General features: G+C 41.4%; 47 protein-coding genes, 1 tRNA gene and 1 pseudogene (1 of these 49 running past the window's edge). 20 read left to right on the forward strand and 29 right to left on the reverse strand.

The window, feature by feature from the left end:
- Positions 1–1,899, reverse strand: a pseudogene (locus tag A7P55_RS05150) (hypothetical protein); the annotation flags it as partial.
- A gap of 616 nt (positions 1,900–2,515) precedes the next feature.
- Positions 2,516–7,360, reverse strand: a complete 4,845-nt coding sequence (locus A7P55_RS05155) for a hypothetical protein (RefSeq protein WP_171551352.1) — start codon at positions 7,358–7,360, stop codon at positions 2,516–2,518.
- A 502-nt stretch (positions 7,361–7,862) separates the two neighbouring features.
- Between A7P55_RS05155 and A7P55_RS05160 the strand changes: the two genes are divergently transcribed.
- A tRNA-Arg gene (locus A7P55_RS05160) sits at positions 7,863–7,939 on the forward strand.
- A 41-nt stretch (positions 7,940–7,980) separates the two neighbouring features.
- Here A7P55_RS05160 and A7P55_RS05165 read toward each other — a convergent pair.
- Together A7P55_RS05165 and A7P55_RS05170 are read right to left on the reverse strand one after the other, a co-directional pair.
- Positions 7,981–9,279: an SRPBCC family protein gene (locus tag A7P55_RS05165; protein ID WP_171551353.1), complete on the reverse strand. Its 1,299-nt coding sequence runs from the start codon at positions 9,277–9,279 to the stop codon at positions 7,981–7,983.
- Positions 9,280–9,437: 158 nt separating this feature from the next.
- Positions 9,438–10,220 carry a hypothetical protein gene (locus tag A7P55_RS05170; RefSeq protein ID WP_171551393.1) on the reverse strand — a complete coding sequence of 261 codons (783 nt, stop codon included), beginning with the start codon at positions 10,218–10,220 and terminating at the stop codon, positions 9,438–9,440.
- A gap of 170 nt (positions 10,221–10,390) precedes the next feature.
- On the opposite strand from A7P55_RS05170, the gene A7P55_RS05175 reads away from it, so the two are divergent.
- Positions 10,391–10,888: a YcxB family protein gene (locus A7P55_RS05175; protein ID WP_171551354.1), complete on the forward strand. Its 498-nt coding sequence runs from the start codon at positions 10,391–10,393 to the stop codon at positions 10,886–10,888.
- Positions 10,889–10,921: 33 nt separating this feature from the next.
- Positions 10,922–11,563: a fumarylacetoacetate hydrolase family protein gene (locus A7P55_RS05180; RefSeq protein ID WP_171551355.1), complete on the forward strand. Its 642-nt coding sequence runs from the start codon at positions 10,922–10,924 to the stop codon at positions 11,561–11,563.
- Between the two features lie 107 nt (positions 11,564–11,670).
- On the opposite strand, the gene A7P55_RS05185 is transcribed toward A7P55_RS05180, so the two are convergent.
- Positions 11,671–12,471, reverse strand: coding sequence for a helix-turn-helix transcriptional regulator (locus A7P55_RS05185; protein WP_171551356.1), 801 nt, complete (start codon positions 12,469–12,471; stop codon positions 11,671–11,673).
- 107 nt (positions 12,472–12,578) lie between these two features.
- Here A7P55_RS05185 and A7P55_RS05190 point away from each other — a divergent pair, with 107 nt between their 5' ends.
- The gene (locus tag A7P55_RS05190; RefSeq protein ID WP_171551357.1) at positions 12,579–13,484 is read left to right on the forward strand and encodes a DMT family transporter; all 906 of its coding nucleotides are present in this window, start codon (positions 12,579–12,581) and stop codon (positions 13,482–13,484) included.
- A 27-nt stretch (positions 13,485–13,511) separates the two neighbouring features.
- On the opposite strand, the gene A7P55_RS05195 is transcribed toward A7P55_RS05190, so the two are convergent.
- Positions 13,512–14,762 carry a YihY family inner membrane protein gene (locus tag A7P55_RS05195; protein ID WP_171551358.1) on the reverse strand — a complete coding sequence of 417 codons (1,251 nt, stop codon included), beginning with the start codon at positions 14,760–14,762 and terminating at the stop codon, positions 13,512–13,514.
- A 113-nt stretch (positions 14,763–14,875) separates the two neighbouring features.
- Here A7P55_RS05195 and wrbA point away from each other — a divergent pair, with 113 nt between their 5' ends.
- Positions 14,876–15,475 (forward strand): NAD(P)H:quinone oxidoreductase, encoded by a 600-nt coding sequence (wrbA, locus tag A7P55_RS05200; RefSeq protein ID WP_216077976.1) that lies wholly within the window; start codon positions 14,876–14,878, stop codon positions 15,473–15,475.
- Here wrbA and A7P55_RS05205 read toward each other — a convergent pair.
- Both A7P55_RS05205 and lgt read right to left on the reverse strand, forming a co-directional pair.
- Positions 15,472–15,846 (reverse strand): hypothetical protein, encoded by a 375-nt coding sequence (locus A7P55_RS05205; RefSeq protein WP_171551360.1) that lies wholly within the window; start codon positions 15,844–15,846, stop codon positions 15,472–15,474. The two genes, wrbA and A7P55_RS05205, sit on opposite strands and share 4 nt — an antisense overlap.
- A 105-nt stretch (positions 15,847–15,951) precedes the next feature.
- Positions 15,952–16,764, reverse strand: a complete 813-nt coding sequence (lgt, locus tag A7P55_RS05210) for a prolipoprotein diacylglyceryl transferase (protein ID WP_004657788.1) — start codon at positions 16,762–16,764, stop codon at positions 15,952–15,954.
- A gap of 110 nt (positions 16,765–16,874) precedes the next feature.
- Between lgt and A7P55_RS05215 the strand changes: the two genes are divergently transcribed.
- From A7P55_RS05215 to A7P55_RS05230, 4 genes are all read left to right on the forward strand, one after another.
- On the forward strand, positions 16,875–17,657 hold the full coding sequence (locus A7P55_RS05215) for an NRDE family protein (protein ID WP_171551394.1): 783 nt from the start codon (positions 16,875–16,877) through the stop codon (positions 17,655–17,657).
- 142 nt (positions 17,658–17,799) lie between these two features.
- The gene (locus A7P55_RS05220) at positions 17,800–19,392 is read left to right on the forward strand and encodes an alkaline phosphatase (RefSeq protein WP_004804187.1); all 1,593 of its coding nucleotides are present in this window, start codon (positions 17,800–17,802) and stop codon (positions 19,390–19,392) included.
- 20 nt (positions 19,393–19,412) lie between these two features.
- Positions 19,413–20,948, forward strand: a complete 1,536-nt coding sequence (locus A7P55_RS05225; protein WP_171551361.1) for an alkaline phosphatase — start codon at positions 19,413–19,415, stop codon at positions 20,946–20,948.
- Positions 20,949–21,293: 345 nt separating this feature from the next.
- Positions 21,294–21,944 carry a hypothetical protein gene (locus A7P55_RS05230; protein WP_171551362.1) on the forward strand — a complete coding sequence of 217 codons (651 nt, stop codon included), beginning with the start codon at positions 21,294–21,296 and terminating at the stop codon, positions 21,942–21,944.
- 234 nt (positions 21,945–22,178) lie between these two features.
- Here A7P55_RS05230 and A7P55_RS05235 read toward each other — a convergent pair whose 3' ends face one another.
- Complete coding sequence (locus A7P55_RS05235; RefSeq protein WP_171551363.1) at positions 22,179–24,164, reverse strand: alkaline phosphatase PhoX; 1,986 nt, start codon at positions 24,162–24,164, stop codon at positions 22,179–22,181.
- A 371-nt stretch (positions 24,165–24,535) separates the two neighbouring features.
- Between A7P55_RS05235 and A7P55_RS05240 the strand changes: the two genes are divergently transcribed.
- From A7P55_RS05240 to A7P55_RS05255, 4 genes are all read left to right on the forward strand, one after another.
- Entirely contained in the window at positions 24,536–25,714 is a 1,179-nt protein-coding gene (locus tag A7P55_RS05240) for a histidine kinase (RefSeq protein ID WP_171551364.1), read from the forward strand.
- Positions 25,715–25,742: 28 nt separating this feature from the next.
- Positions 25,743–26,366, forward strand: a complete 624-nt coding sequence (locus tag A7P55_RS05245; RefSeq protein WP_171551365.1) for a response regulator transcription factor — start codon at positions 25,743–25,745, stop codon at positions 26,364–26,366.
- A gap of 176 nt (positions 26,367–26,542) precedes the next feature.
- The gene (locus A7P55_RS05250; protein WP_171551366.1) at positions 26,543–27,121 is read left to right on the forward strand and encodes a hypothetical protein; all 579 of its coding nucleotides are present in this window, start codon (positions 26,543–26,545) and stop codon (positions 27,119–27,121) included.
- 159 nt (positions 27,122–27,280) lie between these two features.
- Positions 27,281–28,501, forward strand: coding sequence for a hypothetical protein (locus tag A7P55_RS05255; protein ID WP_171551367.1), 1,221 nt, complete (start codon positions 27,281–27,283; stop codon positions 28,499–28,501).
- 205 nt (positions 28,502–28,706) lie between these two features.
- Here the strand turns inward: A7P55_RS05255 and tatC are convergent, their stop codons facing one another.
- Genes tatC through tatA form a run of 3 tightly spaced genes read right to left on the reverse strand, consistent with a single transcriptional unit; the run spans position 28,707 to position 30,139 of the window.
- Entirely contained in the window at positions 28,707–29,474 is a 768-nt protein-coding gene (gene tatC, locus A7P55_RS05260) for a twin-arginine translocase subunit TatC (RefSeq protein ID WP_171551368.1), read from the reverse strand.
- Positions 29,471–29,911 carry a Sec-independent protein translocase protein TatB gene (gene tatB, locus A7P55_RS05265; RefSeq protein WP_171551369.1) on the reverse strand — a complete coding sequence of 147 codons (441 nt, stop codon included), beginning with the start codon at positions 29,909–29,911 and terminating at the stop codon, positions 29,471–29,473. The genes tatC and tatB overlap by 4 nt, the downstream gene beginning before the upstream one ends.
- A gap of 12 nt (positions 29,912–29,923) precedes the next feature.
- Positions 29,924–30,139 carry a Sec-independent protein translocase subunit TatA gene (gene tatA / locus A7P55_RS05270; protein WP_004678519.1) on the reverse strand — a complete coding sequence of 72 codons (216 nt, stop codon included), beginning with the start codon at positions 30,137–30,139 and terminating at the stop codon, positions 29,924–29,926.
- A 152-nt stretch (positions 30,140–30,291) separates the two neighbouring features.
- Between tatA and A7P55_RS05275 the strand changes: the two genes are divergently transcribed.
- The gene (locus tag A7P55_RS05275; RefSeq protein WP_171551370.1) at positions 30,292–31,179 is read left to right on the forward strand and encodes a permease; all 888 of its coding nucleotides are present in this window, start codon (positions 30,292–30,294) and stop codon (positions 31,177–31,179) included.
- A gap of 17 nt (positions 31,180–31,196) precedes the next feature.
- On the opposite strand, the gene rdgB is transcribed toward A7P55_RS05275, so the two are convergent.
- The 13 genes from rdgB to A7P55_RS05340 form a co-directional block, all read right to left on the reverse strand.
- The gene (gene rdgB / locus A7P55_RS05280; RefSeq protein WP_171551371.1) at positions 31,197–31,820 is read right to left on the reverse strand and encodes an RdgB/HAM1 family non-canonical purine NTP pyrophosphatase; all 624 of its coding nucleotides are present in this window, start codon (positions 31,818–31,820) and stop codon (positions 31,197–31,199) included.
- A gap of 76 nt (positions 31,821–31,896) precedes the next feature.
- Positions 31,897–32,337: a hypothetical protein gene (locus tag A7P55_RS05285; protein ID WP_171551372.1), complete on the reverse strand. Its 441-nt coding sequence runs from the start codon at positions 32,335–32,337 to the stop codon at positions 31,897–31,899.
- Between the two features lies 1 nt (position 32,338).
- Positions 32,339–32,920, reverse strand: coding sequence for a class I SAM-dependent methyltransferase (locus A7P55_RS05290; protein ID WP_171551373.1), 582 nt, complete (start codon positions 32,918–32,920; stop codon positions 32,339–32,341).
- A 157-nt stretch (positions 32,921–33,077) separates the two neighbouring features.
- A complete protein-coding gene (locus A7P55_RS05295) occupies positions 33,078–33,665 on the reverse strand; it encodes a tetratricopeptide repeat protein (RefSeq protein WP_216077977.1) in 588 nt (195 codons plus the stop codon).
- The gene (gene metW, locus A7P55_RS05300) at positions 33,662–34,255 is read right to left on the reverse strand and encodes a methionine biosynthesis protein MetW (RefSeq protein WP_016651551.1); all 594 of its coding nucleotides are present in this window, start codon (positions 34,253–34,255) and stop codon (positions 33,662–33,664) included. The genes A7P55_RS05295 and metW overlap by 4 nt, the downstream gene beginning before the upstream one ends.
- Complete coding sequence (locus A7P55_RS05305) at positions 34,255–35,415, reverse strand: homoserine O-acetyltransferase (protein WP_171551374.1); 1,161 nt, start codon at positions 35,413–35,415, stop codon at positions 34,255–34,257. The genes metW and A7P55_RS05305 overlap by 1 nt, the downstream gene beginning before the upstream one ends.
- A 126-nt stretch (positions 35,416–35,541) precedes the next feature.
- Entirely contained in the window at positions 35,542–37,239 is a 1,698-nt protein-coding gene (gene leuA / locus A7P55_RS05310; protein ID WP_171551375.1) for a 2-isopropylmalate synthase, read from the reverse strand.
- A gap of 458 nt (positions 37,240–37,697) precedes the next feature.
- On the reverse strand, positions 37,698–38,381 hold the full coding sequence (locus A7P55_RS05315; RefSeq protein WP_005185091.1) for a Fe2+-dependent dioxygenase: 684 nt from the start codon (positions 38,379–38,381) through the stop codon (positions 37,698–37,700).
- Between the two features lie 103 nt (positions 38,382–38,484).
- Positions 38,485–40,803 carry a TonB-dependent siderophore receptor gene (locus A7P55_RS05320; RefSeq protein ID WP_171551376.1) on the reverse strand — a complete coding sequence of 773 codons (2,319 nt, stop codon included), beginning with the start codon at positions 40,801–40,803 and terminating at the stop codon, positions 38,485–38,487.
- A gap of 327 nt (positions 40,804–41,130) precedes the next feature.
- Positions 41,131–42,222, reverse strand: coding sequence for an alpha-hydroxy acid oxidase (locus A7P55_RS05325; RefSeq protein ID WP_171551377.1), 1,092 nt, complete (start codon positions 42,220–42,222; stop codon positions 41,131–41,133).
- Positions 42,222–42,905 carry a Fe2+-dependent dioxygenase gene (locus A7P55_RS05330; protein ID WP_171551378.1) on the reverse strand — a complete coding sequence of 228 codons (684 nt, stop codon included), beginning with the start codon at positions 42,903–42,905 and terminating at the stop codon, positions 42,222–42,224. The genes A7P55_RS05325 and A7P55_RS05330 overlap by 1 nt, the downstream gene beginning before the upstream one ends.
- Positions 42,906–43,002: 97 nt before the next feature.
- Positions 43,003–45,279 carry a catecholate siderophore receptor Fiu gene (locus A7P55_RS05335; protein WP_171551379.1) on the reverse strand — a complete coding sequence of 759 codons (2,277 nt, stop codon included), beginning with the start codon at positions 45,277–45,279 and terminating at the stop codon, positions 43,003–43,005.
- A gap of 445 nt (positions 45,280–45,724) precedes the next feature.
- Positions 45,725–47,929 carry a TonB-dependent receptor gene (locus tag A7P55_RS05340; RefSeq protein ID WP_065343319.1) on the reverse strand — a complete coding sequence of 735 codons (2,205 nt, stop codon included), beginning with the start codon at positions 47,927–47,929 and terminating at the stop codon, positions 45,725–45,727.
- A gap of 248 nt (positions 47,930–48,177) precedes the next feature.
- Between A7P55_RS05340 and tig the strand changes: the two genes are divergently transcribed.
- The 4 genes from tig (at position 48,178) to A7P55_RS05360 (ending at position 52,609) form a co-directional block, all read left to right on the forward strand.
- Entirely contained in the window at positions 48,178–49,509 is a 1,332-nt protein-coding gene (gene tig, locus A7P55_RS05345) for a trigger factor (protein WP_004657817.1), read from the forward strand.
- A gap of 271 nt (positions 49,510–49,780) precedes the next feature.
- Positions 49,781–50,386 (forward strand): ATP-dependent Clp endopeptidase proteolytic subunit ClpP, encoded by a 606-nt coding sequence (gene clpP, locus A7P55_RS05350; RefSeq protein ID WP_004877521.1) that lies wholly within the window; start codon positions 49,781–49,783, stop codon positions 50,384–50,386.
- Between the two features lie 42 nt (positions 50,387–50,428).
- A complete protein-coding gene (gene clpX, locus A7P55_RS05355) occupies positions 50,429–51,739 on the forward strand; it encodes an ATP-dependent Clp protease ATP-binding subunit ClpX (RefSeq protein ID WP_171551380.1) in 1,311 nt (436 codons plus the stop codon).
- A gap of 153 nt (positions 51,740–51,892) precedes the next feature.
- Positions 51,893–52,609: a DUF2846 domain-containing protein gene (locus A7P55_RS05360; RefSeq protein WP_033134121.1), complete on the forward strand. Its 717-nt coding sequence runs from the start codon at positions 51,893–51,895 to the stop codon at positions 52,607–52,609.
- 14 nt (positions 52,610–52,623) lie between these two features.
- Here the strand turns inward: A7P55_RS05360 and A7P55_RS05365 are convergent, their stop codons facing one another.
- From A7P55_RS05365 to A7P55_RS05375, 3 genes are all read right to left on the reverse strand, one after another.
- The gene (locus A7P55_RS05365) at positions 52,624–53,166 is read right to left on the reverse strand and encodes a DUF2059 domain-containing protein (protein WP_171551381.1); all 543 of its coding nucleotides are present in this window, start codon (positions 53,164–53,166) and stop codon (positions 52,624–52,626) included.
- A gap of 107 nt (positions 53,167–53,273) precedes the next feature.
- On the reverse strand, positions 53,274–54,800 hold the full coding sequence (locus A7P55_RS05370; protein ID WP_033134119.1) for a fumarate hydratase: 1,527 nt from the start codon (positions 54,798–54,800) through the stop codon (positions 53,274–53,276).
- 148 nt (positions 54,801–54,948) lie between these two features.
- A complete protein-coding gene (locus A7P55_RS05375; RefSeq protein WP_171551382.1) occupies positions 54,949–55,809 on the reverse strand; it encodes an AraC family transcriptional regulator in 861 nt (286 codons plus the stop codon).
- 183 nt (positions 55,810–55,992) lie between these two features.
- Here A7P55_RS05375 and A7P55_RS05380 point away from each other — a divergent pair, with 183 nt between their 5' ends.
- Both A7P55_RS05380 and A7P55_RS05385 read left to right on the forward strand, forming a co-directional pair.
- Positions 55,993–56,907 carry a DMT family transporter gene (locus A7P55_RS05380; RefSeq protein WP_171551383.1) on the forward strand — a complete coding sequence of 305 codons (915 nt, stop codon included), beginning with the start codon at positions 55,993–55,995 and terminating at the stop codon, positions 56,905–56,907.
- 50 nt (positions 56,908–56,957) lie between these two features.
- Positions 56,958–57,569, forward strand: a complete 612-nt coding sequence (locus A7P55_RS05385; RefSeq protein WP_171551384.1) for a class I SAM-dependent methyltransferase — start codon at positions 56,958–56,960, stop codon at positions 57,567–57,569.
- Positions 57,570–57,619: 50 nt separating this feature from the next.
- On the opposite strand, the gene pta is transcribed toward A7P55_RS05385, so the two are convergent.
- On the reverse strand, positions 57,620–57,671 hold the end of the coding sequence (gene pta / locus A7P55_RS05390) for a phosphate acetyltransferase (protein WP_005201102.1). Its footprint extends 2,084 nt past the window's final position; the window shows 52 of its 2,136 coding nt (coding positions 2,085–2,136); the start codon falls outside the window, past its right edge; its stop codon occupies positions 57,620–57,622.

The following is a 57,671-nucleotide window of genomic DNA, read 5'->3' on the forward strand; positions in this document are numbered from 1 at the left end:
AGTGATCGCACCAAGAGGACCACCTTCACCGCCACCAATACCACCAGTAATACCACCGATAATGCCAGTGATTGCACCTAAAGGACCACCTTCGCCACCACCGATACCACCAGTTACACCGCCGATGAGGCCACCGACATCAGTGAGGTCACCAGCAATATGCTGAACCAGACCAGAAGCCGTTGAACCATTATTAATCAATGTGCCGACAACACCTGTGAGCGAACCTGCAGCGCCACCGATATCCGCACCTGCTAAATCAGAAATTGCTTCCAATGTACCGTTTACTGTATCGCGAGAAGTTTCAAAGGTGAGGGTACCTAAATTAGTGAGATCTGTGACTGGATGAACGCCCGGAAGGACACCACTGATTGCACCACCTACTGTAGTAATACCTGTATTGATAATATCTGTTTTCAGGCTTTCAACACCTTGAAGCACATCGATACCTGTTTGGATGACTCCTGTGACAGGATTATTGCCAAGATCACCACCAGTAATCCCACCGATAATGCCAGTGATCGCACCAAGAGGACCACCTTCACCGCCACCAATACCACCAGTAATACCACCGATGATGCCAGTGATCGCGCCTAAAGGACCGCCTTCACCACCACCGATACCGCCAGTAATGCCGCCGATAATGCCAGTGATCGCGCCAAGAGGACCGCCTTCACCACCGCCAATACCACCAGTAATGCCGCCAATGATGCCAGTGATAGAACCTAATGGGCCTGTGCTACCAATGTTGGTTGCATCCCCTATAATATGTTGAACCAGACCTGATGCAGTAGACCCATTATTCACCAGTGTACCTATGACACCCGTTGCAGAACCAATTGCCCCGCCAATATCTGCACCAGCAAGGTGGGAGACGGTTTCTAATGTACCGTTTACCGTATCGCGAGAAGTTTCAAAAGTGAGGGTACCCAGATTTGCTAGGTCTCCAATTGGGTGTTCAGATTGGTGCACTGCACTAATGACCGTACCTGCAACAGTATTAATTCCTGTATTGATGATATCGGTTTTTAAACTCTCAAGCCCTTGAAGGACATCAATACCACCTTGAACAATACCTGTGACTGGGTTGTTCGCTAGGTCACCACCAGTAATGCCGCCAATAATTCCGGTTACAGCACCGAGAGGACCACCTTCAGCTCCACCGGTAATGCCGCCAATAATTCCGGTTACAGCGCCGAGAGAACCACCTTCAGTCCCACCAGTAATACCACCAATAATGCCAGTCACTGCACCAAGGGGGCCGCCCTCAGTTCCACCCGTAATGCCGCCAATGATTCCTGTTACAGCACCGAGAGGGCCGCCCTCAGCACCACCTGTAATTCCTCCAAGAATGCCTGTTACTGCGCCAAGCGGACCACCATTTGACCCACCCGTAATGCCGCCAATAATTCCAGTCACTGCACCAAGTGGACCGCCCTCGGTTCCACCCGTGATTCCACCAATGATTCCAGTCACTGCACCAAGTGGACCACCATTTGTTCCACCCGTAATACCACCAATAATTCCTGTAACTGTACCCAGAGGACCACTCTCGGTTCCGCCTGTAATTCCACCAAGGATGCCTGTTACTGCACTGAGAGGATTACCACTTGCTCCGCCGGTAACACCCCCTAGAATACTTGTGACTGTTGAAAGTGGGCTACTGCTGCCTGTTACATTCCCCAGAATGCTAGTAATTGAACTTATGGGATTGTTGGCTGCTCCGCCTGTGATACTGCTTACCGTATGGGTTACGGTATTTGTTGAAACGATATTTGTAATTGTAGATAGGGATAAAGGAGCAAGAACTGAACCGCCAACGTGTGATGTAGATGTACTACTATCAACCAAACTTGAAGTAATACTTTTAATGGGTGAAAAAAGACTTTTGAAAAGCATAACGATACCTATATTTTTAAAGTTGTGTTGTTTTGAGTAATTATTAAATTGCTATGATTTTTTTGTGATTAAAGTCACATTAATCATATTTAGTGTTATATGAGGCAGTTATTTTGTCAATCTGTAACTGGCTGGAATATGATTGTTAAATATGGATTTAAAATGTTGAATTTTAATATATTTATTGGTTGTTAATTTTAACTAAATTTACACTTGTATTTTATTTGAAAGGGTAAGGGGGTTTTTATCATAGTGAGATAAGTTTTATTTATCATATAATTAAAGTGTTATATGAGTATAATCTATGTCTTGTGAAGAAGGTGCTGCAAAGAAAGTTTTAAAATTTGTTACTCGTTTGCAAAAAAATATTTCTAGTGTTTTTCCGTTTTATTTAATTAATAAAGATCAATATTTTAAATTTTTTCTTAATTATTTTTTTTAAAATTATAATAAATCTGAAATCGTATTGTTTATGCGGTTATTGGCGTGTTATTTAAAAAAACTTACCAATCAAATGTGCCTTTCTTGGCATATTCTCATCTTAGTCTGTTGAACTTCATTTAGCTGCAAAAGAAAAGCCACTGATTACAGTGACTTTTCTTGGTATTGCGATATTTTAAAAATGATGAAGTGAGCCGAATAGGTGATCGGTTAGGTTTGTTAATGGTGAAGAAACCGAAATGAGATCGGTAATGCTTCCCCCATTTGGATTTGGTTCACCGACAGCAATGCCGGAAGAAGTCGAAAGTGTGCCCGTAATTATGGTGAGCAGACTATCTAGACTGTTACTGCTACCACTATTGTCATAGTTAATATGGATAAGGTTGTTGAGACCTTCCATAATATTGCCACTCGCGAGATCGCCGAGACCATCTTGTAGATGACTGATTGCTGAACTACCACTGCCAATCACCATGTCGATCGGTTGGGCAATACCAGAAAGAATACCATCTCCACTAATACCACCCGTAATGCTGCCAATGATGTCTGTGATTGCACCTAAAGGACCACCTTCACCGCCACCAATTCCACCCGTAATGCCACCGATGATGCTAGTGATCGTGCCAAGAGGGCCACCGTCACCACCACCGATTCCACCAGTCACACCACCGATAATGCCACCAACATCAGTGAGATCACCTGCAATATGTTGAATCAGTCCAGAAGCTGCTGAGCCGTTGGTCATGAGTGTGCCAAGTACACCTGTGAGAGAACCCGCAGCGCCACCAATATCTGCACCTGCTAAATCAGAAATTGCTTCTAATGTACCATTAACGGTATCGCGAGAAGTTTCAAAGGTGAGGGTACCTAAATTGGTGAGATCGGTAACTGGATGAACACCCGGAAGGACACCACTGATTGCACCACCTACCGTAGTAATACCTGTGTTGATAATATCTGTTTTCAGGCTTTCAACACCTTGAAGGACATCGATACCTGTTTGGATGACTCCTGTGACAGGGTTATTACCTAAGTCACCACCAGTAATCCCACCGATAATGCCAGTGATCGCGCCTAAAGGACCGCCTTCACCGCCACCAATTCCACCAGTAATCCCACCGATGATGCCAGTGATTGCACCAAGAGGACCACCTTCACCGCCAATAATTCCACCCGTCACACCGCCAACGATACCTGTTACCGTGCCGAGTAAACCAGTTGCACCTTCACCATCACCTGCCACAATATGAATAAGATTGGTGATGGGACTCAATGGATTGAATTCGCCCTGACCATTTAAACCGCTTAGATCTAATACCGAAATGGCATTGCCTGAGAAGTTAATCGGAATGGTAATGGGTGTCACGATGCTAGTATCATCACCGTTACCATTGCCGATACCAAAATTATGGTCGCCATTACCAGAACCTATACCACCCAGTAGGCCATCAGAACCATTGCCACTGTTGCCAACGCCATTACCATTGTTCGTGACATCATTATCTTGGACATAGTTATTGGTTGTTGTGGATGAATTATTGTGTGAGTTTGCTGTTGCGCTGCCAAATAAAGAAATTGCATTGCCAGATAAATTTATAGGAATTGCAATCGGCGCTACTATGCCGACATTGTCACCAATCCCATTGCCTATACCATAATTGTGTTCACCATTACCGGCACCTACGCCATTGAGTAAACCGCCAAGACCCAGTAGACCTCCACCAGCACCACTTGTACCATTGCCACCGCTATTACTATTGTCTGTGGAGTCGTTGTCCTGAACATAGTTATTGGTTGTGGTGGATGAGTTGTTGGTTGAGTTTGCTGTTGCATTGCCAAAGATGGGGAAAGCATTTCCGGATGCATTTACAGGAACCGTGATGGGCATAACCACGCTGGCATCATCCGCAATCCCGTTACCAATACCGTAATTGTGCTCGCCATTACCTGCGGCTATACCATTTAATAGCCCACCACCGGCCACATTACCTGAACCAGTTCCATTACCACCCGTATTGCTGTTGTTGATGGTGTCATTGTCTTGGAAATAGTTTGAAGTGGTAGTAGAAGAGTTATTGACTGAGTTTGAAGTGGCATTGCCAAAGATGGAGAAGGCATTTCCGGAGGCATTGATTGGTGTCGTAATCGGTGCAACAACACTGGCATCATCCGCAATCCCATTGCCTATACCATAATTGTGTTCTCCATTACCTGCGGCGACTCCATTTAATAAACCACCACCGACACCATTACCTGCTGTGCCACCGACGCCCGTACTGCTGTTGCTATTATTGGTACTATCGTTGTCTTGGAAGATGTTAGTGGTTTTAGTTGAGGAATCATTGACTGAATTTGAAGTGGCATTCCCAAAAATTGAGAAGGCATTGCCTGAACCACTGATTGGGGTTGTAATCGGTGCAACCACACTGGAATCATTACCGATGCCATTACCAATACCATAGTTGTGATCACCATTACCTGCAGCAGGGCCATTAGCCCAACCACCCACGCCATTACCTGCAAAACCACCGAGTAGACCTGTACCACTATTACTATTGTCAGTACTGTCATTATCTTCATAATGATTGACGGTTGTGGTCGATGAGTTGTTGACTGAGCTTGTGGTTGAGTCCCCAAATACGGAGAAGGAGTTACCTAAACCACTGAGTGGTGTTGTAATCGGCATCACCACACCGACATCATCACCGTTGCCATTACCAATGCCGTAATTATGTTCGCCGTTGCCTGACCCTACGCCATTGAGCAGACCGCCAATGCCATTACCTGAGCTGCCGCCTACACCTGTACCGCTATTGCTATTGTCCGTACTGTCATTGTCGCGCACAATATTGGTAGTGGTGGTTGAAGCATTGTTATGAGATGCGTTATTGGCATCGCCCAAGAAGCTGAATTCATTTCCTAAGCCATTGACTGGCATCGTGATTGGTGTGGTTACACCGACATCATCACCGTTACCATTGCCAATACCGTAGTTTTGTTCACCATTCCCAGAACCAATACCACTGAGTAGACCACCAATGCCATTGCCTGCACCACTTACTCCAGTACCATGATTACTGTGGTCGATATGGTCATTGTCTTCAACGATATTGGTCGTATTGGTGGAGCCGTTATTCACAGAGGTATTGCCGGTATGGGTTGGATCATTACTGCCAAACCAAGAGACATTGTTGCCCATCGCATTGATTGGGGTAACTATAGGTGAGGTCCAGTCGGCATCATCACCGTTGCCATTGCCGATGCCATAGTTATGTTCGCCATTGCCCGCACTAATTCCATTGAGCAAACCACCGATACCGTTACCTGAACTGCCAGTCGTACTCGTTCCGCTATTGCTATTATCGGTTGTATCATTGTCTTGAACATGATTGAGTGTTGTTGTTGGCGCAGAGTTGCTGGATGAATTGTCACTGCCTCCACCAAATGAATTTCCTAATACATTTAAGGGTGTGGTCCATGGAACAGTGACATCGACATCATCGCCGTTACCATTTCCGATGCCGTAGTTTTGTTCGCCGTTACCTGCAGCAGGGCCATTGCCCCAACCACCGATACCATTGCCAACATCACCTAGACCTGTGCCATTATTACTGTTGTTGGTTGTATCGTTATCCTGAATAATATTTGACGTTGTTGTTGGTGCGGTATTGGTGGAGTTAACATCGCCACCGCCTAAACCCGCAACTGAGTTACCGAGTACATGTACTGGCGTTGTCCAAGGAACGGTGACACTGGCGTCATCACCGTTGCCATTGCCAATTCCGTAATTGTGTTCGCTATTCCCTGCGCTAACACCATTGAGTAAGCCGCCGAGGCCATTTCCTGCACCTCCAACGCCTGTTCCATTGTTACTATTATTGGTGCTGTCATTATCTTGAATGACATTAGAAGTCGAGGTTGGAGCAGTATTGGTGGAGTTTACATCTCCACCACCGATGCCTACAACTGAGTTACCTAAGGCTTGGATGGGTGCTGTTATCGGTGTTGTGATGCTTGTATCGTCGCCGTTACCATTACCGATGCCATAGTTTTGTTCACCATTTCCTGAACCAATCCCATTGAACCATCCACCACCACTGCCATTGCCTGCTGCAGTGCCGTTATTGCTATTGTTAACGGTGTCGTTGTCTTGAATCTGTGTAGTCGATGTCGTTGCTGCTGTATTTATAGAATCAACATCACCACCAGCTAAGCCTGTTATCGCATTGCCAGCCGCTTGAACAGGTGTGGTCCATGGCACAGTGATACTGACACCGTCACCGTTACCATTGCCAATGCCGTAATTATGTTCTCCATTGCCTGCTGCAACACCATTGAGTAAACCACCTGCATTGCCATTACCGGCAGTTCCTGTAGCTGTGTTGCTATTATTGGTGCTGTCATTATCTTGAATGAGTGTCGTTGAACTGGTTGGTGTGCTATTGATAGAGTGAACAGCACCACCACCCAATGCACCGATTGAGTTACCTAAAGCATCAAAAGGCACCGTAACGGGTGTGGTGAGATTTGCGTCATCTCCATTTCCATTACCCACGCCATAGTTGTGATCGCCATTGCCTGCTGCAACACCACTTAATAAACCGCCATTGCTATCATTACCTGCAGCAGTGCCAGTATTACTATTGTTGATGCTGTCATTGTCTTGGATGTGAGTCGAAGACGTTGTCGTGGCCGTATTGATTGAGCTAACGGGTGACGAACCTCCAAGCCAAGGAAAAGAGTTTCCTAATGCATGGAAAGCTGTCGTGAAAGGAAGAGGGACATTTAGATCTTGGCCATTGCCAACACCGACACCATAATTTTGATTGCCATTTCCTGTTATGGCACTGAATAAACCATTATTTGAGCCATTATTGTTGTTGGTGATATTTGTACTCTCGACCACAACATGGTTTGTGGTCGATACCGTATTTACAGCAGTCGGAACTGCCGCTTGGCTATTACTACTCGAATGAGAAAGAATACCCGTAATTGGTGATAAAATATTTTTAAATAACATGTCGATATACCTATAATTATTGGAGTTTTATTTTTAATAAGCGTTAATAATTATGTGACTCCTGTCTCATAATGTATTTATTAGTATTTATTGCTTATCTATTTAAAGTCAATATTGTGCTTTGTATCATATTTTTAAATAGCTATAAAAATACGATAAAACAAAGAGATGTGTTTTCTAGTGATCACTGGTTTATCGTTCTAATTTGGAATGCGATTTTTTTAATTCTTTATCAAAAATTTATAATCAATAAAAATATAAAATGACTAAAATATGATTTATTTAAAGTTTAATCATTTACTTAGCGAATAATAAATGCTTGTGTCTTATTGAGGGTTATACAGAATTGGCAGTTGATATGAACCACTTTTCTCACTGTAGCCGCGGGTTGAATCATGCTGAAATGACCAAGCAGTGCTGAATCTATAGACAGTTGATCGTGATCTTGTGAAAAAGGTCTTATCATTTGGGGAAAAGTGCGTATAATGCCCCCATCAAATATGCGCTCATAGCTCAGCTGGATAGAGCACTTGGCTACGAACTAAGGGGTCGGGAGTTCGAATCTCTCTGAGCGCACCAATTTGAAAAAAGAAACCGCTTAGTTGCGGTTTTTTTGCGTCTTAAGTTTTTGCTTTAATTTTTTGTACAAATACGGCATTGCCACCCACAGCAGGGAGTACATCATGATAAGGCAGGCTGCGCATTGCTCTTAATAAGAATGGGGCCTTCTCATCGACTTTCATTGCGCTGGTCATGGTCAATAAGGTTCCTTGATTAAGTGAACTTAACTGCATTTTTCCTTTAATAAAACGTAGGTCACCGCCATTGGCATAAAAATTATTTTCATCTGTTTGCGGATAATTAAAACGTAATTTAAATGCAAACGGTATATTGATGACACCAAGGCCAACATTGACTTTAATATCTGCATCCTGCCCTTGATTTTGAATAGGAGAGGCGATTACTTTTTTAATCTGCCGAGGGAATAATTCTTGGTAGGCCAATGGACTCAGCCATTTTTGTAAGGGTTGAGTTGGTTGTTTATAAAATTGATAGGTGGTGGTAAAACGCATGGATTCTCGGCCATGGGTATAGAGCATACTGGTCGGTGCATGAAGGATACTGACAGGTTGCTGAGTCGATTGGATGAGTTGTGTGATTTTATTGAGTTGAGCAGCATTCAACTGCGGATTCGGCATTTGTCCTGCATTCAGTGGTACCAAATTAGGCTTAATAAAACGGGTTCTTAGGGATTCTAAAATAAATGCATTACTACTACTTGGAATTCCGAGTTTTACCTCAGGAATGGCATTGAGAATTTTCTTAACAATAAATCCTTTGGGCTGATTCAAATCGCCCCATTGGGTCAAGGTGACTAAAGTACGGTTTTCGTCCAGTGCAAACCATTCAAATTTTCCGACACCGTAGGGAATCGGCGCATCAATCACCAAGCTGGCAATACTATTTGACTTAATCTGGTGTTGTAGCGTGACGTCTTCATTAAAGTTGAGTACGGGAATTGGGGTCGGAATCGAGACCCGATATTTCATTTGTACCGTATTGCCAGACTGTTCTAACGTCTTCGCCGATTTGAGGGTTGGGAATAACCCGACATAGTGGTTGAAATCGGTTAGTGTTTTGGCCACTTGTTGGGCATTGACGGGAACAATGATTGCGGCTGAGTTAAAACTGACACTGGGTTGGGGATTACTTTTCAACGTCGGTACGGCCGTTTTGGTCGCAGGATGACCATAAATAAAAATATTGTTTTGGGTATAACTGGCCAAGAGCTGAGGATTATTCTGAAAAGGTTGTAAAGCACTTGGAATATTGTCCGTCCAAGGCAAGATTTGCGCAAAACAGCTTTGTGTGAGCCCCAATAACAGGCAGGGCAAGATTAGACCATTTAAATAAGCCATCACATTCCTTTGATTTTTATCCGTGATTTCATTCAATGACTTGATCCTCTGAGTTGAGCGATCAATACTGCTTATTAATAATTTTTTTTATGCATGAAAAATAGTCGTATTGTGTAAAACCCGCTCAAGTGGATGTCTGGAGCGGGGCTAGGCAAAGTTTATTGTTCAGCCAATAAGCTTTTACGGCGATAAACAAACAAGATGGCACCCAGTGGTAGCGCAATTTGCAAAATAATTGGACTATAGACTGTTTGCTGGAAGTAACCTGCACCTAAGACCAAGAAGCTCAGCATTTGAAAAGCATAGCTGCCATCGGTCCAATTCAGTGAAAATTGCATAAAGCCAAAGCAAATAAAAATTAACCACACCCATTTTCTTTTTTGCATAGGGGTTCTTATGCATAAAATAAAGGCATAAATGCAAAACAGTGGAATCGCAATGGCCAGAATCAACACGACATAATGCAGTAGACTTTTTCCTGCAAATGTAAAGCCATGCAGGGCTTGGACAGAATGCTCAATCGGTTCAACATGGATGCCAATAATACGGATTTGATCGGACTGTTTACTGAGCACAATTTTATTCATCAGCCACTGATCTGCAAATTCATATTCAAAGGTTAATTGATAGGTGACGACATCTTTAAATAAGCTTTTGTTGGCTGCAATTAACTTGATATTTTTAACGGGTTCAGCCGGAAATAAGCCAGCCATTTGGATCAAAGTGCTATGGGTGGATTCATCTTGCAGTTCCGGACTGAGATATTTCTCAACGGCTGCATAGTTTTTATTGCTGAGTTGATTAAACATATCTTCAGCAAAAGCCTTTTCTTGTGGCGGTTCTATCTTTTCAAGGAATGATTGTTGGCTACAGGCACTGAGCGTGATCAAAAGACCTAAAATAAACAGTAACGATTTGAACTGTTGTTGCATCTTCATCATTTTCATACTGTTAAATTCATCTATAAAATTAAATTGATATAAAAGGGCAAGCCCAAAAGAGAAAAAACATCACATTTAAATTTTGTATTAAATCGCGATAAATGTGATTTCCCATTAAATCATTTATGTTCTAATAGGTCAGTTTTTTTTCAAATGTTAGAAATCTAAAAATGTCTGAACAACGTCCAAGTGTATCGGTGCGCTATTATTTGAATTTAGAAGAATCACAAGATGGTTTTGCTTTGGTCACTTTTGGCAAAAAAACCTTTAGCCGCTTTTTAACCCCCGTGATCAGCATTGCGATTATTTTGTGGGGAATTTATTTAGGCTTTTCTGATGTTGGGCGTTATTACGTTGCACTGGGTGCTTTTTTTCTGGTGATGCAAGCCGTTATGCGCTATTGGTTGTTGCCAATGTTGTTTAAGCGCCAATTTGTACGCTATCAGTTTGGTAAAAGTGAACAGGGAATTGACCTTTACCAAGATCACTTTGAACTGTATGCCGCAGGCAAAAAACAAAGTGCACAATATGCCGAAGTCCAATCGTTTGCGATTGGCAAGTTGACTTATATGTTAGAGCTGAAAAGCCATACCGTGGTGATCGTACCCAAACGTGCATTTAGTGATGTAGCAGATCAAACAAAATTTGAAAATAGTTTTAAGAAGTAACTTTATCGACGGTTGAAAGAACAAGGAGTTTTCATGAGTACACGTCCTTCAAAAATTGTGTGTGTCGGTCGAAATTATGCTGAACATGCCAAGGAATTAGGCAATGCCATTCCTGACCGTGCGTTGTTATTTATTAAGCCACCGAGCAGTATTGGCTCTTTAGCTCAAGGCGTGAGCTGGAATCAGGCTTTGGGTGAGTGTCATTATGAATGCGAAATTTGTTTGCAAATTGCCCATCCATTATCACAGGAAACCGATCCAGCCAAAGCCCTAGAAGCAATCGGTGCGGTAACTTTGGGCCTAGATTTGACCCTACGCGATTTGCAGGGTGATTTAAAATCCAAAGGTGAGCCGTGGGAACGTGCCAAAGCCTTTGATGGTGCCTGTATTTTGGCGGACTGGATTGAAGCAGACGAAATTGGTGACTTGCAAGAGCTAGAGCTAATTTTGAATATCAATGGGGTAGACCGTCAGCATGGTTTTAGCAAAGATATGATCTTCGACATTGGCACTTTATTGGTTGAAATTAATCAATCCTTTAGCCTAGAAGCGGGTGATGTGATTATGACAGGCACCCCCGCAGGCGTGGGGGCATTACGTGCCAATGATCAATTGACTATGAAATTGATTACTCAGTCAGGCGAATATGATTGGGATACCTTTGTCAAAGCCTAAGTTGAAATAAAAGGGTGGTGCTGTTCTGAAGAGCAGCGCCATTTTTTTATATCTAAAAACATGATTTTCTGTTGAGTCCAATCTTCGTTAAGGTATTGATCGCAAACTTAACTGCCTTGATACAGCTTACGAAACTGGTCTGGGGTGAAATGCATCCAGCGTTTAAACATATAAATAAATGCCGATGAACTGGCATAGCCCAAGTCTAGCGCAATACTTTCAATGGTTTTACCCTGATTTAACATCGACATCGCTTTCATGACTTTAAGACGTTGCCGCCATTCATGTAGAGACATTCCCAATTCTTTTTGGCTATAACGGGCAAGCGTGCGTTCGGTCATATTGATCATCTGTGCAAGCTGTTCCAGTGTGCTGTTATCGGCAGGAAATTCATGTAAATGCGTCAATATTTTCGCCAGTGCAGGATGCTCGGTGGTTGGTAAATAACTGCCCACCAACTCTGCATGAGTCAGTGAATCGAGCAAAACTTGCAGCAAGCGTAAATATTCTGGATCCTGTTCGGCAAAGGGATGCTTATGAATATGTTCAAGCAACGCAGATACTAAGGGCGCGGACAGTAAGATACCTGCCTGTTGCGGCATGTTGTGACAGAGTGATTCATGCACGTACAGGGTGCAATGCGTCACCTCATTGCGATTGATACCACTGTGTTGTAAATGCGGTGGTAGCCAAATCCCATAAGGTGGTGGGGTTAAGTAATGAATTTGCTCAATATTGACTTCTAACACACCATCAAAAGCATAGATAAATTCTCCCCAAGCGTGTGCGTGTTGTGGGTAAAACGTCTCTGCAGGTGCGTCCCGAATCTGAAGCCATAAGGGCGCAGGAATATCGTTGTAGGTCGGGATTGGCTGAAAATCTTGAATCCGTTGTGCTGATTTTTTCATAACATGAGAATTGCCTGAAAATACGCATCTATTGTCGTAATTTCACTATATCATGAAAATAAGACAGTCTTATATTGGTGCTCAAATCATAAAATCAGGAGCGCGCAATGGATGAGCGTAAAGCATTAGATGCAACGGCATCGGGTCTGATGATCGTACTGTGTATGATCTGGGGACTACAACAAGTCATTTTAAAAATGGCAGCTCCTGATATTTCGCCCTTAATGCAAATCGCGCTGCGTTCGGGCCTTGCCGCCATACTGCTTTTACCCTTACTTTACCTCGATAAAACCAGTCAACTTTTCAATCGTCAGAATTTAAAAGCAGGTGCACTGGTCGCTTTTCTATTTTCTTTAGAATTTTTTTTATTGGCACAAGCTTTACAGCTAACCTCGGCTTCACATGCCGTGGTGCTGCTGTATACCGCACCGATTTTTGTCGCCTTGGGCTTACATTGGAAACTTCCTTCAGAGCGTCTCAGTCTGTTGCAATGGACAGGTATCGGGATTGCCTTTTTAGGGATCGTGGTGACGTTCTTACGCACGACCTCAGGAGCATCGATTGCGGATCAACAGATGTTGTGGGGGGACTTACTGGCTTTGGCTGGCAGTATTGCTTGGGCAGCAACCACCATTACCGTACGTTTATCCTCACTTGCACAAGCGGCGGTGACTCAAACGCTGTTTTATCAATTGGCTGGTAGTTTTGTATTATTATTTGGCACTGCGATTGTTTTGGGACAAGCGACGATTCACTTTACTCCATTGGTGATGGGCAGTCTGGCTTTTCATACCTTGGTGGTTTCTTTCGCCAGTTTCTTGGCGTGGTTCTGGTTGCTACGAAATTATTTAGCCTCCCGTTTGGGCGTCTTTTCCTTCCTGACTCCCTTATTTGGGATGGCTTTTGGTGTCTGGTTATTGGGTGAAAAAATTGAACTGAATTTTGTGATTGGTTCTGCGTTGGTCTTGCTTGGCATTGTGGTGGTGAGTTTACAGGGCTGGTTAAGGAAATAAAAAAGACCTCGAAAGAGGTCTTTTTGCTTACTTCTGTTCAAACAGGGTGGAGAGTGGAATGGAAAGCTTGGCTGCTAAGTAATCATTACTTTCAACCAAAGAAGGGCCGAGTCGTTCCATCCATTCATCATCCTGATGGATATGCTCAACATCTGGACGTAACGGGAGTGGATAAGGTAGAGCTGTGAAGAAACTCCAGAAATCCACTTGAGCCAGATTACGGACCAACACATATTCGTCTTTATCCGTGCGCATAATCAGGTTCTGGGCTTCCAGTTGCAAGATAAAAGATGGTAAGCGACCGAGTTCACCTCGACCAATAATATTTAACAACTCTTTTTCACTGACACTCTGTCCGATTTGCTGTTTTTTATAAAATAATTCCAGAATATCCAGCATCATTAATATTGGATGACGCTTTTGTTCTTTACCTGAATGGAAGGCGGTGAGTGCATAACTGATTTCCACGCCTAATAAGATAATGTTCCAAGACAAATATATCCACAGCAGGAAAATCGGTACCGCTGCAAAGGCACCATACACGATTTCATAACTGGTGAAGTTGCTCATCACCCAACCAAAAAAGCGTTTTAAAACCTCAAAGACTGTCGCACTAAAGCAAGCTGCGATGAAGGCAGAAAAAACAGGCACAGTTCGATTGGGAATGGTCCAATATAAAATGAAGAAACCGACAATGGTTAATAAAAATGAAATCAACCACAGAATAAAAGCACCATCGAGTTGATAACCCGCAAAGTTATTACTGAGTACATTGATAGAGGCGACGGTCGAAGAGAGGACAAAGGCACTGCCTAGAACGATAGGTCCTAATGAAATAATGGTCCAATAACGCATAAATCCGACTAAACCTGTGCGCGTCTCTTTCACTCGCCAAATCCGATTAAATACATTTTCAATCGAGGTCAGCATCAGCACAGTGGTGACAAACAGGAACAGCACACCAATAATGGTCAGGTTACTGGATTTTTCGGTAAAGGCATTGAGGGCCTTGTCAAAAGCAATGGTGCTTTTTGGTAGAAAGTTACTGTAGATCAACTGTTGTAGTTGCTGTCTGGCGGGTTCTAAAGCTTTAATCGAGGAGATAATCACTAAAAAAACCGTCAGCATCGGTACCACTGCAAACAGGGTGGTATAGGTTAAACCACCTGCTTGTTCCCGACAGCGATCGGCTTCAAAACGTCGTAACACAAATACAATAAATTGAAACCATGTTTCCTCTAAAAAAGGCAGTTTTTTTAGATAACGATTTAAGATCATGGGTTCTATCCTAGTTATTTTTAATAAAAATCCTGTCTAATCACAGGATTTACTACAGCTCAAAAAGTAAAAAATGTCGTATAGTGTCCTTTTTAACAAAATTCTTGAAAGTGATGCAACCTTACGTTCTTGTTCTTTATTACAGTAAATATGGTTCAACCAAGCAAATGGCGCATCTGATTGCCGATGGAATAGAAGCTGCAGGGGTGACGGCACGCATTCGTACCGTGCCGAATTTAGCCACCGTTGTGACTGAAGCGGCACCGAGTATTCCAGCAGATGGCGACATTTATTGCACTTTAGAAGATCTTAGCCATTGTTCGGGTTTGGCCTTGGGTTCGCCAACGCGTTTCGGCAATATGGCCAGTGAGATGAAATACTTTTGGGATCAAACCACTAGCCTATGGCTGAATGGTGCTTTGCATCATAAGCCTGCTTGTGTGTTTACATCTTCTGGTTCGATGCATGGTGGGCAGGAAAGCACATTGCTAACGATGTTACCGCCGTTGTTTCATCACGGCATGCTGATTATGGGACTACCTAATTCGATTCCAGCCTTGTCCAATACCAAAACCGGTGGAACACCGTATGGTGCCAGTCATGTTAGTGGGCCACGTCATGATCAGAGCTTAAGTCAAGATGAGAAAATGTTGTGTGAAGCACAAGGCAAGCGTTTAGGTGAAGTGATGAAAGCGTTGGCTGGAAAATTTTAACTCAGCGAAAGTCGATATTTCCGCCCAGTTGCGACCAATCTCCAGAAAGTAAGATTATCAGTTGGATAGGGAATTGGAGCTAAGGCAGGATTCTGTAGTTGTATTTTTTCTGCACGTTGCTGGTCTGAGATTAAACTTGCATAGAGATAATCGAGTAGATCAACTGCGCTAAACACCTGTTTATAGGCATCTTGTAATTCGGTGTTTTGGTTGGCGAAACATACCCGATGCGGCTCATTGTCGTTGATGAAACTGAGTTCAAGTGATTTTTCGATTTGGCAGACCAGTTGCGGATTGAACTGTAGGGGAGAGAGGCTAAGAACCAGCTCATGCACTTTAAAGTGGGCGAGATGCTGACGTTGTTGCTGCATCGACTCTCTCCTGAAAGGAATAGAATCAATATACGCTGTTTTTGAAAGATTGATAAATAGCTTAAATTATTGGCCTAAAAAAGGGAGCATTCGCTCCCATTTTTATTATTTCTTTAACTGCCAGTCATAGATGTTTTTACGGTAAGCGTACCAGATCATCCACAGACCAATAATAATCATTGGGAAGCTGAGAATCTGGCCTTTGGTCATCCAGCCAAATAAAATGTAGCCTTGGTCTGCATCGGGTTCGCGGAAGAATTCCATAAAGAAGCGAGCAATACCATAGCCGACAAGGAATAGAGCTGAAACGGCCATACGCGGACGAGGTTTAGAGCTAAACCACCACAATACGATAAAGAGGATCAAACCTTCACACAGTGCTTGATAGATTTGTGAGGGATGGCGCACCAAACCGAGTGGATCTGTTGGGAAAATCATTCCAAATGGATAGCTCGGGTCTTGTACAGGACGGCCATATAGCTCACCACCAATAAAGTTACCAAAGCGACCAAACATCAAGCCTGTTGGTACACAGGGTGCAATAAAGTCCAAGGTCTGGAACCATGTTTTTTGGTATTTTTTACACCAAAACAGCATCGCAATCATCACACCGAGGAAGCCGCCGTGGAAGCTCATGCCTCCAGTCCAGACTTGGAATAACCACAATGGATTTTCTAAAAATTTACCAAATTCGTAGAACAACACATAGCCGACACGGCCACCGAGCACAACACCCAACGCGCCGTAGAAGACCAGATCTGACACCATGTCACCTGTCCAGCCATCACGTTGTTTAGCGCGATACGATGCTAAACCCCATGCGCATAGAAAAGCCAGAAGATACATCAGCCCGTACCAGTGCACTTTGACTGGTCCTAAGCTCAGCGCAACTGGATCAATATTTGGATAGGTCAGCATCGCTGCTCCTCAATTTTATATTTTGAGCAGATTGTAGCGGAATGATGTGAAAAATGTTGTACATTCAATGTGAAAGATCAATGTCCCAAAACGTGGGAGAAAAAGGACTTATGTGTATTGTCGCTTTTGCATGGCAGGTGTTGGATGAAATGCCGCTGTGTTTAATTTCAAATCGGGATGAGTTTTATCATCGACCAAGTGCTGCCTTGCATGCATGGCAAAACAGCAGCATTGTGGCAGGACAGGACTTGCAGTCTGGCGGGACGTGGATGGGCGTGACAGCATCAGGACGTTGGGCGATTGTCACCAATTTCCGTAATGGCCGCGATCAAAAAAGTTATACGACTTCTCGCGGGTATCTAATTCAATCTTTTTTGGAAAGTGATTTAGCCCCGATTCGTTTTGCTCAGCAATTGGAACAACAGCAACAGGAGTATGCGGGCTTTAATTTGTTTGTTGGAGATACTGAGCAAGCCGTTTATATGAGTAACCGAGGTGAAGCCCCACAAGTGCTTGCCAATGGCGTTTATGTGGTCTCAAATGGATTAATGTCAGAAGATTGGGAAAAAACCAGACATTTGCGTAAACGCTTTACTCAAGAGTTTTTACCGATGTTGCAGCAACCACAAATTGCAGAATCAGCAATCGATGCCGCCGCTTGGGATATTTTGGAAGATGAGCGTAAAGTCATCGCCAATCTGTTACCCGATACGGGAATCAATCCAGAGATGGAAGCCTTATTGTCGTCCACCTTTATTCAAAGTCCAATTTATGGGACACGATGCTCTAATTTTTTAAGATTGACGGACGCCGAATGGCAATGGCTAGAGAAATCTCAACAGGGAGAACAGCAGGGACAGGTGATTGATCTACACGTTAATTTGAATCTTTGAGTTGATATGTTATAACATAATTATCTATATAAAACAACAAGATGAAATAATACTGTCATCAAGGTGACATAAAAGGGTCACCCAGCATTGTTATGGTGTAGCCAATCAAGTTACGTCCAAACAATACATCTGGGGATATTCTATGTTCTTATCGAAGACGAGCTTTTCCAAAAAGCTATTGGCGGTCAGTTTAATGGCAGTCTTATCAGCTGGAATGACTGCTTGTAACAATAGTGATAATAATGACGAAACAGAAGTACCAAAAACACCAACTGCAAAAAATGTAATTTTCTTTTTAGGCGATGGTATGGGGATTACCACCTTAACTGCATCGCGTATTTACTCTGTTGGCGAGGATGGTGATTTGACCATTGATACGCTCCCAGAAACCGCATTTGTTCGTACCTTTTCAGAAGATGGTCAAGTGACAGACAGTGCGCCATCTATGGCAGCCTATATGACAGGCGTGAAAATGAATAATGAAGTCATTTCCATGCAGACAGGCACCATCGCATCCCCACCGAAAGCAGATGGTACCAGTACCTGTGACGATGTTGCAGCCAATAAAGGCAAGAAACCAGCAGAAACATTGCTTGAACTTGCTAAAGCGCAAGGCATGGGCACTGGGCTTGTCACCACAACCCGTATTACCCATGCAACACCTGCTACGACCTATGCGCATGTGTGCCATCGTGATGCTGAGAACGATATTGCAGCACAATTGGTTCCAGCAGGTAAGGGAACAGGATGGGGTGCGTATAACACTAAATTAAACGATGGTGTGGATGTGGTCTTGGGCGGTGGCTTGCGCCAGTTTAAACCAACGACGGTATCGGGTGGTAAACGGGCGGATGGTCGTGATCTGGTCAAAGAAATGCAAGATCAGGGCTATAGCTTTGTTTCAAGCGGAAGTGATTTAACCAAAATTGATCCAAGCAAAACCAAGAAATTATTGGGCTTATTCAATGCCAGCCATATGAACTATGACTTAGATCGTACCAATAAGAAAATTGATGAGCCAAGTCTTGCCGATATGACCACCAAGGCGATTGATGTCTTACAAGCAAAAAACAAAAGCTTCTTCTTGATGGTTGAAGGTGGACGTATTGACCATGCACTGCATGACACCAATGCGAAACGTGCCTTACAAGATACGGTTGCTTTTGATAATGCGATTAAAGCTGCAATTGATAAAGTTAAGAAAACCGATCCTGAGCTCAAGAATACCTTGATCGTGGTCACCGCTGACCATGACCACACCATGGTCTTGAATGGCTATGCGAAACGTACAGGTAAATATGTGAAAGGGGCAGAGACCAGTGTGCTTGGTTTAGTCAAAAACTATAACAAGGCAGGTTTCTCAACTGATGTGAATGGCAACCCATATCCAATTATCGGCTTTGGTACAGGTAAAAAGCGTTTAGACAATGATCGTATCGAAGCACGTGGGGTATTGACCGATAACGACAGCTGTAATCCAGCCGTAGGTCCAGCGGGTAAATTTACTGATAGTCGTGGTACGGATATTGATAAAGAAGGTTGGTGTACAGGTACCGCTTCCGATGACTTCCAGCAAGAAGCTGTGGTGCAAACAGGTTTTGCAGATAGTGAAACACATGGCGGTACCGATGTGTTCTTGGGTGCAATTGGTGTGGGGTCAGACAACTTCCACGGCAGTCTCGAAAATATCGAAGTCTTTAACCTAGTTCGCAAAGCCATTGGCCTAGATAAATAACAACAGACTGGAGAACGATGATGTTAAAACAATTTAAATTAGGTCAGTTTGGTATGAAAGCATCTGCTTTAACTGTTGCATTAGTTGCTGCAAGCACTGGCGCGCAGGCTGCTGGTGAAGCCAAGAATGTTATTTTCTTTTTAGGTGATGGCATGGGCCCAACCACCGTCACGGCAAGCCGTATTTATGGTTATGGTGAATCTGGCAAATTAACCATGGACACTTTGCGTCGTACTGTACGCATCAAGACCTATTCAGAAGATGGTCAAACCACCGATAGCGCGCCATCAATGGCAGCTTATATGACGGGCAAGAAAACTCGTAATGAAGTGATTGGGATGACACCTGGGACGATCGCGGTTGAACCAAGTGCGGGTACAGCACCTGATGGTACCAAAGTATCTAATGCCATCAATAATTGCCCAACACCAGGTTCGAGTGTGGCTGCGGGCAGCCCTGCAGAAACGATTCTAGAACTTGCTAAAGCCAATGGCAAAAAAGTGGGCGCAATTACCACTACAGAATTGACCCATGCGACACCTGCGGCGACCTTCTCTCATGTATGTAATCGTAATGCACAGTATGAGATTGCACGTCAGATCATTCCTGGCGGAGCAGGTTATAACACTAAACTGTTAGATGGCGTTGATGTATTAATGGGGGGCGGACGTAATCACTTTACCCCTTATAATGCTGTGGATAACAAGAAGGGGCGTATTGATGGGCGTAACCTACTGAATGAATTAAAAGCCAAAAACTACACTGTTGGTGCGACCAAAGCAGAGATGGATGCAGCACCATTGAATAAAAAATACATCGGTCTTTACTCTGCCACTTCACATCTGGAATATGATTTGGATCGCGCGAGAACAGCGCCAAACCAACCAAGTTTGGCTGAAATGACCGCAAAATCAATTGACCTGCTACAAGCACAAGATACTGCGGGCAAAGGCTTTTTCTTGATGGTGGAAGGTGGACGTATTGACCATGCTTTACATGGCACCAATGCCAAACGCGCATTGCAAGACACCATTGCTTTTGATAATGCGATTAAGACGGCATTGGATAAAATCAAGAAAACCGATCCTGAGTTAAAGAATACCCTGATCGTTGTTACTGCCGACCATGACCATACTATGACCTTTAATGGCTATACCGCGCGTACTGGAAAAACGACGACGACTAATCCAGGTATTTTGGGTTTGAGCTATAGCTACCAAGAAGCCAAAGCGACCGATGCACGAACGCGTGTATTGGCTGATGGTAAAAAGCATGCGCCAAATCTGGATGTCAATGGTAAAACTTCAACCACTTTAGTATTTGGTAATGGTGGCGGACCTCGTCCAACCTCACGCATCGACATTACTGATAATGAAGCAGCAGCAGATGATTACTTGCAAGAGGTTGGGATAAAGCTGGGCAGTCCAGGTTCTGAAACGCATGGTGGTGGTGATGTACTGTTATTTGCTGAAGGTGCGGGTTCACAAGTATTTAAAGGTACGCGTGAAAATGCATGGGTATTTAGTAAATTAAAAGAAGCATTCGGATTTAAATAGGGTCTGCTAACATTTCACAGATACTTGCGACAGAGGATGTTTTTAGACGATACAAGGCAGGTTTTGTGAAACTTAGTCATTCTAAGTAAGCAAGACCTAACAAAGTAGCGGCAAAAAACACCCCTGTCCCGTAGGGTTATGGCTAAAACTTCCATAAACTGCGTTATGAAACTTAACAAGGGGATAGCCATTGTCTGCGTTTTATGCCTTGTTTCTGTTGTTTTAGCCAATAACGCAAGGCATGGTTGAAATGTTAACCGACCCTCAACACTTTATTGAAGATTTTCATTATATTGCAAAAAACCTCAGTCACTATGACTGAGGTTTTTTTATGTAGGAAATAACATGCGTCTAGTGATGAGTGCGGTATTACTGAGCGTGGGAATGACGTCTTTGCATGCAGCCCCAGTATTAAGTGCCAATATTACCCGAGAGACCCAGACCATTGGCAATGATGGAGTGACACGTACTAGTGTGTTTCAGGAACGCATGTATCGTAATACTCAGAATATTTGGATTGAACGTGTACTGCCTAAACATCACCAACATGGACATGAAAAGGGTGGGCATAAACATTTGGATTTAGCCGAAGCAGCCCAGCATTATTTTATTGATCAGAAAAAACAGCCCAAACTCAATTTGGTGCTGATGGAAGATAAAACTGTTGTGCATTTACAAGATGCAGATGTCGATATGTTAGGGCTTAGTAGCTGTTGGAGCTGTGTGTATTCATTGATTGACCCTAAAAGTTTAAAGGGAATGACCGTCAAGAAAAAAGACAGCAACAGCACTTGGTATGAAAGCCAGAATAAGAAAAATAAAATGAGTATTGAATGGGATAATCGCAATAACATTGCCAAACGGGTGGAAGTACGCAGTTTAGATGGTTTGCGCTATGACATTCTGAAAGCCAATATCCAACAGGTCAATATTGCAGAACCTTGGAAAAGCTACAGTAAATTTACCAGCAAAGATTATTCAGATTTTGGTGATTAATTGAATAAAGCTGGATTGATTGAATCGAGCTCCTTTTTTAAAGGGGCTTTTTTTATCAGAAAAATAGATCTGCTCTGTGACTGCTGCCATTTCAATCTTTGAACACAATAAGCCCGCTGTTTTATTCGTTTTATATCAACACGAGCACTCGTTGAATGGTTGGATTGTGATGAATTGAGATAAGTAAATGCCGACATGATGTCGGCATTTACTTTTTAAGATGAACGCTGAAATTTAAGCTTTCTTCTCAATCGATGGTCCGACTGGGTCAGCAGTGATATAGCCGACACTTGCACTATAACCACCATTGTAGTTGGCTAATACTTTTGCTTTTAATTCAGCTGGAAGGCTTGAGCTATCACCCGCATGTTGGAAATTGCTCATGATATAGGTCCAGCCATTCACTGAGTCAACTGCATGTAGACCTGTTGATTCTGCACCTGCTGGTGTAGATAGAATTCGGTCTAAAGACTTGGTCTCAACGTTATAAGCCCAAAGGAAGTTATTGGTATGGTTACCACTATCTTCACCAATGAACAAAGTACGTAAAGTTTCAGAGAATTTTAGGTTGTCGGGGCTTGCAATGTTATTCGGATCAGCCGTATTGCCTAAGCTGTCTGCTGGAATATCTTTGCCCATGAGAATCATATGGCTTTGATATGGTGTCCATTCACTATTGATCACATTATTTAAGTGGTCAACTTGGCTGCCTTTCAGGTCATGGGCAAGTACACCACCAGCTTTTAATGTGCTCTTGAATTTAACATTGTGTGCAGCAACCCAACCTGATTTACCTTCGATCATCGAGTCTTGAATGTTGGCAAGTGCAGAATAAGCAACCTTATCCTTAATATTAACGGTAGTTCCTTCCATCTTGGTGAAGGCCATACTACCGCCTTTGAGGGCTGCATAACGGTGCGTTTCGAGGAAGGCAGCAGCTAATTCGATTTCTGCTTTGCTGAAACCGTTATTGGCTTCTTTTAACTTGATCCAAAGTGTTTTCTTATCCAATACAATCTGCGTATAACCCGTTAAGTCTGCAGGTGCCGTGGTTAAGCTCTCCATAATGTTTTCAGCTTTAATGCCGCGAACATTGACCAAGTCTTCAATGGTTTTACTGTCGGTATGACCCAGTTTGATCCATTTAATTGGCGCTGTAGAGGTTTCATTCAGCTCAGCAGTGTACTTTGCAACATATAGCGTTCCTGCAGATAAATCTTTTTCTTTATCTGCAACAAACATAAAGAAACCACCGTTGGTATAGTCATCACCCATGATCACGCTACGGTTGTCTGGCATGACTTGAATTAGCTCATGTGAAATACGGCCTAAACAGTAGTGCTTAACTGCAGTACCACGACCTTTACCATCCAGAATGATTTCTGGTAAATGACCATAGTTATAGACATTGGCTGTATTTTCATTGCCATATAGATTTTTACTGTAGGCTCTTAATGTGGCTAAGGTGCTACCAATTTGATCAAAAGCATCTGGTTCATATTCTTCACTTGAAAGGTGCGTATTCCAAGGTGAAAGGCTAGCACCACAAGTAATCCATAGGCCATGTACTTTAGACATGTCCACATTGAAGTATTTTTTCAATGCAAGATGTCCTGTTTTTTGATCTTGGTCTAAGGTCAATACGGCAATTGGAGAGGGTAACTGACCATACATACTTTGTTTGGCCAAGTTTTGTGTGGTGTATTCGAACTGAACCACATGGAACACAGGGTTGTTGACGCCGTCAACTTTTGCATCTTTGAGATGGATCATTGAAGAGCCATCTGGACAGTCAGAGAAGAATTGACGTTCTTGACCTGCAACCGATGTATCTCTGATCGCTTTGTTATTAATGTCGTAATAGCTACCTGCGATAATTTTGCCGCCGTTGATATTGTCAACTTCCATACCTGTGCGGAAAAATTCTTGATAACCTAATTTATATTCAGTGCTGGTATTGTCTTCCCAAGTCACTGTTAAACTTGATTTAACAGAAGTGATGGCCATTTCTGCTGTGGTTGATGGTGCAGCCATTGGCGTAAATTTGGCATTTTTAAATTTAACTAGTTTTGCTGGTGGTGTAACAACGTTATTATCGTTGTCATCATTGCAACCCGTTAAAGCTGCTGCTGTGCCCATTGCCCCTAGTGGTAAAAACGGAACACCCGCGAACCATTTTAAAATATCACGACGACTTGGCTGATTGGTATTGGCTGTCATAGTAAATCCGTATCTGTAATATATGGTAAATAAATCCTGATCGATTCTATGAAGCGGAGATGACAGTTTTCTGACAGTTTGAAGGCAGTTTAAAGACAAATTTGATTTTATAACTAATTAATAAATATAGGGTTGTAATAAAAAAATCCCCGTGGATTTCGGAGATTTGTCAAGTATTTAAGTTAAGGAGATGCTTTTCTTTTTTCTGTATTTCTGCGAGAAACAAATCAAGCTGGTTAAAATCAGGACTAAAGTCATCATTTAGAGTTTGACTGAATTATTGTTGCCATTAATCAGGGTGACTTTAGTCACTTGTGGATGTGAAACGCCAAACCCTATACTGAAAAATAAGTATTGTCTAAGCTCTGACTATGAAAAAATTAGCCTCATTTTCTCTCAACCCAATATTCGGTACAGAATTTTGTGTGATGGGATGTTTATGTGGCTTTGTCGTTTTAAGTTATCCACTTTCGCAATTGTGGAAAAATGGTTGGCATTGGAGTCTTACCGATGTCATCGGTGTCATGGCAATACTTACAGTTATCGGATTGCATATTATTTTTACCATCGTCAAAGCTCGTAATTTGACGCAATGCTTAGCAGGAAAAACAACTTTAGATCAAGTGTTGGTACTGATGAGTTTGTTGTGTGTCATGGTTGCAGTTTGGTGTTTTCATAATGCAGTGCTTCCTCTACTCATGTGTATTATTGCGGCGATGGGGTTTTGGGCATTTTCATTTGTTCAGCTAGTTGCTTTATTACTGTTTGCCAACACGGTATTGATCGCTTTATACCTTCTAGCTGGAGTTGGTTGGTCTGTTGAAAATGTGGTCATACTCATTGCTGGTTATATGGTTTGTCAGGCATTTACTATACTGATGTTCCAGAATGTGGTTGATGCAACGAAAGCTCGATCAGAAATGATGCGTATTAATCGTGAACTATTGGCGACTCGACAATTGCTAAAGGAGAGTATCCGAGCAGAAGAGCGTTTGCGTCTTTCTCGGGACCTGCATGATGTTGCAGGACATAAGTTGACGGCCCTCAAGCTGCAACTGTCATTGGTATCGGCAGAAGAAGCTGCTTATCGGCAGACTTTAAAAGAATGTGGTCAACTGGCAGATGAACTGTTGCAGGATATTCGTCATGTAGTGTCGACATTACGCCAGAATGATGGGATTAATTTACATACCGCACTACGTGCATTGGATTTGGGTTTCAAGTCACCTGTCTTGCATTTTGAACTTGATTCGCAAGTTCGTATGAACGATATCAGTCAAGCCAATACCTTATTGCATTGTGCGCAAGAAGGATTAACCAATGCCTTACGTCACAGTGCTGCAAAAAATATCTGGATTAAGTTAATGACAATAGATAATGGTGTCCATTTATTCGTTGAGGACGATGGTCGTGGTATACATCAGCTTTCACAATTTGGTAATGGATTAATTGGATTAAGTGAGCGCATGGCTGAAATTGGTGGACAATTAACAGTGCAGGCGCGATATCCTGTTGGAACAATTCTTGCCGCCAAGCTATTCACCAAATAACCGTTCTATTCAATAAGGGATATCGAGCATGTTGAGGATCGCATTGGCGGAGGATCAAGCCTTAGTTCGTTCTGGACTAAAAGCCCTTTTAGAAATGATAGATGAGATTGAAGTCGTAATTGAGGCTCAAAATGGTGAAGAGCTTTTGAATGCTTTGCGATCCCAAATCGTTGAAGTGATTGTGAGTGATATATGTATGTCCCATGCCAGTGGTATAGAGGTCGTGCGGAGGCTTCGCCAGCGAGGAGATAAAACACCAGTTTTATTAATTACGACATTTGATGATCCTGATTTACTCAATGCAGCTATTGCTGCTGGTGCACAAGGCTTTATGCTAAAAGATGCTCTCCCAGAGGAATTTTACGATACCTTACAACGGCTTGTTCTGGGGCAAACTTTGCTGAAGCCAATGAGTCTGCCATCCACCATAAAACTACCTTTAGATGGTTATAAAACAGTTCAATCCTTGACTGTTCGAGAGCAGGATATTTTAAGACTTGTTGCAGGAGGATATTCCAATAAGCACATTGCCCAAATGTTAGATATTTCGGAAGGGACGGTTAAAAACTATATGACGGACATTTTACGAAAACTTGATGCACGTGATCGAACACATGCAGTTCTAAAAGCGATGAATTTTAATTTTATTTAATAAAATAATTATAGAGAGTGGGAATGAAAATGACTTATCTCACCTTATCACATGGCTTTTTTCATCTATTCACCATTCGTTTAAATTTGCAACATTCTTCAGATGAAGAAGGAGAATGTTATGCGATATCTATTGAAAGTAAAAATAATTAATAAAATCTATAACTTGATTTTATTATGAAACGTATTTTCATCCCATTTACTTTGGGTGTGTGCTTATTGGGAAGCATGGCACCATTAAGTTGGGCGATATCAACGGCTAAACCATTTCATCTGCCATGTTTATTAGTGGAACAGTCTTCGGATGCTGCTCCTGCTATAACTACTGTACTCGGTACAGCCTATCGGCAAGGCTTGTTTAGTCCTACAGATGTTATGCTGACTGTGGCGCTCAACCAACGATATCAACAGCACTATCAGATCATGGATATTCATAGAGCTATCCAAAAATCAAAAGTTAAAAAAATGGATGTGTTTTATCCAAAGTTCATAGAACTTAAAACAATTATTGAATATCTGGGTTATAGCGCGAAAGGCTATCGGCTTACAGATATTCGTAATGAAATTCAGGTAGGCGATGTCGGCTTTTTAATTGATACTCAAGCGCGCTTTGATCAAACACCTGTTATTACATTGCTATTTGCATCAACCGAAAGCAAGCGTTATCTGCTGTATGGGGATGGTTTTGTATGTCCAATGGAAAAGACTCGATTTGATCAATATTTTCATAACAAAGCTTTTTTACGGTTAGAGTAATTTCTTAATTGCAAAAGATAAAAAACTGACTTTAGTCACCCAGATAATATGACCTTCTTCATCTATTGAGTACTGCTGAGCTCATGCAAATTGAGCATGATATTTACTGTTTTTATGAGGTCATTCTTCACAAAAGCAGGACTGCAATGGAGTGAAGTTATGAGAAATTTTGGGAATAACAGACATTGGTCTTTACTCATTTTTGGGATTGTAAGTTTGGCTATATGCTCTTCGATTCATGCCGCTTCTGGTTTGCAGATATTAAGTGATAAAGAGCTATCTGATACGGATGCACAATCGTTATTTGGGTTCAGTTATACCTCACCGACAGATGCAGGAAATCCAAATCCTAATATTGGATTTTACCGTTTAGGGATGACCGCCGATTTAGAACTAAATGCCAATATTAAAAAATTTCAATTGGGCTGTGGTGGTGTAAATGGGGCTAATGGGTGTGATATTGATATTGATCATGTACGTTTCACTGGTATGGTGAATAATAGTACTGTTGATGGTGGACCTAGCTCAGACTTCTTATTTCGTAATCCATTTATATCTTTTGCGATTAAAAATCCAGATAGTCCAGCCACTCGGCAAGTTGTAGGCATGCAAATTGGTTTTGACGAGGCGTTCGGGAAATTTACGGCTGGTGAGCCTGATAATTATAATTCGCAAGATTTGAGTTTCACATATAATAATGACCCAGATAAACATACCGGAATTAATTCACTCAGTGGTGATATTGGGCTTTCACTGATTAACTCCCAGATTCCGGCAATGACCTGTGCCACAGGTGCGAATGCATCAAGAACAGGCTGTAACCTGGGCATTCCAGGGATTCCTATTGGGAATATTTCAATTGATGTTGATGCACCTAATATGGGAGATAATAGATATAACCTTGCTTTGGGAAGAGCTAATACTGCTTATTTACAAGATGTCAAAGCACGTTACCCAGCGGAGCTGCCAATTGCGACGATTCATGTAAATTGGTTGGAAAACTTAAAATTTGTCCATGAAATAATTTTTGGTCAAGATATCAATGGAAATGGACAATATGTAGAAGGAGCTGGGGCTAAAGATTTTGTTTTGATTAGCCTATCGTCATTAGGTGATAACGTAGTCAACAATAATCAATTCTCTAATCCGAATAATTTGAAATGGCAACGTGCCAGTAATCCTTCCGAGTGGTATAGCGCACCACGAGGATTCTCTCTATCTGCACCAGGGGTTAGTTTAGGAAATACGACCACCAATACAGTTTATATCGGTGCAGAGGAATTGCCAGCAGCTTTACTTGGTGCTCCAGTCAATGTGGGTAATCTTGATGCTGGATTGCGACCAGTGGATAACTGCTATGGTAATTTAACTTTCTGTTAAGTAATCGTTTTGGTTTGAATTTTTAGTATTTAGAGTGGACATTGTAATTAGACGGCAACCATTTTTTCAACGTTGATCTTAATGGGTACTTTCAATATCAACGAATGTAATACTCAAAAAAAAGAACACTGGTATTTTTTGATATTATGAAAATATACCAGTGTTCTTTTATGTACTTAAAACTCAAAAAGTACACTTTAACTTGTTAAGTGACACTATTATTTCTTTTTTCCAGTATTTTTCCAAATAGCAGACCGAGCTCAAATAACATCCACATCGGCACTGCCAGCATGATCATCGATAGGGCATCGGGTGGCGTGACAAACATCGCGACAAAGAAACACCCGACTACGATGAAGCGACGCTTTTCGATCAGTGTTTGGGTGCTGACCACGCCAATTAAAATCAGAACTAAAGTAATAATTGGGATTTCAAAGGTAAAACCGAACACCAAGAATAATTTTAGACAGAAGCTTAGATAGCTGTTGATGTCTGTCATTGGTGCAACTGTTTCTGGGGAAACACTAATAAAGAAATGTAAAATCGCAGGTAATGTAATGAAATAAGCAAATGCCACACCTAAATAGAACAGCACAATACTGCCTAATAAGAGGGGAATGGCCAAATGACGTTCTTTTTCATACAGTGCTGGTTTGATGAATGACCAGATCTGATAAATGATATAGGGCATTGCCAGCATAAATGCGACAAATAAATTCAGCTTAAACGGTGCCATAAATGTTGCAGTGACATCGGTTGCAATCATGGTGGAGGTTGCAGGTAGCTGTTGTCTTAATGGCTCAGACAGCCATTGATAGGTAGTATTTCTAAAAGGCAATAAGCAGAAGAAAAGAAAAATCGTTACCCCAACAATCTTAAATAGATATTGGCGCAGCACAATCAAATGCTGCATCACCGGCATTTGTTGTAAGGATTCCTCAGGAGTGACTGAAGTCGATGGTAATTGGCTCATACGGCAATCTTTAATTCTGTATCAAACGGTTGAGTTGGTCGCTTCGACTCGAGTTTGAAAGGTAACTGCTTTTGATATTCAAGGCTGAAAGGGATGATCGCTTGCTGAGAAAAAAGCGTATAGATGATTGGGGCTTTCGTCTCAGTTTTTACCTCTTCAACTTTAGAAGGCGTTTGTGTATTTTTAAGCGCGTCTAACTGTTGTTGCATTCTGCGTTCAAGTTCAGTGATTTTATCAATTTCTTTTTGCATTTCTTCGCGGAACTCAGAAAGGCGTAATTCTCGATCAATTTCGTTCTGAATGTTGTTGATAAACTTTTTAATTTTTCCATACCATTTCGCTACGAATCGTGCAGCTTCTGGCAATTTATCAGGACCGAGCACCAGCAATGCAATCACGGCAAAGCAAAAGATTTCGGTCATTCCCAAATTCAGCATAATCGTGCTCGCTTAGCTTTTTACTGAGCTTTCAGTATTTTTTACTTGAGCATCAATGGTGCGAGGTTCATTTAAAGGTGTAGCAGCTTCTTCTTCTTTCATTGATTTTTTGAAGTCTTTGACTGCACCGCCAACATCTTTACCGAGGTTTTTTAGCTTCGATGTACCAAACAGTAGAATCACCACAATTGCAAAAATCAGTACATGCCAAATTGATAAACCAGCCATCATTCTATTCCTATAAAACTTTGGATATATCTCAACAGCTTGGCATGACAAAGATGTGACACTTATATTGCAGTTTTAAGACAGTGCATTTACCCAACGGTAAATAGTGCTAGCATAAGCAGCATATCAAGACATGATAAAAACAGATCGACATGACCTTTATTCTCCCCATCAGTGCCTTTATTTTCGGGCTGTTGCTTGCTCAATTCAAAGTCGCGGAACAGGCAAAGAAAATCTTATCTTCTTTATTGGCACGCTTATTTATTCCTGTGGTGATCATCTACAACATGGTGTTTTATCAGGCGGGTAGCTTTGTACTGATGGGATTTAGTTTCATTACATCGATTCTTCTATTTTATGGTTTTTTCCACTTCTCAAAGGATCGTTTACAAGCGCTCTGTGTGAGTTATAGCAATATTGGCTGGCTGGGTTTTCCATTTGCCATCGCCTTATTTGGGGAGCAGGTCAGTGGTGCCATGATCGCACTGTATATTGGGGGTTCACTGTTTGGCAATATTTGGGCAGTTGCTGCGGTTTCAGAAGGGCCGACGAATTACCTTGCAACACTGCATAAAGTTCTTAAGTCACCGCCAGCCTTGGCCTTATTTGCAGCCTTGATGTTATGGCTCTTGGGGGCTCATCATTGGCAGGGCAATTTTGTTCTAGAGGGGTTGTATGATATTGCCAAATTGGGGATGAGCTTTGCGGGCATGTGTATTTTGGGAATGTGGCTGAGACATACCCGCGTAGATATGGCTGATTTGTGGCTGAGTACGCGAACCTTAATGTTCAAGCTCTTATGTGGTGTGGCGATCTGTACATCGACCTATTATTTTATTGCGATTCCGCAGATTGAATCATTGCTCCCTGTACTGTTTTTCTTATTTTGTTTACCGCCTGCCGCCAATATTGTTGCTTTGGAAACCCATTATCAAGGTACGGGCATTTCGGCTCGTTATATTGCTGCAGGAACCATCGTGAGCTGTGTGGTGATAGTGATCTATGGTCTATTGCTGCATATAAAAAATGCCCTCATCTAGGAGGGCACTTTAGGGTTTTAAACCAAACTGGCTTTAAATAGCTGCATCGCTTGACCGCGATGGCTGATCTTATTTTTATCAGCTTTGCTCAGTTCAGCACTGGAAATATTGAGTTCTGGTAACCAGAATAAAGGGTCATAACCGAAACCGTTTTCACCACGTGCTGCTGCTAAAATCTCACCTTTCCAGATACCTTGGAAAATTTGTGGCAGTGGATCTTCTGCATGCGTGACCAGTGCCAATACGCAGACAAACATCCCTTCAATCGCTTCACCGTCTTTACGCAAAGGCGCAAGATCGGCCAACAGTTTTTGGTTGTTGGCAGCATCATTACCATGCTCACCTGCATAGCGTGCCGAGTAAATCCCAGGTGCACCGCCTAAAATGGGTACACACAGTCCAGAGTCATCTGCGAGAGCAGGTTTACCTGAAAGCTTAGAGGCATGGCGTGCTTTGATAATGGCATTTTCAACAAAGCTGAGACCGTCTTCAATCGCATCTTCAATATCGAGTTTACCTTGAGGAATAATCTCGACAGGAAGATCAAGTTGTTGAAACAGATGTTCAAATTCGACTACTTTGCCTTTGTTATTACTTGCAAGGACAAGACTGCCTTGGTTGAGCCATGGTTGGGTAGACATGCTGAAAATCTCAATATTTTAAATAAAATGAATTGTACTCGATTTGGTGGTCTAAATCGGTTGTATGTCTTTATGATTAAACGCCAATAATAGTGAAACCATCAACATCTTGTTCTAATCGATTGGTTAAGAAGCGTATAAGATCATCCATCATTTTGATCACATCTGTTTTGTATCTCGGATATTTTTTCTTAAAAAGTTTAGTTTCTTGTTTAAATAAAAGATGAACATTATCGTTATAGCGTAAATATTTTTTAGCTTCTAAGTAAATTTTATAGGTATTAAGTTTTGCAATAATTTGTGCTATTTCTTCTGCATCAAGATACGTATTTCCCCAATGTGACCAAGGGTTTTTACTCCCTAAAAATAAGTGCTCGACTAAAGAAAATGCGATTTCATCAATGACAATTGAATGATCACAATTTGGATTTCGTTGCAAATCATAAGGAATGATTTGCATGTTAAGACCTGTATAAATTCCATCTGAATAGGGCGTAACTGTAAAAGAAAATTTCATGCTAAATTTTTTTCAAGATCAGTGTATGGAAATTCCAGAATTTCATTTTTCCGTAAGCATTTGGATGTTCTGTTCTAGTTTCTTGATTCAATAAAATTTCATAATCTTCAATGAACAGTTGTTCAATTTGCTGGCGATTAAATCCTTGCATGGTCTGAGACTGTTTCAATAACCAAGGGTCATCTTGACCTAAAAGTTGTATTAGTAAAATGCCGCCTTGAGGCAAGGCATGTTTCATCTTTGCGAGTACATGATCAATTTGGCTAGGGGCACAAAAGAACAGACTGAATAGGGCAACGATAATACTGGCTGACGGATATGAATAGTCTTCAAAGATATGATTTGAGAAAAAGAATTTAGGATGATTTTTAAATCGATGCTGACACGCCTGTTGTGCTGCTTTAGAAGGGTCAAAAGCGTAAACAAGATAATCATGCTGGAGTAAGAAGGCGGCTTCATTACCTGCACCACATCCACAATCAATAGCAACACGAGGAAGGGTAGAATCAACATACGGGAGTGCATATTCCAAGATCGGACGATGAGGCTGATCTTGAGTGAGTTCAGCAAATATCTGAAACATGAGCGCTAAAAAATGAAGAATCTAATATAAATAACAGTTTAAGTTCTTCTTGTAAAAGTGAAAATTGGACTATATTTAAATCAATTTAGAGTAAAAGCAATAAAAAACCGACTCTTACAAGTCGGTTTTTAAAATCACTCAATAGATCTAAGCAAGATTATTGGGCTTGAATCCATTTATCAGCACGGTCACGTGCAGTACGAATCTGGTCTTGAGTCAAGTTTGCAGCCAACGCGGTTTTCTTACCTTCAGAAAGACTGATCACTTTGGTGTCCAACATGCCATCGCGGGTTGAAAGCTCATACCACTGATAAGCACCAACAAAGTTTTTCTTCTGCTCTTCCATCATTGCGAGATTAAAGCTGGCACGGTTGTCGCCATTGCTTGCTGCTTTCTCGAAATATTTACGTGCTAAAGCATCGTCTTTCTTTACACCAATACCATCGGCATACATACGGCCAACATTCAATTGTGCCGCAGATAAACCTTGATCTGCTGCTGCCTTGAATAAAGTGAAAGCTTGTTTTTCATCTTTAGCCACTTCTTTACCAAACTGGTAACGGGTTGCTAAATAAAACTGTGCCCCAGCTTGACCAGATTTTGCCGCGCTTTGCAATTCATTGATACCCATCACTGAATAACGTGCTGCCTGTGTTGCAACCGATTGTGGTTGAGCAACATAGTCAGCATGCGCTTGTATACTGATCAGACCAAATAAAAATGTGCTGATTAATGTCTTTTTCATAGAGCGCTCACTCGATAAATTGCGACTTCACCAAATAGGTTCGGCATATGCTTACTGAGCATACTACCTTGTTGGTCACCATTAACGGCAAGTCGATTAATAATTTTAATCCGATTCTCAGCACATAAGGCTTCAAAGTCACGGAAAGTACATAAATGAATATTCGGGGTGTTATACCACATATAGGGTAAAGCTTCCGAAACAGGCATTTTCCCTTTCAAGGCAAGAAAAGAACGTGTCTTCCAATGCGCAAAGTTTGGAAAAGTAATAATGGCCTGTTTGCCGACACGCACCATATCACGAAGTAATACATCGGGTGCATCTACAGCTTGCAAAGCTTGTGCCATGACCACAGAGTCAAAAGACTGGTCGGCAAAACGGCTTAAACCTAGGTTTAAGTCCTGTTGGATAATATTTAACCCCCGACTGATGGCAATTGCAATCTTTTCTTGATCAATTTCTAGCCCATAGGCACGAATATTGTGTTGTTTGCTCATATGAGCCAGCAATTCACCATCACCACACCCTAAGTCTAACACGCTAGAGTTTGGGTTAATCCATTTTTCGGCGAGTCGTTGATCTATACGCATTAGTGCTGCTCCTGCGATGTCGATTGCAACTGTTGTTCTCCACCTAAAAATGCGCGTAGCGTTTTTACATACAGTGGAATAGGGAATAAGAACGAGTCATGGCCTTGTTCAGCATCAATGTCTAAGTAGCTGACAGGCTTATGATTATCAATCAAAGCATCCACCAGTTCCTGAGAACGACTTGGGCTAAAACGCCAGTCTGTGGTAAATGAGATCACCAAAAATTGGCACTTCGGTTGACTCATGGCCTTCGTCAAAGAATGTTCATATTCACGCGAAGGGTCAAAATAATCCAAGGCCTTGGTCATAATCAAGTAAGTATTTGCATCGAAATTGCGGCTAAATTGTTCGCCTTGGTAACGCAAATAGCTTTCCACTTGGAATTCGACATCAAAACCATACATAAATTTGCCTGATTTTAAATCACGACCAAATTTCTGTTTCATGGCTTCTTCAGACAAGTAGGTGATATGACCGACCATACGTGCCAAAATTAAGCCGCGTTTGGGATAACTGTCATTTTCCAGATAGCGACCATGATGGAAATCAGGATCAGATAGAATCGATTGGCGCGCAACTTCGTTGAAGGCAATATTTTGGGCTGATAATTTGGGCGCACTGGCGATAATGGCACATTTTTTTAAGCGGTCAGGATAATCCAGTGACCATTGCAGGGCTTGCATGCCGCCCAGTGAGCCACCAATCACAGAATACCAAACTTTAACGCCTAAACGGTCTGACAACATCGCTTGAGTTTTGACCCAGTCACGCACCGTGACCAATGGGAAGTCAGGACCATAGGGGCGATTTTCATTTTCTGGATTTGGTGAAGTCGGGCCAGTTGAACCACTGCATCCACCGATATTATTTAAGGAAACAACAAAGAAGTGATTGGTATCAATGGCTTTTCCAGGACCAATACAGCTGTCCCACCAGCCAGCTTTTTTGTCATCTTCATGATGATAGCCTGCCGCATGGTGATGCCCTGACAATGCATGGCAAATCAGAATGGCATTGGATTGGTCTGCATTGAGGGTTCCATAGGTTTCAACCATTAAATCGAAACGCGGCAATACACGGCCACATTCAAGTTCTAAAGGTTGTTCAAACTGAAACTTTTGTGGTGTGACTACGCCCACTGAATCCGATGGAAAAGACACTGGAATGATTCGCCCTATAATAAATCATTAATAATAAAAGGATACCAATTCAGGTATCCTTTCAAAAGTCATTTTTTCTGATATTACAACTCAGCTTTACTGACGATTATGTGATATTTCACTTATCTAAACGGCTGCAGCAGCCACTTGATCGGTGGTCAATACCCCTTGTTCAATCAAACGGTTGGTACAGGCAATAATGGCTTCGATTGATGAAGTTACAATGTTGTCATGTACACCTGCACCAAATGCGCTCTTACCTGTGCCTTTCACTTGAAGCTCAATCAATGCAAGTGCTTTGGCATTGGCACCTGAACTGATACTGCGCTCTTCATAGTTCACTACATCAATTGGTAACTGTAAGGCATTCAACATGGCTGAGATCGGGCCATTGCCTTCTCCGCGGAGACGCTGAATTTCACCGTCAATTTCAACGTCTAATTCAATGATTTGTGTACCATTGATATCCGACAATTGATAATGCTTGGTTTGATAATGGCTGTTCTTCACATCCACATAAGTATTTTCAAATAAGGTCCAGATTTCATGCGCACTGATTTCTGTACCATTTTCATCGGTATGCTGCTGTACGATCTGACTGAATTCGATTTGAACACGACGCGGTAAGGCAACGTTGTAATTCGATTCCAATAAGTAGGCGATACCACCTTTACCTGATTGGCTGTTGACACGAATTACTGCATCGTAGTCACGGCCTAAGTCTTTCGGATCGATTGGTAAATATGGCATATCCCAGATTTCTTCATTTTTCTGGAATTCGAAGCCTTTTTTAATCGCATCTTGGTGTGAACCAGAGAACGCGGTAAAGACTAAATCACCTGCATATGGATGACGAGGGTGAACCGGTAAACCTGTACACTCTTCAACTGTTGCAATGATTTCATTGATATTTGAGAAGTCCAAGTTTGGTGCAACACCTTGGGTGTACATGTTCAAGGCAATCGCAGCAACGTCCACATTACCCGTACGTTCACCATTACCAAATACACAACCTTCTACACGGTCAGCACCCGCCATAATCGCCAATTCAGATGCTGCAATACCACAACCACGGTCATTATGACAATGCACAGAGATAATCACGCCATCACGACGCGCCAAGTTACGGTGCATCCATTCGATTTGATCGGCATAGACATTCGGCGTAGATACTTCCACAGTTGCAGGCAAGTTCAAGATGACTTTATTGGTCGGTGACGCTTCCCAGATTTCAGTGACCGCATCACAGACATCTTTGGCCACTTCTAATTCAGTTGCAGAGAAACATTCTGGGCTGTACTGGAAAATCCAATCTGTTGCAGGGTATTGCGCTGCATATTCTTTGACTTTGCTTGCCGCATTCATGGCAAGTTGTTTTGAGCCATTGGCATCGACATTCAAGACTTTCTGGCGGAAGGTTGGAGAGTTTGAATTATAGATATGCACAATGGCACGCTTTGCATCAACCAACGCTTCAAAGGTACGTTCAATCAAATGATCACGTGCTTGCACCAAAACTTCGATATAGACATCGTCAGGAATCAAATTTTCTTCAATCAATTTACGAGTAAAATCGAAGTCAATTTGAGAGGCTGATGGAAAGCCGATTTCGATGTGCTTAAAGCCGATTTTAACCAACATGTGGAACATTTTTAATTTTTGATCCATATCCATCGGTTCAAAAATCGCTTGGTTGCCATCACGAAGGTCAGTACTCATCCAAATCGGTGCTTGATTGATTTCATTATTCGGCCATTGACGATCTGGTAAATCCACTCGCTGGTACATACGACGGTATTTTTTGCTTGGGTCAGCCAACATCATGAGATAACTCCTTGTCGTAGCATGGTTGCTGAGTCAAATAAAAGGCAACGTGCTACAGATATATATGGTGTCTATAAGAATTAATTTAAAGCGAATTCGGGGATCGAGCGCCTAAAAATGTAGGCGAAAAAATTTATACGCGCGCAAGGCGCAGCATCAGGAGAAGTGCAGCAAGATGTGTTGTATGAGACGGGTGGGTAAAGCCGCGATTTGTTTTCATCATCTACCATTCATATGGGGTATTTAATTTTGCAGTTATATTAATCATCTAACGATACTCAGTCTAGGCGAAAATACAGACGACTGCAAAGGTCTATAAAACATTTTAATTTGAATGAGTGGAAAATATTTCCCTGTTTTTTGCACTATTTAAATTTTAATGGGGAAAATTTCCCGTATTTTTATCAATTAGAGATAAAAAAGTTAATTTTATCTCTAAGCTTTGAAAAGTGTACGAATTATAGCTCAGCCCACTTTCGCATGAGGTTGTGATAAAGATTGGTCATTTTAATCACTTCTTGATGAGTATCACCAAGCTGCATACGTAGATTTTGAATGGTTTGATCCAGTGTAAATAACATATTACGTTCTGCATCATCACGGATCATGCTTTGTACCCAAAAGAATGAAGCCGTTCGGCACCCACTGCTGATTGCAGTGACTTCATGCAGACTAGATGAAGGGTAGAGCACCATATCACCCGCGGGTAATTTGGCTTCGTGATAACCATAGGTATCTTCAATGACCAATTCCCCGCCTTCATATTCATCAGGTTCTGATAAAAACAAAGTGCAAGATAAATCAGTACGTAAGCGTTCTTTAGTGCCACGAATTCGACGAATTGAATTATCAACATGGAATCCAAAAGATTCCTGATTTTCATAACGATTGAAAAGTGGGGGGATAATATCCAACGGTAAAGCGGCTGAGAGAAACAGGGGATGTTTGCCCAGTTCTTCTAAAATGATGTTGCTGAGATGGTGGGTTAAAGGGTGGTCTTCAGGCAGTTGCTGATTATTTTTCACGGTAGCAGACAGAGTACCTGCCGTAACTTTTCCATTGGCCCATTCGATTTTATCCATTTCTTCACGAAAGTACTGAACTTGTTCTTTGCTTAATACATTAGGAATATGGTGGATCACGGTAACTACCTTTGTGAAAACAATGAATGATAAAAAATAGCCTCATTATGAGGCTATTTTTGCAATAAAATCCATAATTAAATTATGGATTTTGTTGATAGGATTAGTACTTAAAGTTTACAGATAATACTGCACTGCGGCCTTCAGCTTCGGTCGCGTAGTGAGATGAATAAGCCTTTGTAAAGTAACGTTTATCAGATAAATTGTTGACATTTAATTGTAAATCAACATTTTTATTTACGTTATAACGAGCCATTGCATCATAGCGTACATAACCTGGAACCCATTTGGTATTAGTTGCATTGCCATAGACTTTATCCATTGCAATCGCGCCAGCACCAAGAGTTAACACTGGTAAAACTTGGTAAGTGGTCCAAAGCGTAGCGCTATTTTTCGCAACGTTTTGAACTTGATTACCATTACTTGGATTTGCTTGGTAGATTGGAGCAGTCGTTGTCCCAACATTTGTATAGCCACCATCAACAAGTTCGCTATCAAGATATGTATAACCAGCAGCAATAGCCCATTTGTCAGTGATATTACCATTTACGCCAAGTTCGATACCATCAACACGTGTTTCACCAATATTTTTCGTTGTTCCATCTTCAGAAGTAGCGCGTGTATTGGTTTTTTCAGTACGGAAAATAGCAGCGGTTAAATTGAGTTTGTTATTCAGTACATCCCATTTTGTACCTAACTCATATGTTTTAACTTCTTCTGGTTTTAGGTTTTCGATAGCAGCCGTGATTCCTTCAGAACCATCACCACCATCAACTCCAACAGGGTTCGCTGAAGTTGCGTAGCTAATATAAACACTTCCATTCTCAACTGGTTTGAAGGTTAAACCAGCTTGGTAGTTAAAGAAGTTTTTATTATTTTCAATCGCAACTTGATCACCAGCTTTAGCAGTTGGTTTTGCAGCAATTACACTGCTATTTCGCGCACCATAAGTCATGGTTTGTTTTGTATCAAATTTATCCCAACGAACGCCTAAATCTAAGAGCCACTGTGGGTTTAGTTCAATATTATCTAAGATATAAACAGACTGGTTTTTGCTACGGATATTATAGCGATCAGCACCATTTGTACTTAGAGAACCTGTCCATGCAGCGTCACCTGGGTTAAGTACAGATGTACACCATCCAGATGCTAGTGTAGCAGGGGTGCAGGCACTATTCGCACTTCCTGTGCTATCTAAACCATTAATAATATATTGTGTACGATTCGTTTTCTGATCGCTGTACTCTACACCAGTATTAAAGCGGTGCTTTACAGTGCCCGTATTAAACTTACCTGCTAAAGCGAGTTGATCAGTAAAACCATCTGTATCAGCTACACGAGAGTTTGCACGTCTCCAAATTGAACCATCAACGGCGCCTGTTGTCTTATTGATGAAATTACCTTTAGAGTCGTCTGGGTTCGTCCACAAATAATCATTTTTAGAATTTGTATAAACAGCTGTATTACTTAAAGTTAAGTTTTCTGTTAAGTCATGTTCTAGCTTAAAAGTACCAGCTTGATTTTCTTGTTTTTGGAAATCACGATCTTTCCAACCATAGTAAGAGCCTTGTTTTACATCAATAGGTTTACCATTTCCATTTAATTTTGCATTTGCATTTGTTGCAGCAAAAGGATTGTTATATGGGATACCTGAATCTGGTTCATCGTTAGTTTTTAAGTAGTAGTAACTTAAGGTGCCACGAGTTGCTGTATCTAGACCAAAGGTAATGCTTGGTGCGATACCTGCACGCTTATATTCAGCACCATCATGTTGCCCAGCTTTTTCATTTTGGTGCCCCATGACTACTACACGGCCTGCAATGCCATTACCAAAATCTTTATTCCCGTCTAAAGTAATACGGGCATAGTTGTCTGTACCGCCAGAAATCGAACCTTCTAAAGCGTCACCTTTTTTAGCAACTTTAGAAATCATGTTGATACTACCACCAGACGTACCTGCACCACCTAGGGCAGAGGCAGAACCTTTAGTTACTTCAACTTGTTCAACCGCAAACATTTCACGGTTTTGAGAGGTTGAATTACGAATACCATCTACATACATTGAACTTTCAGAGTTATAGCCGCGAATAAATGGGCGGTCACCATTTGGGTTACCACCTTCGCCAGCACCCAATGTAATGCCAGGCACAGTACGAAGTGCGTCACTTAAAGTTGTAACTTGAGTATCTTCAATCAGTTGTTTTGAAATTACAGAAACAGATTTTGGTGTATCCAAAAGTGGGGCAACAAACTTAGTATTTGCAGATTTATCTACTTTAAGACTTTGTTCTTTTTCTGCTTGAGCATGAATCGTTGGTAGTTGAACTGCCTGATCTTGTGCAATCGCTGGTACTGCAATGACTGAGAGTGATGATGCAATTGCAGAAGAAACGAGCTTCTTCCGTGATTTAATAAAAGACATTGGGCACGCCTAAGAGTGTAAAAATTTATGCAAAGAATAATCATTGTCATTTCTATATGCATTTGTTTTGGATTGGTTTTTCCAATTGTATCTAATTGTTGCAGTGGAAACTTAAATAATTTTTCATCCTTAATTGTTCAGTAATGTTGTTAATTTGTTGATTTTTTTAATTAATCTATAAAAACGATTGTGTTTTAAATATTGACGCTTAATTCTGATGTTATGATTTTTATCATTTTATTGAAGTTTTATTTATATGATTTGTCTTCAAAATATTGAAAGTTTCTGAATATCAATTTGTTAAAGTCAAAATAATTAAAAATTTCATCATTGATGAATATGGTCTTGGTCGATGTCGTCTAAACAGGGTGTTCCCATTAATGCCATTGTGATCTCGAATTCTTCTTTTAGAATTTTAAGTACATGAGCCACACCCAATGCCCCAGCCGTCGCTAAGCCATAGATATAAGGACGGCCAATGAGTACGGCGGATGCGCCAAGCGCGATGGCTTTAAACACATCTGTACCACGACGAATTCCGCCATCTAAGAATAGGGGGTAATTGACTGGAACAACGGCTCTGATTTTTTGTAGCGCAATTAATGGAGGAATGGTGGTATCCAGTACGCGACCACCATGATTGGAAACGATCAGACCTGAAACACCATATTCGACCGCTTTCATGGCATCGGCAGGATGCAATACACCTTTAAGAATCACTGGCAGTTTGGTATTTTTAATTAACCATTCAATATCCTTCCATTTTGGTGCCTTTTTCATTAGACCTTGAAAAATAGGGTGTTTGTCAGCAGCTAAATTGCCAATTTCAAAATTAGTCGAGGCATGTGGGTGTGGCATTTCAGTTGGCAATTGAAAGAAGGTTTTACGCTCTCGATCACGGATACCTGTATGGGGTGCGTCGATAGTAATGACGATCGCTTTGTAATTGTGTTGTTCTGCAAGCCGAATTAATGCTATAGATTGTTCTCGGTCACCTTGCCAATATAGTTGAAACCATTTGTAGGGATTCTCTTTATTTAAAGCTTCTATATGCGTGTTGCTTAATGTACTGAGGACAAAATTACTCTGCATTAACTCAGCGGCAAGTGCTGTGGCTTGCTCGGCTTGCGGATGGAAAAGTGCTTGATGTCCAATGGGAGCAAGAAAAATTGGATGAGGGTAGTCCATCCCAAATAAATTGACTCGAGTATGAGCTTGAGAAAAATCATTTAAATGTCGTGGAATAAGCTGAATATCTTGAAACTGGAGCTGATTTTCTTGCACGCTCAGTTCATGCATGGCACCGCCTTGTAAATAATGCCAAGTCGCTTCTTCAAGGTGTTGAGATGCTTGTTGTTGGTAATCTGCCACGGTTTGTAGATGTGCTGGGATTGTGGTCAATGGCGGAAGAGCTGACATTAGAAGATTCCCCATTGTCTTAATAAATTATGATAATGGCTGGTTAAGGCAACCACTTCCTCGGTGTCGCCAAGCTGCTGTCTTAGTTTTAGAATAGTCATATCTAAATTAAACAGCATGGTACGTTGCCAGTCATCTTTCACCATGCTTTGAATCCAAGTGAAAGCGGCAATGCGACTGCCTTGAGTAACCGGTTCAACACGATGTAAGCTGGTAGAAGGGTATAAAATCGCATCACCCGCATCCAGTTTCACTTCATGGCTGCCGTAGGTATCCTCAACAATCAGCTCACCACCTTCGTATTCTTCTGGTTCAGATAAAAAAACCGTAATGGAAACATCGGTACGAATCATTTGTCCTGTTTTTGCAGAAGCTTGAACAGCGCTGTCAACGTGGTTGCCATAATTGCCCTGATTTTGATAGCAATTAAACATCGGCGATAAAATGTGTTGGGGCAGGGCGGCTGAGCGCAACAGTAGATTGTGTTGTAAGGCATTTAGAACAGACTGACTTATGGATTGATAGACATCATTACTGGTGTCAATTTGTAAATTATTTTTAGTTTGCTGCGCTTGGGCCCCTGCACTCTGAGCGCCATTGACCCATGCTGAGGCTGGTTGCATTTTTTGGCGTAGTTCTAACACTTGTTGTTTACTGAGCAGCTCAGGGATGTGCAACATCATCTTTAAAACCTTTCAAAAAAGTACAGCCTGTCGAAAAAGTATACCTTTTCTGACAGGCTGAGTTCATCTATTCAATCTTCAAATTTGATTGAATTATTTAGAACTTATAGTTGAACGTTAATGCTGCTGAACGAGGTTGACCGAGTACAAAACGGCTACCACCATTATTTAATGCACTGATGTAGTCTTTATCCGCTAAGTTGTAGACATTCAGATTAAGTGATGCATTTTTGTTGAAGCTATAACCTGCCATTGCATCAAAAACAACGTAAGAAGGCACTTTTGGCATATTGATAGGGGCAGTACTAGGAATACTGCTCGTTGTATTTGCCCTTACTAATTCATCGACATAACGTGCACCTAAGCCCACTTTAAAGCCAGCAATGTCATAAGTCGTCCATAATGTTGCTGTCCACTCTGGTGACCAACGAACTGAATCTGTAGTCGTGACCGCACCATTAGTTGTACTTACACTTTGTTGATTCTTCTGTTTGGTTTTCATATGAGCAACGCCCGCAGAAATATTCCAAGCATCGGTAATTTGACCGACGACACCGAGTTCAACACCTTCAACTCGTGTTTTACCTTCTTGAAGCCAAGTTAAGGTAATTGGGTCTTGCGTAAATTGGTTCTCATTTTCTGTGTGATAAACGGCAGCATTTAATGCCAGTTTATTTTTTAATACATCCCATTTGCCACCAATTTCATAATGGTTGGTTTCTTGAGGCTTTGAGCGTGCATTATTGGCTGCTTGAGTACCAGTGGTTTCTGCTGATAATCCAAAGTTTGAACTACCCGGTGGTGTCAACGATTTTGCATAAGATGCATAAATACTGCTGTTTTCCGTTGGTTTAAATAAGCTGCCGAGTTTCCAACTGACTAAAGTGTCATGTGCTTTTAGGTTGGTCGGTGTTTTAGTTACTGCAAGCGTGTTTGAATCTGTTGCTACAGAAAGAGCTTCATAATCAGTTTCGTAGTAATCCACACGAACGCCACCATTAAACTGCAAACGATTGTTGAGTAATTTAATCGTGTCAAATAGATAAGCTGCAGCTGTTCGAGTTTCACCATCGGTATACGCACCCGTATGGACTAGGCTTGGCATAACATCGTAATGATTTGGATTGTATAAATTAGCAGCTGGTGTTGTTGGAGCTTTTTGACCTGGTGTTTGTGTCGATAAAGTACGAGAAATCTGTTGTTCTTGTAAAAACTCTAAACCTGTAACCAGATCATGCTCAACGGTACCTGTTTTAAAATTCACATTGAGTGATGAGGTATTGGCAAGAATTTTATTTTCCTGATCAACCCCTTGATGTGAGCGAGAAATCGTCCATGCATCTGGATTATTTGATCCATTCTTATTTAATGCATTAATGCCTGTTAATGCGCGATTCATTTGCGATTTACCATAACGAGAGGTATTGGTAAATTTTATTTTATCGCCAAAATCGCTTTCAACTTTTGCGGTTACCATATCAGCATCAATATCTTCATAGTCATTGACACTGCCATAGTAATTCGAACGATCAACTTCTTTTGCCTTATTCAAATCGGCATCTGCGTTAAAGAAGCCTTTCATCCCAACAGTAGGAATACCACCATCGGGAATATTATTTTGGCGAACATGTTGAGAATATAGGTAGAAACGTGTGTCTGTATTGAGACCGAAAGCAATCGATGGCGCAATTGCCCAGCCATTGTTTTCGAGAACATCACGGTTTTCAACACCGCCATTTTGCCCCATCACATTTAAACGAACTGCTGTGCTTTCATTAATGGCTTGATTGATGTCAGTGGTTAAGCGTGCATTTTCAGCGGTATTATAACGCGCTGAAACTTCACGACTGTTTTCTGCCTTTGGTAACTTAGTCACTAAGTTGATATAACCTGATGCTGCACCACGACCTGCTTCAGAGCCAGAAGGGCCTTTTACAACTTCAATTTGTTCTAAGTTAAATACATCTCGGCTAACTGCACCCAGATCACGAATACCATCGACATAGGTCGATGTTTGCGTTGAAAAACCACGCATCTGGAACGTATCACCTGCGCTGGTATTACCATTTTCACCCATTTGTAGGGTGATGCCTGGGGTATTACGCAGTGCTTCCATTAATGATGCAGCACCTTGTTCCTGTAGCAGTTCCTTTTTGATGACTTGTACAGTTTGAGGTGTGTCGAGTAATGGTTGTGTATATTTTGGAGAGCTTACTGCATCTACTTTATAGGTATTTTCTGCATTCACTTCAATTGTTGGAAGTTTTGCCACACTTTCTTCTTTAGGGGCGGCATGCGCTGCTAAAGGAAGACTTGCTGCAAGCGCAACTAAAGGTGTAGCACGAAGATGTTTACGACTTTTGATTTTTGCCATTGAGAGAACCCCTGAAATTGAAGTGTGAATGACAGAACTTTCAACCTTGTAGAGCTTTTACAAAAAAGAAGTAAAAGCGAATGAATTGTTAAGCTATGTAACAATTTGTGTGAAGTCTATTGATAATTATTATCGTTATCAATAGCTTTTAATGTTGTATAAAGAGCTGTATATATTTAATTTATTGAAATATATTGATATTTAATGAGATTGGTATTTTTGATTAATAATTGGACGAAATGATAATGTAGTGATGGTTATATTTAAAATATTGATATATTTGATTTTACATAAGTTTTTATAAAAAATTGTGCTGTATGGAGAAGGTATATCAAAATTATGTTCTTGGAAAAGTTTTAAAGGAACTTTTGAGTTCATTGTTATTTTGGGGGCGTATAAAAAAACCTGCATATGCAGGTTTTTTTGAAGCTTAATCAATATTCAATTAGAAGTCATACGACACTGATAACCAGAAGTTACGACCTGCAAGATAAGTGCCCGACATTCCTGAGCCAATCATCATATAGTCATAATAAGAGGCTGGATTTCCGTTTGAATCAGTATATGAACCATTGCTGGTGAAGTCTTTGTCGAGCAAATTATTCACTGCTCCATTAAAGCGTAATTGATCATTCACACTATAGCTTGCGCCTAGGTTGAATAAGTTATAACCCTTTAACTTGTTGTTGGTTGCATTGTAAATAATAGCGGCATCACCTGTAGTTTGTACGCTGTCGTAGCGTTTACGCTCAGATTTATACTCATGTTGTAACCATAGATCAAATGCATCGTTAATATGCCAAGTTGAGGTCATATTAAATGCATTTTTAGGGACGTTGCTCAGATATGAACCTTTATTCTTACCTTTGGTAATTTCGGTTTCCATATAGGTATATGCCGCTTTGATATCCCATTCAGGAATAATGCTGTATTTTAAGCTGAGTTCAACACCTTTGGTTTCGGCTTCGTCTGCATTAATTTTTTGTGCAAAAGTATCTTGTTGGGTGATATGTGATCCATAACTTACACAACCAGGACGGTTTGGGGTTTCTCCATAAAAACAGTTTAGTAATTCAGGCCCGTCAGTAATCAGATTCTTAATTTTATTAAAGAATGCTGTGGTGGTCAGATCGAGATTACCATTGTTATAATTGAAGCCAAGTTCATAGTTGGTTGACTCTTCAGGTTTTAGGTTCGGTGAGCCAATGTTAAAAGATGTACCTTGCCCACTAATACTGATAATGCCATTGTGAAGATCTTTTGCTGAAGGGGCTTTATAACCTGTGCTCACGCCACCTTTAAATGTAAGTTCGTCATTTGCATTCCAAACTAAGTAGGCGCGTGGACTAAATTGACCACCAAAACCCGAGTGATCTTCATAACGACCTCCAAGGGTAAAACCGAGGTTGTCGAGAATACGCCATTCATCTTCTGCATAGATAGAGAAAGAGTCTTTCTTGAATGTCGCGCCAATGCCTGCAATATCATCTGCAATTTTAGCTTCTTTATATTCAGCACCAACAGTGAGTTTATGATCTGCAATTGGCATCACAACATGTGAGTCAGCGACGAAATCGGTATTCTCTAGTTTACGATCAGCACCTTCTGAGGCATTATTTGGAAAGGTTCTAAATGGAACAGTACGTCCGATAGTCTCTGTTTTTGTTTTACTAATATAAGATGACCACTGACCAAAATTATAATCACCGTCATGACCAATGGCTATTTGGTCACGTTTAAATTCTAATTTATCTTTATAGCCTGTAGCAGCAAGTCTTGAAGCACCTCGCGGTATTGTAGTCCAGTCTTCTGTACCTAAACGATTATCATCATTTTTATAGGTTTGGCTGGAGTGGAAACCATCAACCCAAAAATTATTTTGCTCATTTAATTTAAAGGATAGTTTTCCACCGACATCGTAGATATCTGCTTCGCTTGGGCGTGGATCACGACCAGAGGTACCGGGAATTCGTTCAGATTTTTGACGATCTAAGTAAGAACCACGTAGCTGTACACCTAGCTTGTCTTGAATAATCGGACCATTGACCACGACGCTGGTTTTCCATGAGTCGGCTTCGCCACCATGTTCCATGACATTGCCACTGACGGTGACATTGCCATTCCATTCATTACTAATTTTCTTGGTAATAATGTTAATTACACCCCCCATCGCTTCTGAACCATAGCGCGTTGCCATTGGTCCACGAATCACTTCAATTCTTTCGATTGACGCGAGTGGAGGTAAGAAACCATTTGCAGATTCACCAAAACCATTTGGGGTGACATCTGAAGAGGTGGTTTGGCGACGGCCATCAATCAGAATCAGGCTGTATTCACTGCCTAAACCACGCATTTTTATATTTAAACCCGATGTTTTTCCAATACCGTCACGGATATCAATGCCTGGAACATCTGCGAGTAGATCAGCAATGCTGGTTGCATTTTTCTTTTCAATATCTTCTTTTGTGACCACGCTAATCGAAGCGGGTGCATTTTTAATATCTTGTTCAAAACCCGCGGCTGATACAACAATCGTTGCAAGTTGATGGGTATTGGTATTTTCAGATGCTGTCGTTGTTTCTGCAAAAACAGATGTGGTCATCGCCCCGAGTAATGCGAATGAAAGAGGGTGCAAATTAAATTTACTCATAACTAGAGTTCCAAAGCTGGACGAGAAAAATAGAACAACTGTTCAAAAAGAATGCAAAGTATAGTGATAATACTTATCACTAACAACAAAAAATAACGTTTGTTTTAAGATTCATTTAAGAAAACTGTGTTTTTGGCTAAAATGAGAAATAAATTTGCTTTTTTAGCATCCGATTTTGTATATCCAGAAAGTTGTCATATAATGTGGCACTTTAAAAATTGTTATTACTAACTAATATCGAGGAAGCCATGCAAGTAACGACTGAAGCGGTTTCGGGCGTTGCCCGTCGTTTAAATGTTTCTGTACCGACGAGCCGTGTTAACGAGCAGTTTGAAGCTCGCTTACAACGCACTGCCAAAACTGTGAAGATCAACGGCTTCCGTCCAGGTAAAGTGCCTTTGAATGTTGTTCGCCGTGAATATGGTGCGGGCATTTATCAAGAAGTTGTGAATGACATCATTCGTGACAGCGTATTTGAAGCAATTCAACAAGAAAAAATCAATGCGGTCGGTATGCCGAACATTGAGAAAGTTGAGAACAAAGATGATGCTTTAGTTTTTGAAGCAACTGTAGAAGTTTATCCAGAAGTTGAAGTGAAAGCTTTTGCTGACTTGGAAGTTGAGCGTAAATCATCAGAAATCAATGATAAAGACGTTGATGTCATGATCGAGAACTTGCAAAAACAACGTCAAACTTGGGCTGTGACCAAAGGTATGGCGAAGAAAGACATGCAAGTGACTTTCGATTTCGAAGGGACTGTTGATGGTGAGAAGTTTGAAGGCGGCGCTGCTGAAGACTTTAAACTTGTACTTGGTTCAGGTCGTATGATCCCAGGTTTTGAAGATGGTATCGTTGGTATGAAAGCTGGCGAAGAGAAAGTGATTGATGTGACTTTCCCTGAAGATTACCAAGCTGAAAACTTAGCGGGTAAAGCGGCTCAATTCAAAATCACTGTGAAGCAAGTTGAAAAAGCAAAACTTCCAGAAATCGATGCTGAATTCTTAAAAATCTTTGGTTTGACTGAAGAAGAAGGCTTAGACAAGCTAAAAGCTGACGTTCGTAAAAATATGGAACGTGAAGTTCGTAACGGTCTTCGTAACCAAGTTAAACAAGCTGCATTTGATGCACTTGTTGCTGCAAACGAAATCGAAGTTCCAGCTTCAATGGTTGCTCAAGAAATTGACCGTCAACGTCAACAAATGATCCAACAGTTCACTCAACAGTTTGGTGCTCAAGGTGCAGGCGCATTTGACAGCAGCATGCTTCCAGATGAATTGTTCAAAGAACAAGCTGAAAAATCAGTGAAGCTTGGCGTATTGGTAAGCAAAGTATTGGCTGATGCTAAACTTGAAGTTGACCAAGCACGTGTTGATGCTTACATCGATGACATGGCTTCTTCTTATGAAGATCCAACAGAAGTGGTTGAATACTTCAAAAATGACAAGCAGCAACGTGCTCAAATTGAAGCAGTTGTGTTAGAAGACCAAGTGGTTGATCACATCTTAGCTGCAGCTAAAGTAAGTGATGTAGCGATCAGCTATGAAGACTTATTAAAAGAACAACAAGCTCGTCGTGGCTAATCTTTTAAAAAGTTGATGAAAGAAAAAGGCGCTTAATGCGCCTTTTTCTTTTTGGCTTTGCTCCACTTTTATTGATGCATTTTGTGATCAGCCAAAACATCGCGGAAAGTGCTGCAAAGCCTCTGTTATGAAAGTGTTAATTTAATTCGAAATTGCCAGATTTTAGTCTAAAAAATCGAATATTTCAGATTGAACCTTTTGCAATTTCATTGATTATCCCTCATATTGTTGGCATAGATCGAGTCACAATAATTTAGGAATAAGTAAACGTATGTATGTTCCAACAATTGAAAATGCTTTAGTTCCTGTTGTCGTTGAGCAATCATCTCGTGGTGAGCGTTCATTTGATATTTATTCACGTCTATTACGTGAGCGTGTTATTTTCTTAACGGGTGAAGTTGAAGATAACATGGCGAACTTAATCGTTGCGCAGATGTTATTCTTAGAAGCAGAAAATCCAGAAAAAGATATTCATCTCTATATTAATTCACCGGGTGGTTCAGTGACTGCGGGTATGGCGATTTATGACACCATGCAGTTTATTAAACCCGATGTTGTGACCTACTGTATGGGGCAAGCGGCATCAATGGGCGCGTTCCTATTGAATGCAGGTGCAAAAGGCAAACGTTACTGTCTTGAAAATGCACGTGTGATGATTCACCAACCTTTAGGTGGTTTCCGTGGTCAGGCGTCTGATATCGAAATTCACGCACGTGAAATTTTGTTTATCAAAGAACGTTTAAATCGTTTGATGGCTGAACACAGTGGTCAAGATTATGAAACGGTTGCGCGCGACACAGATCGTGACAATTTCATGACTGCACAAGCAGCCAAAGAATATGGTTTAGTTGACCAGGTACTAAGCAAACGTCCGTAATTTTTTAGGACCTAAGTTTAAGATTTAAGTTGTGGAGTAAATATGTCCGAACATCCTCAAGGACAAAAACATTGTTCATTTTGTGGTAAAACGCAATCTGAAGTTGGAAAGCTGATTGCAGGTGAGGACGCATATATTTGTAATGAGTGTGTAGATGTCTGCTTGGACTTGGTTCAAACCAGTCAACAAGTTGAAGCAGGGGATTGGGCGACCAAAGCCTTGCCGAAACCACATGAAATACGTGCTGCCTTAGACCAATATGTGATTGGGCAAGATGTTGCGAAGAAAACCTTATCGGTTGCAGTATATAACCATTATAAACGTTTGAAAGTGGGTCAGTCGACTCATGGGCATCAAGAAATTGAAATTGCGAAAAGTAATATTTTGCTGATCGGACCTACAGGTTCAGGTAAAACATTATTGGCGCAAACACTGGCTCGTTTGCTCGATGTGCCTTTTGCGATGGCAGATGCAACTACCTTAACCGAAGCGGGTTATGTGGGTGAAGATGTTGAAAACATCGTGCAAAAATTATTGCAAAAAGCTGATTACGATGTAGAGAAAGCACAAAAAGGCATTATCTACATTGATGAGATTGATAAGATTACTCGTAAATCTGAAAATCCATCGATTACCCGTGATGTGTCAGGCGAAGGCGTACAGCAAGCATTATTGAAAATGATTGAAGGTACGGTTGCGTCTATTCCACCACAAGGTGGTCGTAAGCATCCACAGCAAGAATTCATCCAAATTGATACAGCCAATATCCTGTTCATTTGTGGTGGTGCATTCTCTGGTTTGGAAAAAATCGTACAGCAACGCCAAGAGAAAGGCGGGATTGGTTTCACTGCAGATGTGAAGAATAAAGATGACAGTAAAAAAGTCTCTGAATTGTTCCGTCAAGTTGAAGCAACCGACTTGGTTAAATTTGGTTTGATTCCTGAATTTATCGGTCGTTTGCCTGTGATTGCAACTTTAGAAGAGCTGGATGAAGAAGCGTTGATGCAGATTCTGACCGAACCTAAAAATGCATTAACACGCCAGTATCAGTACCTGTTCACCATGGAAAATGTAGATCTGGTCTTTGATGAGTCTGCATTACGTGCCGTGGCGAAGAAAGCGCTTGAGCGTAATACTGGTGCGCGTGGTCTGCGTTCTATTCTAGAAAACGTATTACTTGAAACGATGTATGACTTACCAAGTCGTACAGATGTGGGTACTGTTATTTTGAATGAAGCTGTCATTAATGGTACGGCTAAACCAACATTCAAAGCAGAGCGTTTACCACAAGTGGGTATGCCAGAAGCAACTGAAAAGAAGGATTTGAAGGTGATTGATTCTAAATCAGCCTAATTCTCATTCATCTAAAAAAGCATGAAAGGCTTGGCTTTTCATGCTTTTTTTATTTGCAATTAGGCGTTGAGGTGTTAATCTTAAAAAATTGAAAAAATGTGCATAGTTTTGCGCTGTTAAAAATAAATCCAAGAAAACGCCTTGAGGGATGTCATGCGTTATTTAATATTGTCATTATGTTGTGCTGGGGTATTGGCTGGCTGTCAAAGTCATAAGACAGTTGAAGAAAAACCAACCGCACTGACTGCAACCTTACCAGCTGTCGATACTGAAAAAGAACCAGGTCTATTTGATCAATATCATGTGGGTGGCTTCTCTGTTGGTGGTTGGGTTAATCAAAAGTTAGGCCAATATTACGCACCAATCAAACCGCAAAATGAACAAGCTGCGGTGGTCTATTTATACCGTCCAGATACACGTTGGAACCGTCAGGAAATTGCTGCGGCCAATTTATTTATCAATGGGCATCGTATTCCGAGTTTATTACATAATCATTATTACTGGGTTGAACTGCCTGCTGGAACTTATCGTTTGAGTGTAAGCCGTCCATTGGCGGGATTACATTTCCAAAAGCCGAAATATCTCGACTTTACAGTGGATGCTGCACAGACCTATTTCATCAAATATGATGAGGAAAATAAGATTTCTCGTAGCGAGCATACAGGCCCATTTATGATTACGCCTGACAAGGTGGCGCATCAGGAAATCGCATTCACACGGTTAAAGTCTTCCAGCTATAACTTTGTCGCTCAAGATGCATCGGGCAAGGTTCGTTCAAAACCTCAAGAATTAAAACCAGAAAAGTACGATGAGAAGTCAGAAGTGCATTTGGTTAAGCCATTTAAGCTTTGGAATCCATTGACTTGGTAGGTTTGCTTGAGCAGCTACTCATCTTGAATTAAAGGTTTAATGATGGTGAGGAACTGCTCTTTTAGTTGCGAGCTCTGTTCTGGATCATTTAGGGTTTTTTGGCTTAAATTACTCATGTACTGAAAAACATGGGTACTGATTTGCAATGTTTTTTGATTGATCGATTTACCTTCAGGTGTTTTTAAGAATTTCAAATAGGCTTGTATTTCTTCTTCGCTCAGGGTGTCTGCATAAATCTTCTCTATTGCCCGAATAGTCTCGGGGCGAGCAAAGACTTTTGAACTGGTTTCTTTTAATAATTGGCTCAATTCCAACACAGCAAGATGTTCTTGAGTTGTGGTGAGTGCTTCTTTTCCTAAGACTCGTAATAAAATATTTTCAGCTTCAAGATCGAGTGTCGGCTGCATTTCATCGAGTGAGGTATTTAAAACATTTTCTAGCTCGCTCAGTTTGATCAGTTCTTTGACGGATTTACTTTGGGCGGGAGTTGCAAAAGCACTTTGTATGCAACCGAGAAGGCAAAGTCCAATCATTAGGTTGAACATGTATTTATTCATCTATAGACCGCCTTATTGTTCTCGTCTTTTTTATAATTTAGCAGAAGCAGTAGGCAAAAAAATAGCCAAATACGATGATTCGGCTATTTGAATTGTATGAATATTATTTATGACGCAGCTGCATCAACCACTGGAATCTTACCGATTTTTGCTTGCCAGATTTTTGGTGCAGTGGCATGGATTGAGGTACCATTCACATCAACTGCAACAGAGACAGGCATATCTTCAACCACGAATTTGTAGATTGCTTCCATACCTAAGTCTGCAAAAGCAACCACTTCAGCCTCACGAACTGCTTTAGACACGAGGTAAGCAGCACCACCCACAGCCATCAAATAAGTTGCTTGATTGTCTTTGATCGCTTCAATTGCAGCAGGACCACGATCCGCTTTACCAATCATACCGAATAAGCCAGTTGCTTCTAACACTTGACGAGTGAACTTATCCATACGGGTTGCAGTTGTTGGACCTGCAGGACCAACCACTTCATCACCCACTGGATCGACTGGACCCACGTAGTAAATGAATTTACCTTTTAGATCAACTGGAAGTTCTTCACCATTATTTAACATGTCGACCATGCGCTTATGTGCAGCATCACGACCTGTATAAATCGTACCGTTCAATAATAATGTATCGCCTGGCTTCCAAGCATTCATTTCTTCTTGAGTAATGGTATCCAGATTTACACGCTTCGATTGAGAAGAATCCCATGTTACAGCAGGGTAGTCTTCAAGTTTTGGTGCTTGAATATGTGCAACACCAGTACCATCTAACTGGAAGTGCGCGTGACGGGTCGCAGCACAGTTCGGAATCATACCGACTGGCTTACCTGCTGCATGACATGGGTAATCCTTGATTTTAATATCAAGAACTGTGGTTAAACCACCAAGACCTTGTGCGCCAATGCCCAACGCATTCACTTTCTCGAAGATCTCGATACGGAGTTCTTCCATTTTGCTTTGTGGGCCACGACGAAGTAATTCGTCCATGTTGATTTCTTCCATAAGTGCTTCTTTTGCAAGCATCATGGCTTTTTCAGCAGTACCACCGATACCAATACCGAGCATACCTGGTGGACACCAACCTGCACCCATGGTTGGAACAGTTTTAAGTACCCAATCTACGATTGAATCAGATGGGTTGAGCATCGCAAGTTTAGATTTATTTTCTGAACCACCACCCTTCGCTGCAACGGTAATATCAACTTTATTACCAGGAACGAGTTTGTAGTGAATCACGGCAGGCGTATTGTCTTTGGTATTTTTACGACCAAAAGCTGGATCTGCTAAAACAGAAGCACGCAGTACGTTTGAGTTCTCTAGGTAACCTTGGCGTACACCTTCGTTGACTGCATCATCCAAGCTCATGCTTAAATCAAATTTAACATCTAAGCCGACTTCAAGGAAAACGTTAACGATCCCTGTATCCTGACAGATTGGTCGGTGACCTTCAGCACACATACGTGAGTTGATAAGGATTTGGGCAATAGCATCTTTTGCAGCTTTATTTTCTTCACGATCATAAGCACGGCTCATCGCTTGGATGAAGTCTTGTGGGTGATAGTAAGAAATAAACTGCAGGGCATCCTTGATTGATGTAATCAAGTCATCTTGTTTGATGATCGTTGTCATATCAAATTTCTCTTGAGCGGGCGATTAGCTGGCGGGCTAAATTATATGACAAAAAGGAATGAATGTGGGAGTTTTAGCTTAGATTTGGCTAAAGGTCTAAAGTGATTTTTCGATCTAAATTGCAGCAACAAAAGATGTGCTTTGGATTTTAGTTTTTTCTCAGTTGAGATGGGCTATAGCCAAACTGTTTCTTAAAGCGATGGCTAAAATGGCTGCTTGAGCTAAATCCATATTGCACTGCGATCTCTGTTAGATTCGCTGCGGTCTGTTCAAGTGCTTGATGAGCACGCTCAAGACGGCGTTGCATCACATATTGATGCGGTGGCATCTGCATTGATTGTTTAAACATATGCGCAAAATGATATTCACTGAGTTGCGCTTGCTGAGCCAGATCAGATAAGGTCAGACTCAAATGGAGATGTTGATCAATCCATTCTAATAACTGCTTAAGTACATAAGGCGAGAGCCCCCCTTTGACTTCAGGTGCTTGCCATTGCGCATGACTATAATTTTTAATTAAATGGTTGAGTAATAGCGTTGTCGCCGTACTCATTTGCAAATGGTTTTCACGTTCTTGCCATGCACCATTGAGTAAAAAATGCCGATAGATCATCGAAATTTGTGGGTCAGCCACAAAAATTTGTGGGTTTAAAATGATTTGGCTGGGTTCACGATCCCAGACTTGTTCTGCCACGCGTTGTAAGTGTTGTTCAGTGTAATACAGATGTACGAAGGTGAGTGGATCACGTAGGTCCCAAGTCGACTCGAAATCTTGTGGCATCAGGCACATACGGTCAGGGCCACCGCCATTGTGCCAGCCCTGTTGGGTTTTTTGATAGCTTTCATAACCGCCCTGAATATACATGCTCAAGGTATGGTGATTGCTACAGACACTGACTCGGTCTTGGTTATTTTGCCACATGGCTAACTGCATGCCCGAACCCAGTTCTACCGAGTCGAGTAATTGCGCTTTATATTGCTGTAATTGATCTAGAATCTGGTATTTCATCTTCTATACGCAGTGCCAAATATGATCCAGTTAAGTGTAGAACTTTCAGCCAGTTTTGTCATCTGGTCAAAAAAATTATAGAAAAACGCAAATCTATGACAATCATCGCAAGATGGTGCAAGTAATCATGACCGCAAAAGCAGCAAAATAGTCGTCGAGGTAATTGAGTTTGGTTCTAATGATATGAATGCGCTGTTATATGCGTTGGTTGTGGTGATCTGGGGCACAACATGGATTGCGATCAGTCTGCAACAACAAAGTGGGATATCAGCCAGTGTTGCGGTGTTCTGGCGTTTTTTTATTTCCGCAATGGTGTTATTTGTTTTCGTCGCTTTGAGCCGAAAGTTTCAGAAACTAGCAGGCAAAGATCATCTGTTTTGTATGTTGCAGGCCTGCTGTATTTTTGGCTTTAACTTTGTCTGTTTTTATTATGCGGTGCAATATATCAGTAGTGGTTTGGAAGCGGTAATCTTCTCCATGGCGGTGATTTTCAATACCATCAACGCCAGATTATTCTTTGCGCAGCAGGTGTCGACACGGTTTTATCCTGCGGCCTTATTAGGTGTACTGGGGATTATTGCTTTGTTTTGGCATGACGTGGTGGGCACCACTTTAAACAGCAATACATTGATCGGTATTGGACTATGTATTTTAGGGACTTATGGTTTCTCTTTGGGCAATATGATCAGTACACGCCATCAAAAACATGGCTTGGATATATTTACCACCAATGCCTACGGGATGTTGTATGGCTCACTGCTGATGGCCTTGATCTCATGGTTTAGACAGGATCAGTTTTTTCCAAGCATGCAATTCAGTGCAATCAGTGCTTTACTGTATCTCGCGATCTTTGGTTCGGTGATAGGTTTTACCGCCTATTTCTATTTGGTCGGACGGATTGGTGCAGGTAAAGCGGCCTATAGCACCTTATTATTTCCTTTGGTCGCATTGGTGATTTCGACGGTATGGGAGGATTATCACTGGCACATGAATGCGGTGATCGGAGTCATTTTAATTCTATGCGGGAATGCAATTTTCTTTGTAAAAGGACCGCAAACCAAGAAAATTCAGACATTAAATAAGCCAGAATCTTGTTAAGATTTTGCTCAATCGCTTTAAAAAAAGAATGACTCATAATAGGCAATGACATGGTACAGGAACATCTAGCGCAGCATATTATTGAACTCTACCAGAAGCACGCTCGTGAATGGATTGAATTACGAGGAAAGCTTCTGTCTGAGAAGGTCTGGCTCGATCGTTTTCTCAGTCTGCTGCCAAACTCGGCGCATATTTTGGATTTGGGCTGTGGTTCAGCTCAGCCTATTGCTGCCTATTTTATTGCTCAAGGACATCAGGTAACAGGTATTGATGCTTCGGAATACATGATTGAAATGGCACGGCAGTCTTTCCCTGAACAGGTCTGGGTGCAGCAAGATTTTCGGGAGTACTTTACCGAACAAAAGTTTCAAGGGATTATTGCGTGGGATAGTTTCTTCCACTTCACCCAAGATGATCAACGCAACATGTTTAAACGTTTTGCCGAATATGCACAATCAGGTACTGCTTTAATGTTTAGCAGTGGGCCTGCACAGGGCGAGGCAATTGGTGAACTCGGTGGAGAGCCACTGTATCATGCCAGCCTCTCAGCGGAGGAATATCAGACTTTGCTGCAACACAATGGGTTTAAACTGATTAAAATGATTGCTGAAGATGTTGAATGTACGGGACATACCATCTGGTTGGCTCAATACCACTCATGAAAAAGCCCTTTCAATCTAAAGGGCTTTTTCAATTTCAATCGAATATTGGATTAATCTTGTTGCTTCGCCTGAATCGCAGTCAGGGCAATGGTAAACACAATA

The sequence above is a fragment of the Acinetobacter sp. Ac_5812 genome (genome assembly GCF_013072695.1).
Classification (GTDB): domain Bacteria; phylum Pseudomonadota; class Gammaproteobacteria; order Pseudomonadales; family Moraxellaceae; genus Acinetobacter.

Bases quoted from the DNA above. Each gene is read 5' to 3' on its own strand.
- A7P55_RS05215 (WP_171551394.1), top strand. From the start codon at position 16,875: ATGTGTATTGTCGCTTTTGCATGGCAGGTGTTGGATGAAATGCCGCTG.
- A7P55_RS05365 (WP_171551381.1), bottom strand. From the start codon at position 53,166: ATGAATAAATACATGTTCAACCTAATGATTGGACTTTGCCTTCTCGGT.
- metW (WP_016651551.1), bottom strand. From the start codon at position 34,255: ATGCGTATAGATCAACGACTCGCCGAAAAATGGATTAACCCAAACTCT.
- A7P55_RS05360 (WP_033134121.1), top strand. From the start codon at position 51,893: ATGCGTTATTTAATATTGTCATTATGTTGTGCTGGGGTATTGGCTGGC.
- A7P55_RS05220 (WP_004804187.1), top strand. From the start codon at position 17,800: ATGTTCTTATCGAAGACGAGCTTTTCCAAAAAGCTATTGGCGGTCAGT.
- clpP (WP_004877521.1), top strand. From the start codon at position 49,781: ATGTATGTTCCAACAATTGAAAATGCTTTAGTTCCTGTTGTCGTTGAG.
- A7P55_RS05370 (WP_033134119.1), bottom strand. From the start codon at position 54,800: ATGACAACGATCATCAAACAAGATGACTTGATTACATCAATCAAGGAT.
- A7P55_RS05155 (WP_171551352.1), bottom strand. From the start codon at position 7,360: ATGTTATTTAAAAATATTTTATCACCAATTACGGGTATTCTTTCTCAT.
- A7P55_RS05240 (WP_171551364.1), top strand. From the start codon at position 24,536: ATGAAAAAATTAGCCTCATTTTCTCTCAACCCAATATTCGGTACAGAA.
- A7P55_RS05330 (WP_171551378.1), bottom strand. From the start codon at position 42,905: ATGATGTTGCACATCCCTGAGCTGCTCAGTAAACAACAAGTGTTAGAA.
- A7P55_RS05225 (WP_171551361.1), top strand. From the start codon at position 19,413: ATGTTAAAACAATTTAAATTAGGTCAGTTTGGTATGAAAGCATCTGCT.
- A7P55_RS05285 (WP_171551372.1), bottom strand. From the start codon at position 32,337: ATGAAATTTTCTTTTACAGTTACGCCCTATTCAGATGGAATTTATACA.
- A7P55_RS05245 (WP_171551365.1), top strand. From the start codon at position 25,743: ATGTTGAGGATCGCATTGGCGGAGGATCAAGCCTTAGTTCGTTCTGGA.
- A7P55_RS05385 (WP_171551384.1), top strand. From the start codon at position 56,958: ATGGTACAGGAACATCTAGCGCAGCATATTATTGAACTCTACCAGAAG.
- A7P55_RS05235 (WP_171551363.1), bottom strand. From the start codon at position 24,164: ATGACAGCCAATACCAATCAGCCAAGTCGTCGTGATATTTTAAAATGG.
- A7P55_RS05185 (WP_171551356.1), bottom strand. From the start codon at position 12,471: ATGAAAAAATCAGCACAACGGATTCAAGATTTTCAGCCAATCCCGACC.
- A7P55_RS05230 (WP_171551362.1), top strand. From the start codon at position 21,294: ATGCGTCTAGTGATGAGTGCGGTATTACTGAGCGTGGGAATGACGTCT.
- wrbA (WP_216077976.1), top strand. From the start codon at position 14,876: ATGCAACCTTACGTTCTTGTTCTTTATTACAGTAAATATGGTTCAACC.
- tatB (WP_171551369.1), bottom strand. From the start codon at position 29,911: ATGCTGAATTTGGGAATGACCGAAATCTTTTGCTTTGCCGTGATTGCA.
- A7P55_RS05165 (WP_171551353.1), bottom strand. From the start codon at position 9,279: ATGGCTTATTTAAATGGTCTAATCTTGCCCTGCCTGTTATTGGGGCTC.
- A7P55_RS05250 (WP_171551366.1), top strand. From the start codon at position 26,543: ATGAAACGTATTTTCATCCCATTTACTTTGGGTGTGTGCTTATTGGGA.
- A7P55_RS05255 (WP_171551367.1), top strand. From the start codon at position 27,281: ATGAGAAATTTTGGGAATAACAGACATTGGTCTTTACTCATTTTTGGG.
- A7P55_RS05275 (WP_171551370.1), top strand. From the start codon at position 30,292: ATGACCTTTATTCTCCCCATCAGTGCCTTTATTTTCGGGCTGTTGCTT.
- tatA (WP_004678519.1), bottom strand. From the start codon at position 30,139: ATGGCTGGTTTATCAATTTGGCATGTACTGATTTTTGCAATTGTGGTG.
- rdgB (WP_171551371.1), bottom strand. From the start codon at position 31,820: ATGTCTACCCAACCATGGCTCAACCAAGGCAGTCTTGTCCTTGCAAGT.
- A7P55_RS05190 (WP_171551357.1), top strand. From the start codon at position 12,579: ATGGATGAGCGTAAAGCATTAGATGCAACGGCATCGGGTCTGATGATC.
- A7P55_RS05335 (WP_171551379.1), bottom strand. From the start codon at position 45,279: ATGGCAAAAATCAAAAGTCGTAAACATCTTCGTGCTACACCTTTAGTT.
- A7P55_RS05340 (WP_065343319.1), bottom strand. From the start codon at position 47,929: ATGAGTAAATTTAATTTGCACCCTCTTTCATTCGCATTACTCGGGGCG.
- leuA (WP_171551375.1), bottom strand. From the start codon at position 37,239: ATGATGTTGGCTGACCCAAGCAAAAAATACCGTCGTATGTACCAGCGA.
- A7P55_RS05320 (WP_171551376.1), bottom strand. From the start codon at position 40,803: ATGTCTTTTATTAAATCACGGAAGAAGCTCGTTTCTTCTGCAATTGCA.
- A7P55_RS05205 (WP_171551360.1), bottom strand. From the start codon at position 15,846: ATGCAGCAACAACGTCAGCATCTCGCCCACTTTAAAGTGCATGAGCTG.
- tig (WP_004657817.1), top strand. From the start codon at position 48,178: ATGCAAGTAACGACTGAAGCGGTTTCGGGCGTTGCCCGTCGTTTAAAT.
- lgt (WP_004657788.1), bottom strand. From the start codon at position 16,764: ATGCTGACCTATCCAAATATTGATCCAGTTGCGCTGAGCTTAGGACCA.
- A7P55_RS05325 (WP_171551377.1), bottom strand. From the start codon at position 42,222: ATGTCAGCTCTTCCGCCATTGACCACAATCCCAGCACATCTACAAACC.
- clpX (WP_171551380.1), top strand. From the start codon at position 50,429: ATGTCCGAACATCCTCAAGGACAAAAACATTGTTCATTTTGTGGTAAA.
- A7P55_RS05290 (WP_171551373.1), bottom strand. From the start codon at position 32,920: ATGTTTCAGATATTTGCTGAACTCACTCAAGATCAGCCTCATCGTCCG.
- A7P55_RS05380 (WP_171551383.1), top strand. From the start codon at position 55,993: ATGAATGCGCTGTTATATGCGTTGGTTGTGGTGATCTGGGGCACAACA.
- A7P55_RS05170 (WP_171551393.1), bottom strand. From the start codon at position 10,220: ATGATGAAGATGCAACAACAGTTCAAATCGTTACTGTTTATTTTAGGT.
- tatC (WP_171551368.1), bottom strand. From the start codon at position 29,474: ATGAGCCAATTACCATCGACTTCAGTCACTCCTGAGGAATCCTTACAA.
- A7P55_RS05180 (WP_171551355.1), top strand. From the start codon at position 10,922: ATGAGTACACGTCCTTCAAAAATTGTGTGTGTCGGTCGAAATTATGCT.
- A7P55_RS05175 (WP_171551354.1), top strand. From the start codon at position 10,391: ATGTCTGAACAACGTCCAAGTGTATCGGTGCGCTATTATTTGAATTTA.
- A7P55_RS05195 (WP_171551358.1), bottom strand. From the start codon at position 14,762: ATGATCTTAAATCGTTATCTAAAAAAACTGCCTTTTTTAGAGGAAACA.
- A7P55_RS05375 (WP_171551382.1), bottom strand. From the start codon at position 55,809: ATGAAATACCAGATTCTAGATCAATTACAGCAATATAAAGCGCAATTA.
- A7P55_RS05295 (WP_216077977.1), bottom strand. From the start codon at position 33,665: ATGAAAAAGACATTAATCAGCACATTTTTATTTGGTCTGATCAGTATA.